Here is a 53,050-nt window from a genome sequence, read left to right on the forward strand (position 1 = left end):
TTTTACTAATAGTACAATTTTTAGTGTTGTTAATGCTTCTACTAATTCTACTATTGTTGTTCCTGGTGGTCGTGTAGGTCAGCAGGCTACTATTAGTGGTGTTGCGGTTGATGCTAATGGTAATGCTTTAGTTGGTGTTAGTTTAACTGTTGTTATTGGTGGTTCAACTCAGATTGTTACAACTAATAGTTCTGGTGGTTGGAGTTTGAATTATACTCCGACAAGTTCTGGTAATTTGAATGTTGTGGTGTCTTGGGCTGGTAATGGTACTCATACTGGTTTTACTAATAGTACAATTTTTAGTGTTGTTAATGCTTCTACTAATTCTACTATTATTGTCCCTAGCGGTAAGGCATTCCAAAGTTCTATTATACGTGGTGTTGCTACTGATGTTAATGGTAGGCCAATAGCTAATGTTCAATTAACAGTAACTGTTAATGGTCGAAATTATACGGTAACAACCGATAGTGTTGGTGCATGGAGCTTAAATTATACTCCAACAATTTCTGGAAGATTGAATGTTGTTGTTAGTTGGACAGGTAATGCTAGTCATATTGGTTTTACTAATAGTACAATCTTTAGTGTAGCAACTGGTGATAATCCTTCTAATGGTTCTGTTAAGCCAAATATTAAGCTTATTAAAAGAACTAACAGTAGGGTTGTTAGACATAAAAACATTGTTTATATGAAATGGTTGACTTTTAAAAACATAGGTGCTTCTGGCTCACAGATTGTAAGTGGAAAAGTAATTTATAAAAACTTTAAATATAAATTATGGAAAGTTTACAACAAAAACATTAAATACAGATATGGAAACAATAAGCTAAAATTCAAAGTTAGTTTAAAATCTGGAAATACCTTTAAACTAAAACTAAAAGTCTACAGACCAATAAAAAGAAAAGCAACAAGTTAAAAAAATATTAAACAATTTGTTAAAAACTCTTAAATCAATTTTTTACTTTTTTAAGGGTTTTATTTTTTTATTTTTTTATATATTATTTTAATATAATGTCAATTGATTTATTTTTGTTAATATATAAAAAAATAATGGGATATGTTATTTAAAAAATTAGTTACTTAATATAATACTATTATTTTAATTAGAAGATTTCTAAAAATGAGAAAATTAAAAAATAGTAGAAAACTAACTTTATTTATAAATAATTTTAAAAATAAATATTATTTTTATTTATTCTATTTTTATTAATTCATTTTTTATTAATTTTATTTTAAAAAATAGTAAAGAACAGCTTTTTGAGCATGTAGTCTGTTTTCTGCTTGGTTGATTACTGCAGATTGTGGCCCATCAATGACTTCACCACTTACTTCTTCTCCTCTGATAGCAGGTAAACAATGCATAAATATTGCATCTTCATTTGCTAATTCCATGAGTTTTTGATTAACTTGGTATTTTTTCAGAGCTTTTTTTCTTTTTCCCTGTTCTTTTTCATCGCCCATACTGACCCAAACATCAGTGTATATTACATTAGAATTTTTTACAGCAACTTCAACATCACTTGTAATTACAATATAAGAATTATTTCTTTTAGCTATTTCATTTGCTTTTTTAATAATATCTTCGTTTGGTTCATAGCCTTCTGGGCAAGCTACCGCTATATTCATACCAATACATGCACATATTAGAAGTAAAGAATTACAAACATTGTTTCCATCCCCCACATATGTAAATTTACCGTTAAAATCTCCAAAATATTCTTTAACAGTTAAAATATCTGCGAGAGCTTGGCATGGGTGTTCAAGATTTGTAAGTCCACTTATTATTGGAACATCTGATTCTTTTGAAAATTCTAGAACATCTTCATGTTCAACAGCTCTTATCATAATCCCATCTACATATCTACTTAAAACTTTTGCAGTATCTGAAATTGGCTCTCCTCTACCCATCTGTATGTCATTATTAGATAGGAAGATAGCATTACCGCCTAGCTCATTCATTCCAACTTCAAAAGAAACTCTTGTTCTAGTAGAAGATTTTTGGAATATCATAGCTAATGTTTTGTTTTCAAGAGGCTGTTCAGTAATTTTTCCCTCTTTAAATTTTGTAGCCAATTCTAATATTTCAGGAATTTCATCTTTTATGTCACAAATTGATAAGAGACTTCTCATTTTATCCACCTAATGGTGTTATTGACAATCTATTAATTGTCTTTTTATTATTTTATTATTTCTTTTTATTATTTTATTATAAATTTTAATTGATTTTTTAAATTATCTTATATGTTTCTTTTAATATTTAATGTAATAGTATAAAATTATTATAATAATTAGTTTTAAATTAATAATATTATAATAATTATAATTTTAATTTAGACATTCAAAAACTTTTATTACCAATCAAAATTTCTAAAAAATCGATTTTTATCCACGAATTTCCTTCATATGTTCTATTCTCTGTTGAATCAATGATTCTTTTCCAATATCCTTTCTATGGTATAAATTTCCTTTTACATATTCACATGCTTCTTCAGCAATTTTTTCACTTTCTTCAATTGAATCAGCAATTCCAACAACTCCAATTGCCCTTGAAGAGGAAGTATAAACTTTCCCATCCTCTTTTTGATTAACTGCAGCATAATAAACTTTTGCTCCAATTGATTCAATTTTTGCTTCGTCTACGATTATTTCTTCATTTGCATATTTAGTTTCTGGATAACCATCAGGAACTATGTATTTACAAACTGAGGAATAAGGTTCAAATTCAACATTTCCAAGATTTCCATCAACTATAGATTTGCAAACTTCTATCATTGGAGTTTTCATTAAAGGTAGGACATTCATAGCTTCAGGATCACCAAATCTTGCATTATATTCAATTAAACGTGGTCCATCAGAGGTAAGCATAAACTGACCATAAAGAATTCCTTTATAAGGACTAGCTTCTTTAGCTATTGCCTTTATTGTTTTTTCCATTATTTCGACTGCTTTTCCATAGTCTTCTTCTGATAAAAACGGAAGTAATCCATCTTTATTAGAATATGATCCCATTCCTCCAGTTATTGGCCCTTTTCCACCTTCAAAAGCATATGGGTGGTCCTGTGCTGCTGGCATTGGTGCAAGGTTCTTCCCATCTGAAAATGCTTGAATTGTAAATTCTTCTCCAACAAGTTTTTCTTCAATAATTACTTGAGGAAAACCTCCCATTTTAGTATCCATAACCTCTTTTGCATATTCTTTTGCTTCTTGATTATCTTTAAGATGCTCACCAACAATTTTTACTCCTTTTCCTCCAGTTAAACCAACTGGTTTTATTACCGCATCTCTATCAAAATCATCAAGGAATTTTTCTATATCTTCGTAATTATCAAATACTTTATAAATAAGGGATCCTTCAATATTATAATTTTCAAATAAGTTTCTCATAAATGATTTGTCTGTTTCAATTTTAGCTGCTTCAATGTTAGGTCCAACACATTTAATCCCATTTTTCTCTAATTCATTTACAATGCCTTTTCCAAGAGGAGCTTCTGGCCCTATAACTGCAATTTCAATATTATTTTCCATTGCATATTTAGATACAGCTTCAATATCTCCTTCATTGCCCTGTTTAAATTCAGCTATTTTAGCTATCCCAGGATTTTTATTAGACATATAAGAATATAATTCACAATCATCTTTCAACGATTCACAAATAGCGTTTTCTCTAGCTCCAGTACCAACAACTAAAATTTTCATTACAAAACTCTCCAAAATTATTTATATTATATATTCCTTGTTTTAAATTATTAGATTTATTAAATTATTAGATTTATTAAATTATTAGATTTATTAAATTATTAGATTTATTAGTAATATTTAATAATTAATTTTATTTATTAACTATTTTATTTAGTAATTTTTTATAATTAATTTTATTTATTAACTATTTATAAGTAATTTTTATTTATAATATGTAGTATATTTTATATTTTATGATAATATGTTGGATAATATAAGATTTAATTTGTTATAATAAGGTTATATTTATTTTTTTGCACATTATAATAAATTATAATATTTTTTATAAAATAAATTATACTAATATTATAAATTTTATCATATATTTAAACATAGTTTTAGTCTACTAATCTTAAGTTTTAGTCTACTAATCTTATAGTTTTAATCTACTAATTTTATTTTTTTAATTTATTAATTTCATTTAAATTAACTTATTTATATTCTAAAATCATATATAAAAATATATTAATATATAATGTAATGATAAATAATTATAAATATGAATATATAGAATATTTTATTATACAATTTTATTATACAGTTTATTAGTAATTTTATTGTAATATTTTATTAAATCTTTTTAAATAGTTCTTTATGTATTTTATATGTTATTTATAAACATAATTAAAAATTTTATATATATCATTTATATAATTAACATTTTTTAGATATTTTTAAAAGTTTTAATGGATCTTTTGATTACATTTTTAAAATTTTTAGGTCTATTTTGAATAATTTAATAATCAATATTTTAATTTATCACTTATTAACTTGTTTAACTATTTTAAATAATTCCTTTGATTCAATAAGGATAAATATGCGATAAAATAGAATATGAAAATAAGATATTCTAATAGAATTATAATAGAATATGAAAATAATATAGTAATAGGTAGTAGAAAGAAAATTTATCAATGATAAAGAAATCAAAAATGTGATTAAATAAATTGAATTGATATAAAAAATTTAAAAGCAGATATAAAAGTTAAAAATTTAGAAATTTAGGTGTTGAAATGAAAGGTGGAGAAGCTATAATCAAAGCTCTTATTGAACAAGGTGCAGACACAGTCTTCGGATATCCAGGAGGTCAAGTACTTCCTTTATATGACATGATTTATAATTCTGATTTAAATCATGTGTTGGTGAGACACGAACAATCAGCATCTCATGCTGCAGATGGATTTGCAAGAGCTAGTGGAAAAGTTGGAGTTTGTATAGCTACTTCTGGACCTGGAGCTACTAATCTTGTAACTGGAATCGCGACTGCATATATGGATTCATCTCCTTTTGTAGCGATTACTGGCCAAGTTCCGACTCATTTAATTGGAAATGATGCGTTTCAAGAAGTTGATATGCTAGGTATAGCTATGCCTATAACAAAACACGCATTTCAGCCTAAAAATCCTGATGAAATACCTGCTATGATCAATTCAAGTTTTGAACTAGCTAAAACTGGACGTCCTGGCCCTATTGTCATTGATGTTCCAAAAAATGTTCAAGAACAGGATTTAAGTGATTATTTCTCTAATATTGATAATTTTTCTGAATTGACTCTGGATACTCCAGGATATAGTCCTACTATTAAAGGAAATCCAAGGCAAATTAAAAAAGCTTCAAAAATAATAGCTAACTCTTCTAAACCAATAATATTAGCTGGTGGAGGAGTAATAATCTCTGGAGCTTCAAAAGAATTAAAAGAATTTTCAGAACTTATACAAGCTCCTGTAACCACAACACTTCTTGGAAAAGGATCTTTTCCTGAAGATAATGATGCATATCTCGGAATGTTAGGAATGCATGGTAGAAAAGTTGCTAATTTATCTCTCGATGAAAGTGATTGTATAATAGCTATTGGTTGTAGATTTTCAGATAGAACTACTGGAAGTATAGAAGAATTTGCAAGAAACTCAAAAGTCATTCATATTGATATTGATCCTGCAGAAATTGGAAAAAATGTTGAAGTTGATGTTCCTATTGTTGGAGATGCTAAAAATATCTTAATCAAGCTAATAACTGATATAAAGACTTTAGATATTAAAAAAATTAATCAAAATTCAATTGAATGGTATAATGATACATTATTATTTAAAAAGAGCTGTATTCCTCGGTTAACTTATAATGAAACTCCTCTTAAGCCCCAGCAAATTATAAAGGAGATAAGTCATGCATTAGATGAAGATTCAATTATCACAACAGATGTTGGTCAGCATCAAATGTGGGCAGCTCACTTTTTTGATACTATAAAACCAAGAAAATTCATAAGTTCTGGAGGGCTTGGAACAATGGGATTTGGATTCCCTTCTGCTATTGGAGCTAAAGTGGCTATGCCCGAAAATGATGTTTTAGCTGTTACTGGTGATGGAGGATTTTTAATGGTATGTCAAGATTTAGCTACTGTTAAAGAATATGATATTCCTCTTATTATCTGTTTATTCAACAATAGAAAACTTGGAATGGTTTATCAATGGCAAAATCTTTTTTATGAAAAGAGACTTTCACACACGGATCTTGGTCAAACTCCTGACTTTTTAAAGCTTTCTGAGTCATTTGGTGTAAATGCAGAAAGAATTACTGAAGTTGGCGAAACAGAGAAAGCTATAAGGGCAGCGAAAAAAGATGGAGAAGCTATATTATTAGATATTGTAATCGATAAAAATGAAGAATTGCCTATGGTTCCACCAGGATGTGGAATTACTGATATACTTGGTGAATATAAAATTGAAAATGATATCACTGGTATTAATGGGGGCAATAGTGATACAAACGATACTATAGCTAACAAAAGGGGTGGTGATTAGATGGATTCTAAAAAACAAACAAATGAACTAAAAAGCCATGTAATCAGTACATTAGTAGAAAATAAACCTGGGGTCCTTCAAAAAGTATCAAGTCTTTTTACAAGAAGGGGTTTTAATATTGAAAGTATAACTGTTGGCCAATCTGAAACTGAGGGTTTGGCAGCTATGGTTATAATTTCTAAAGGTGATGAAAAAGTCCTAGAGCAAATTACAAAACAACTAAATAAATTGATTGATGTTGTTAAAGTTGTTGATTTAGATCCCGACAATTCTGTAAAAAGAGAATTAGCACTTATAAAAGTTAAAACTACTAATGAACAAACAAGATCTGAAATTATTCAGCATGCTAATATTTTTAGAGGAAAAATTATTGATATTGGTCCTTCAACCATAACGATTGAGATTACTGGTGACCCAAATAAAATAAATGCTTTAATTTCTCTATTGACCAATTTTGGGATTAAAAAAATTGTTAGAACTGGCCCAACAGCTATTGCTCGTGAAAGCATTCTATAATTATTTCCAATCTTTTTATTTTTTATTAATTTTATCTATTTTTTATTTTTTATATTTTAGTTTTTATATTTTAGTTTTTATTTTTACTTTACCTATTTTATTTTTTTTAATTCTTTATTAAATAGAATATATTACTTTAAAAATTTTACTCTTATTTTACCAGATTTTCAGTTTTATTTAGTATATTAATATAGTAATTTTCCCCCCCATTTGGGTATTTTATATTAAAATTATCAAATAAAAAATACTAAAGAAAAAATACTAAATTAAAAATAATAAATTAAAAATAATAAATAAAAATACTAAATAAAAATACTAAAATTACTTTAATAATAAACTACAACATACTACCATGAAAATTTTAATTAGTAATGATGATGGAATTAACTCCTCTGGGATTTTAGCTGCTAAAGAAGCAGTTGATGAATTAGGGCATGTTACTGTTGTGGCCCCTTCTTCTCAACAAAGTGGAATTGGAAGAGCTTTAACTCTCTTCGAACCTTTAAGAATAAGTGGAGTACAATTAAAAGATGGTAGTCGGGGATTTTCTGTTTCTGGAACTCCAACTGATGCTGTCACTTTAGGGATCTTCGAATTAATGGAAGAACCTCCTACTTTAGCCATTTCTGGAATTAACACTGGGGAAAATATTGGAAAAGGCGAACTTACAACTTCTGGAACTATGGGTGCAGCTATGGAAGCTGCTTCTTATGGCATTCCAACTATTGCTGTTTCTCTTCAGGTATCTAGGGGAGATATTAAATTTGAGGATGGTCATGTTGATATTGACTACTCTTTTGCAAAAAAAATTTTAAATAAGGTAGCTAAAAATGTCATAGATAAAGGATTACCTGAAGGTGTTGATTTACTAAACTTAAATATTCCTTCAAATCCAAGTAGTGAAAAAATAGCTATAACTTCTTTAGGAGATAGAATGTATAATCCTCATATCGAAATGCGTTTTGATCCTCGTGGAAAACCTTATTATTGGATTGATGGAACTCCATTTAATGGCGATGTTGAAGGTACTGATGGTTATGCTCTTAAAACCCTTAAAGTTCCCACATTAACACCACTTTCTATGGATTTCACTTCAAATTTGGATTATTTATCTAAATGGTTTGATTAATCATTTTTATTAAATAAAATGATTTTATTAAATATCTGATTTTTATAAACTGTTTGTGGAATGATTGTTTTTTATTTATTTTAAATTTTTACTCTTTAAAATTTTTAACTTTTTAATTTTTAACTTTTTAGTTTTTATTTCTAGTGATTTTTATTTTAAAAAATTTTATAATAAAATAAAATTTTATTATATTTAATAAAACTCTTTCTTTCTTGAATTATTTAGTGTTTATACTTTTTTTTATTTTATTTTTTAGTATATTTTATATTACTTTTTTAAATAGTTTTGAAAGTTATTTTAGCATTTTTATATTTATTAAAGAGTATATTTAATCTATATAATCTAAGGAGGATATTTAATCTATATAATCTAAGGAGGATATTTAATCTATATAAGCTAAGGAGGATATTTAATCTATATAAAATAAGGAGGATAGCTAATCTATATAAACTTTTTTAATCTCTCTAAGGTAAATTTTAGTATATATATAACTAACTAAATAACCTACTAATCCTCCTAAAGAAAGACCCCACCAAATACCTATGACTCCCATGTTCCATACAAATGCAAATAAATACATAAAAATAATTTCAAATACTAATGCTCTTTGAATAGTAAGAGTTAATGAAATAAATGCTTTTCCAAGCCCTTGGAATGTAGAAGATGAAATTATTCCTAATGGAAGGGCTATACAGAATACACATAATATTCTCAAAAACTCTACAATAGAAGGTATTAAATTTGTTTCTGAATAACTGAATATCATTGCTATTTGTGGAGCAAATACAAATATTATAATACTAGTAACTATTGAAATAGATAATCCTAACTTCACTGAATAATTATATGTTGTTATTAATTTTTTAAACTTCCTTGCACCATATGCGGCCCCAATAACTGTTAAAGTTGCAGTACCTAGTCCCATATGTGGAATCATAGCTAAATTTACTATTCTCCAACCTGCTGTATAAACTGCAACTCCTAATGGCCCAGTAATATATGATAGCATAAAATTTATAACAAGTGAAACAATTGAGAATATTATTATTTCTGATGTTGCTGGAATAGCTATTGAAATTATTTCTTTAATAATTCCAAAGTCGAAACTAAATCTTTCTTTTGATAGAGTTAAATAAGTATCTTTTTTTATTATTAGCCAATAGAATATTATGAATGAAGATATAAATGATGAAAGTAATGTTGCATAAGCTGCACCAGCTAATCCTAGATTAAGAATGTATATGAAAATTGGGTCAATTACTATATTTAAAACAGCAGTTATAATCATAACATTCATTGCCCTATTTACATCTCCTTCGGATCGAAGAATACTAGCTCCAACTGATGAGAATAATAAAACAATTAGCCCTGCTAATATTATCCTCGCATATTCTGCTGTTAGACTAGCTACTGATGCTGCACCCATTAAAATAAGAATATCATTTAAAAAGAATATTAGTATTATAGGTGCAATAATAGATATGACTAAAGTTATTATAAGGCCATGAATAGCAGTATTATCGGCTTTTTTTTTATTTTTAGCACCAATAGATCTAGCGATTAAAGAATTAGCTCCTGCTCCAATACCATTTCCAAGGCCAATTATTATTAAAAATATTGGCATGAAAAATCCTAAAGCTGCTAAAGAGTCTGTTCCGAGTCCAGCTACCCATATAGTATCTGCTAAATTATATGCAAATGTAACAAGCATCGAAACCATTATGGGCCATGATAATTTTCTTATAGCCCTTTTTGGATCTCCTGTTACTATGGATATATTATCATTATTATTTTCATTAGCTTTTTCGCTTTCATTATTCATTAATTTCACTTTAATTTCCTTATTTATTCAAAAAAAATCATTTCAATTTTCTAATTTTTAAATCGGTATAATATTTAATTATATTATTTATCAAATCATTTTTTATTATTTTAATTTTATTAACTATTACTAACTAATAAAATTTATTTTAAAGATAAAATACTCATTAATACATTAATATATTAATTAAAAAACAATAATGCTCTTTAATAATTAACATAAGTTATAAATATTTTAATTAGAATTAACTAATTATAAATTTTATAATATTAATAGAATAAATCAAATATTCGTAAGATTAGAACATTCATATATCTAAAAAAAGATAAAAACAATTATATAATCAATTATAATCTTATATAATAATCTTATATAATAATATTAAAATAATATTAAAATTGATAAAAATATAAAGATAATAATATGAAATATTTAATAATCAGAAATATATTAATCAAAAATTATGATACAATAGATTTATAAATAGAACTACTATATAAAAAAAAACGAAAATTTTTAAAATCAAATAGCGATTCATTTTTAAATTTATAAAAATAAAAAATTTTACAATTAATTAAAATTATAATTCTATATATTATAATCTACATATTATAATTTCATATTATTATAATTTCATATTATTATAATTTCATATTATTATTTTAATAACTCATCATTTATATAGTTAAATTATAACATGGTTAATTATATATGATAAAAAAATTATAATTATGATGTGATAAATTTCTACACAATAGTATAATATAATAAAATATTATAAATTGATTAATATTATTTTTAATTCAATTTGATTATTATTGTCTGATTTATTGTTATTAGGAGAATTTCAAATGAAAATGTATTATGATAAAGATGTCGATGTTAAAGCTTTAGCTAATAAGACTGTAGCTGTTATAGGTTATGGTAGCCAAGGAATGGGCCAATCACAAAATATGTCCGATAGTGGATTAAAAGTTATTGTTGGTTTACGTGAAGGAGGAGCTTCCTGGAAAAAAGCTAAAGACGATGGGATGAATGTTAAAACTATTGAAGATGCTGCTAAAGAAGCAGATATAATTCACATATTATTGCCTGATGAAATACAAGCTGATGTTTATGAAAAATCAATTGCTCCTTATGTAAAACCTGGTAATACAATTTCTTTCTCTCATGGTTATAATATTCACTTCAAATACATAAAAGTTCCTGAAGATGTAAATATAACTATGATAGCTCCAAAAGGTCCTGGATCCATGGTTAGAAGGACTTATTTAGAAGGTTTTGGAATTCCTGGTCTTGTAGCTGTTGAACAAGATGCTACTGGAAATGCACTTGATGTTGCTTTAGCTATGGGTAAAGCTTGTGGATTATCTAAAGCGGGAATCCTTGAAACTAGTTTTAGAGAAGAGACTGAAACTGATTTATTTGGTGAACAAGCTATTCTATGTGGAGGAGTTACAGAACTTATAAATGCAGGTTTCACAACTCTTGTCGAAGCAGGTTATCAACCAGAAATTGCTTATTTTGAAACATGTCATGAATTAAAACTTATTGTAGACCTTATTTATGAAAAAGGGTTTGCTGGAATGTGGCATGATGTTAGTAATACTGCTGAATTTGGTGGATTAAGCCGAAGAGATAGGATTATTAATGATGATGCTAAAAACGAAATGAAAAAAATCCTCGAAGAAATTCAAAAAGGTAAATTCACTAAAGAATGGGCTCTTGAATCTACTGCTAAAATGCCAATGTTAAACAGAATGAGAGAACTTGAAAGTGAAGAGAAAATTGAAAAAGTTGGATCTAAACTTAGAAAGGCATGTGGCTTAGAAAAAAAAGCTAAAGAAAAAGAAGAAAAAGTTGTTGTTGTAAACTTCGATAAAACTGAAAAGAAATAATTATTTTATTTCATTTTAAATTTTCTTATTTTTTTAATATTTTTATAATTTATTTTAATATTTTCATATATTAGATTATTTTTTAATTTATTTTTTAACAAATTATATTCTATGATTAGTTTTAACAATTTTATTTTTATATTTTTTTCGATTAGTTTATATTTGTTTTATTAAATTTAAATAATTTTAAATTCATTTAAATACTTCATTAAATCATTTATTATTTTTCTAAAAATCTATTTTTCAATATATCTAATTATTTGAGTTTTAAAAGTCTATATAGTTAAAATAGTGTATAATTTTTAGAATAGTATATACCTTTAAATAGCATAATAGAAATAACATTTTAATTTTGAAATAATAAAATAGTAATAAAAATAATAATTTAAGAAAGAAATCTTCAATCCATGGCTTATTTTAGAGATTGTTAAATAATATTTTTATTTTTTTATTCATCTATTATCATTTGAACAAAATTATAGAAATTTTTACAATATATTCTTTATTTAACATTTAAAAACATGAATTCCAGTTCTTCTAATAAAACATGTTTTTTCAGAGGAGTTATAATTGAAGAAATCTTTCTCACGATGTTTATTTGTTTATATATTTGGATATCTAATACAAAAAATTGTAATTAGATATTTATTACTATTTTCTTAATACTATATAAATATTTGTTATTACTCTTTATTTATTTATTTAAATAGCTAGTATTAATATTCATTTTTTACTTATTTAATATAACTATCGATATAACTGAAAACTTTATTATCATAACAATAGTTACTTAATACCCTCAGTTTTCTTCTTAATTTTAATATATTTATATTTAAGAAATTATTAATCTATTGATTAAAAATAAATTACTTTAAATAGTTTATTTATTTATTTATTTAATTTATATTCTTTTAAATTCATTATGTAGATTTGCATAATCCTCATTAGTTTTAAATTGTATTACTTTTCTTTTGTTTTTCTTAACTATAGTAATACTTTTTTAATAGAAATGCTTATTAATAATAAAATTTAACTATTAAATTACTGATTTTTATTATAAAATTCTGTTTTAATCTATAAGCAATATTATATTTTATAATAAATTAACCTGAATTTTTCAATTTCTAACTAAATATTTTTTGTTTGTTCAATTAAGTGATCATGGGGAAAAAATGGATATAATTAGTATTTTATGGCAATTAGGCATTTTATCCGCTGTATTAGTTTTTGGTGTTAAAGTTGGTTTAGCTTCTGGATTAGCTAATTTTTCAAAGAAAACAATTTTAGGAATTGCTGTTGGTTATGGTATTGGAGTCCTTATTATTACTAAAATTGCTTCATTCTATTCAAGCCAAATAACTGATATTATTTATAGTTATAACACTGCTTTTTTTTTAATCATGGCAGCTATCATGATTATAGCAGGATTACTAACTATTAGGGAATGGAAAATCCATGAAAAAAATACTTCTAAAGCAGCAGCTATCGCTGTTTTAGCTCCTTGTCCTTGCTGTTTCCTTTCAATTGTTGTTAGTATTTTATTGGTGGCTCCAACTGTTGGATTAGGCGCGTTTAATTTAAGTCAATATGTAGCGTTATCTCTTTCAATAGTGATTATAATTTCTTATTTTGCTTCAGATTTATTTATAAAAGTAGTTAAAAAACCTTATCCATTAATCCTTGGAAATTTCATGTTCTTTTTAGGACTTTATTTCTTAGTTTCAGCACTTGTAATTCCTAACATATCAAGTGTTATGGGAAAATCAATGGATAAAATTGTTATTGTTAATACAGGTTCAATAATTTGGATACTTATCTTTTGTATTCTATTGATAGCATCTGGAATTTTTATTGCTAAAAGAAATAGTTTTTTAAATAATTAAAAATTTTTATATTTTATAATTTTGTAAGGTGATTTTAAGATGGTTGTGAGTATTCCGGGGAGTGATATTTTAACTTCTGGTTTGAATGTTATTTCTCAAAGTTTATTAATACCGGTAATAGTTATATTGTTGATTTTTGTAGTATATGCAGTTATAACTCTTGGAGGTTTGATTTCAGAATATACCAGTAGGAAAAAAATACCTGCTAACACTATAAAAGACCTAATATATGATATTTCTGCTTCAGAAAACCCTGAAGAAGTTAAAAAAGTTGTAAGCGAATCAATAATTCCTAAAAGTCAAAAAAATATTTTAATAGAGTTGGCTTCATCTGAAAGCTTAAAAGAAAAATCAAGACAAGCATTAGCAAACAAATACATTGAAAGTGAAGAAAACCACATAGACAAAATAGTGGAAAAAACAGACATAGTCACAAGAATCGGCCCCACACTCGGACTAATGGGAACATTAATACCAATGGGACCAGGACTAGCCGCACTAGGAAGCGGAGATGTAAACGCACTATCACAAGCAATAATAGTAGCATTCGACACAACCGTAGTAGGAATAGGAGCAGGAGCAGTCGGATACCTAGTATCCAAAATCAGAAGAAGATGGTACGACGACTACCTATCCAACCTAGACGCACTATCAGACGCCATCCTAGAATACATGAACAACTAAAAAGGGAAAAAAAACAAAACATAAAAAAAGCCAAAAAAAAAGATTGTAAAAAATTATATTATACAAAAAAAAGAGGAGATGTAAACTCATGGCGAGAAAAGATAGGAAAAACAGAAGTTCTTCAAAAGTTGAAGAAGACCCTATGGCCGGAACAACCAACCTAGTAGATGCCATGCTAGTAATATCTGTAGGTTTACTAGTATTCCTAGTAATGTCATGGAACATGCAAAGCGTAGTTTTCAGCGACATGACAGCAGAAGAAAAACAAAACACAATGAAAGAAATGCAAAAAGTATCACAAGTAAACCAAGGAAAAGAACTCAACGACACACCCAACTCAACCGAAAGCTCAGGACAAGGATACGTAGAAATGGGAAAAGTATACAAAGACCCATCATCGGGAAAACTTATAATGGTAGAAGGATAGTTTATTATTTCATATTTTTAATATGAGTATTTAATTAAAATTAATTTATTCAGATTTAATAATTTATTTAGACTATCCAATATTTTAAATTATTTAAATATTTTAAAATATTTTACTATTTTAAATTATTTTAGATTTTAATAATAACTTTTCATACTAAATTCAACTTCTTTTAAATTATATTCTTTTTTAGATTCTTATTTTTCATAATAATTTTATTTTAATTATCTTCCTTGAATTTTTTATTTATTTTTGTTTAAGAAAATTAATAAAATAAAAATAATATTAGAAAATAAAATTAAATAATAGTTTCTAAATATATGAAACATAATAAAAAATTTGGAGAATAATATTATGAATGAAGAAATAGAAATTTTAACTAAAATTCATGAACAATTAATAATAAAAAACAATATAGAATTGTATAAATTATCATTAGAACAAGATATTGATATTGATACTGTAATAGGTAATGTTATTGGTTTAACAGAAAGAATACAACAAGAATATATTGACGGAACATTATTATAAAATATAAATGCTTTTATTTAAAATATATAATTTAATCTAAACAATCAAATTTGTAAATTAAAACTGATATAATAATATAAAAATGAATTTTAGAAAATAAATTATAAAATTAAATTTTAGAAAATATGCTAAAATGATTTATATTTATTATAATATAAGAAAAAAATTTCTAAATTAAATTATTGGATTAAAGGTGAGTTTTTTGGTATTTGTAGGAATGGATCACGGAACTACAGGTATTTCATTTGGAATAATGTCTGATGATGGAAAGCCAATTGAAAGTTTTAAAATTGATAGAGAAGCTACTAAAGCAGGTAAAGTTTCAGCTATTCAAGAGTTGTCTAAAAGAGTTAATATTAAGAATATTAAGTTAATGGCTATAACCTATGGTATGGGAGATGGAATAAATTCTATAATGCCAATTGATAAGGTCAAAAACAGAGGAATTCTCTCTATTGAAGGTGCAGGGAAAATCACTGGTGGGGGAACATCTGTTTATAGTGAAATTGAAGAGTCTAAAATTCCAACTATTGTAATACCTGGACTTCATAAAGATTCTGATTCTCTCGATCCTCTTTTTAAAGCAGCTTATTCACATCAAGCTAGTTCTGAAAAAGTTAGTATTTGTTATAATGCATATTTGGCTACTAAATGGGATAATATGATTGTAGCTGACATTAGTTCAAATAGTGTAAATATATTAATTGAAAACGGTAAAATACGTGGAGCGATGGATGCTTGTGTGGGTGCAATGGGCATTGTTCATGGTCCAATAGATTTAGAAATGATTAGAAATATTGATGAAAATAAAAAAACTGCCAATGAAGCATTTTCAACTGCAGGAGCTGTTAAAATAGCTAATGTGAATACTAAAGTAGCTTTTATGAAAGATGTTCTTTTAAATGCTTATAAAAAAGGCAATACTAATGCAAAATTAGCTATTGATACTATGATTTTCACTGTAGCTATGGAAATTATGGGTTTAATTGGCATATCTAATAATAAAATTGATGGAATAGTTTTGACAGGTTCAATTGGCTCAATTGAGAATCCTTTTAATTTTAAAAATGAGTTAAATAAATATTTAAAAAATAAGTTTGAAATAGCTATTCTCCCAAGCACATCAGGAGCTTTTGGAAGTGCAGAAATAGCTAAAGATGTCTATAATAAAAAAGATAATATTCTTGGTATTAATATTGATTTTTAATCTTATTTTATGAGTCTTTCATAGAAATAAATGCTATTTTCCCGCCTTTGACTACTTTTAATCCATCATCCATTTCCAAAACAGTGTTTAAAAAGTTGTCAATTGCTATTATTTTCCCTTCAAACTCTTCCCAGTTTTTCAAACCTATTAGGACATTTTTTCCTTTGAAATCTGCAAATTGCTTGTTTACTTGAAAGTTATTGTTATTATTATCCATATTATCATCTTTTAAAATAGAAATAATCTTAATAAAACTAATATTATAATTTATATTTATACCTATAAATAAGTTTATATCTATTAATATTTTTATATTATACTTTTTATTATACTTCTTATTATACTTCTTATTATATCTTTATATTCTTATTATATTTTTATACTTTTATTTTTTAGCATTTCATTTTCTAATTTTTCTTTTTTGTTTCATAAAATGAAAATATTAAATATAATGATTAATAAATTAATATTTATTATAAATTAATTGTGAATTATTTATTATAATTTTAACTAATATATTTATTATAAATTAATTGTGAATTATTTATTATAATATTAATTAATATATTAATATAATTTAATTAATATTAATAATATCAATTAAAATGTATCTTTATCAATTAAGACTATATTTTTTATAATAGATTCATAGTATATGGATAAACATTCGGTTAATATTTATCGATAATTTAATGAAAAGGAAGATTGAAATGCCTATTAATCAATTAGAAACTAATTTGTCAGCTATTACAACTACAATTGCATATTTGGAAAAAAAGGGATGTACTGACCAAAAAATCCTAAAAAGTCTTAAAGATGAAAGAGATAGGCTATTGAAAGATTTAAATCTAAAATAGGTAAAATATTAGATAATTATTTCTTTTAAATATCATTTTATTAAATGGGTATTTTTTTAGATATAACTCATTTTCTTTTTTTAGTTCTTTAGAGTATTTTATTTAGATTTTTTTAAGTCTATTAATTCAGTTTTTTATTCGAAATATATTCTTAATTTATTTCAATATTAATTAAACAAACTTTTCATATTTTTTAGAAATTTAAATATATATTTCTAATAGAATAGCTTTTAATTGACTTATTTTTTTCTTTTAGTTATTATTTTATTAAATATTTAAATTAAATATATTAATAAGAAACATAATAATATAATAACATAATAATATAATATTGTTTTAGCATAATATTAAATACTTTATAATTATTCAGAATAAAATATTGGGTGAAATAGTGGAAAAGCTACAGCTTGTGAATTTCATTTCTAAAGTGATGGAAGAGTCTGGCTTTAAAGTTTACAAAGATTTTAAAACTTCTCAAAAAGTCATTGATATTTACGGCGTTCTTCCAAGTGTTATGGGAGATTTTAGTGTTGTTGTAGCTTGTAAAAATTATGATAAACAATGGGAAGTTGGAATTGATATCCTAAAAGAAATGGAGATGGTTGGAAGGAATTTAAAAGCATCTAAGATAGTAGTTGTATCTAGCTCTAATTTTTCTTCACAATCTCGTAATTACGCTTCTAGGAAAAATATTAAACTTATAGATAGAGATAATTTGATGATACTTGCTAAAAAATTTTCTAAAAAAGCAAGTGGGATTGAAAATCCTCAAAATCAAATTAAATCTGATTTAAATTCAGTTAATTCTTTAAAACATACAAATCAAAACTCTCCTGGAATTAATAAGGATTATACTAATTATAATAATAGTTCTGAATACAACTCTAATCAAGATTCTGAGAATAATTATAATAATGATTTTTATTCTTCAAATTCTATTGAAGATTCTCAAAATGAATATAGGGGTCCTTATAGGGATCATTCTACTTATATTTCTGGAAAAAGTAGCTCTGGTCTTGGAAAAAATGGGTCCAATACTAATTCTTCACATTCAAGAGCACCAATTACAGGTTCTAATTTAACTAAAAAGAAACCTAAAAAACAAGGTCCTCCTTTAAGTGAAAAAATCATGCCTATCTTGAATAATACATTTGTTTTAATAATTTTAGTTGTGCTAGTATCTTATTTAATATCTTTATTACTTGTTTTAGGAACTGGTGCTTCAAAAGGGGTAAGCGGATTAGTTAAAATATTATCCTCATTAATTCTATCATATGGCCTTGTATTAGCTTTAAATAGGGATGGGACTGCTGTTCTTGTAAAAGGAACCACTGTTTTCTTTGTTTCATTGATAATTTTGATATTAATGATAATAGTATTATAATCTATTTTTTTCATTAATATAAAAATTGTATTTTTAATGAAAAATAATTCAAATAGCTAATTCTTTTAATTTAATTATTGTAAAAATTCATTATAATATTCTTTTTATTTCTATTATTTTGTAAATTATAATTCTAAACATCGAATTAAATCAATTATCCTAATAATCATAATATATAAATCAGTTATTATATCAATTTTTTATATAATTTTTACAATATTGAAAATAATCAGTAGTTGAAAAATAAATTAAAATACAATTTTTATATTAATGAAAAAATGAGCATAATAGTGTAAAAATAAATTTATTAAAAATAGTGTAATATTTAGTTATTTAATTATAAGTTATTTATATTAAAAATAGAAAATAAAATAGTGGTTCCGGCGAGATTCGAACTCACGATCCTCTCGTTGTAAGCGAGATATCATACCCCTAGACCACGGAACCATAGCATACCAACTATTTAAAAAATCAAGTATATAAACTTTTCTAATTTTTCTATTTTTTTATTTAATTTTATAAATTTTTTTTATTTAAGAATTAATATAATTTCATTTTTTTAAATTTGACTTATATTTTTTTAATTAAAAAAACTTATATAAATTGAAAGCTAATATTAAATAGGATTTTTATAAACAATTTTTAAATGTATAATATTTTTATTAAATTATAATTATTTGATAAAATATAGTCACTTTTAATGATTTATTAGAATATTAATATTAATTAGAATATATAATTCATTATAATATTAATATAATGTCGTAATTATGATGATTCATAATTTATTAGAAGAATTCAAATAATATAATTTATTTATTAAAATTTATGAATTTATTTGGAAGAGTTAAAATAATAATAATTCAAAGGAGGAGTAAAGTATGTCATGGGACGAAAAAGGCGGAAAAATATGGATGGATGGAGAATTTGTAGATTGGAATGATGCTAATATTCATGTTCTATCTCATGTAGTTCACTATGGTTCAAGCGTCTTTGAAGGATTGAGATGTTACAAAAATCCAAATGGCAGTGCAATATTTCGACTAAATGAACATGTTGAAAGATTATTTGAATCAGCTAAAATATATAAAATGCCTATACCATTTACTAAAACAGATATATCAAATGCAATTAAAGAGGTTGTAGCTGTAAATAAGTTAGAATCTTGTTACATACGCCCATTAGCATATAGGGGATATAAAGAACTAGGTGTTAGTCCTTTAAATTGTCCAGTAAACACCACAATTGCTGTATGGGAATGGGGAACATATTTAGGTGATGAAGCGATGGAAAATGGTGTTGATATTGGGGTTTCTTCTTGGAGAAGGCTTGCTCCTGATACAATGCCTAGTTTAGCTAAAGCAGGAGCTAATTATATGAATGCACAATTAGCAAAACTTGAAGCTATTGAGAATGGCTTTGATGAAGCTATAATGTTAGATTACCATGGTTTCGTTGGCGAAGGTAGTGGTGAAAATATATTTTTAGTTAAAGATGATGTTATTTATACGCCATCTCTTTCTTCTTCGATATTAAAGGGAATTACAAGAGATTCTGTTATTAAAATAGCTGAAGGCCTTGGATATGAAGTTTCACAAGAAAAAATACCTAGAGAAATGCTTTATTTGGCTGATGAGGTATTTTTTTCTGGTTCTGCAGCTGAAGTTACTCCAATAAGGTCTATCGATAGGATTGAAATTGGGACTGCTAAGCGTGGGCCAATTACAGAGAAAATACAGTCTGAATTCTTTAGTATTGTTGATGGAAAAACTGAAGATAAATTTGATTGGTTATCTTACATAGAATATTAGTTTTTATTTGTTTTTTATTTTTGGTTTGTTTTTTAAGAGGAGTTTTTTGTTATGGATGTTTTACAAGCGGTTATTGTGGGGATTGTGCAGGGTTTGACTGAGTTTCTTCCTGTGAGTAGTTCTGCTCATTTGATTTTTGTTCAGGAATTGTTGGGTATTAATCAACCGGGGATAGCTTTTGATGTTTTACTTCATTTAGGAACATTGGTTGCTGTTGTTGGGTATTTTTTTAAAGATATTGTTGAAATGATAAAAGCTTTTGTATCTAGTATAATTGATTTGTTTAGAGGTAGTTTTAGAGAAGGTTTTAGGAATGATCCTTATAAAAAATTAGCTTGGATGGTTATTGTTGGTACAATTCCTGCAGGTGTTGTTGGTATGCTTTTTGATACTCAAATTGAGGCTGCTTTTCAAAGTATAACTATTCCTGCGTTTTTCTTGCTTGTTACTGGAACATTGCTTTATGTTTCCCAACGCTTAAATATTGGAAATAGGGATATTAAGAATTCTGGGTTAAAAGATAGTATTATTGTTGGTATCGGCCAAGCATTCGCGATTTTGCCGGGTTTGTCACGTTCAGGAACTACTATTTCTTCTGGTCTTTTAATCGGTTTGGATAAGGAGTTCGCAGCTAAATTTAGTTTTCTTTTAGCTATACCTGCAATTCTTGGAGCTGCATTGACACAGTTTGATGGTATTGGTGCAGGTTTTGATGTTAACTTTTTACCATATATTTTAGGATTTTTAGCATCAGTTATTTCCGGATACTTAGCTATCAGCATTTTATTAAAATTAATAAGAGAAAGAAGCTTAGATATATTCGCATTCTACTGCTGGATAGTTGGTGCATGTGTGTTAGTTTATAGCTTATTTTTCATTTAAACATTTTTATTAATTCATATTTTAAATATTGAATTTTTAAAATAAGTTTTTTAAACTATTTTATGAATTAATAGATAAAATTAGACAATTTAGAAAAAACTCTTATAATTAATTCTTTCTTTTTTAAGAGTTTTATTTTTAATTTTTTATATTTTTATTATTTTAATTATTATTTATATTATTTTTCTATTTTTCAAAATATATTTATTATTTCTTTATATAATAAATTTTATTTTAGACTCATTTTTTTTATGGATAATTTATTATAAGAATCAATGATAAATTAACATATGAATATTATTTTAATTGGGAAATAATTAAATCAAAGATAATTAAGATATTTTTTTATATAAAAACAATATAAATCCTACTATTCAATTTATAATAGGATATCATTATGGATTTTTAATTATCCATTTATTTTCAATATTGAACTAAAAAATTTATTAATATATTTAAATTGCAATCAAATATCAATATATGGTGTAAAAATGACAGAACTATTCAATGGATTAAATTCTCATGGATCTCATGAACTTCTAAAAAAATTACAGGGTAAAAAACCTCTTTTTATATGTACAATTGCTACAACATCCACAGCAAATATTCCTGATATTACTGGTGCTGGTGCTACACCTGAACTAATGGAATATACTCCTGCTGGAGATGTTGAGTTGATTATTCAAGGCGAACTTAGATGTTGTGATATACCTCCTCAAACTATTATTGATGGTGATTCTGCACCTACTCCTGCAATGCTTACTAAAGCAGCACTTGAATTAACCGATGTTCCTTTTTTAGTCGTTGATGCAGGATCTAAAATAAAACCTGATGTTCCTTATATGACTGTATCTGAAAAATCATCTTATGGAAAAGATATTAGGACTGGGGAGGCAGTTGAAAACCCTAAAAAGATTTTCAATAATTCAAAAATCATTGGAAAGGAACTTTCAAAGCATCATGATTATCTTGTAATTGGTGAAAGCATTCCTGCAGGAACAACAACTGCTCTTGGAGTATTAACTGCTCTTGGATATGATGCAGATTTTAAAGTTAGTGGAAGCATGCCTGAAAATCCACATAATCTTAAAAGGGATGTTGTAATGGAAGGATTAGCTAATGCTGGTATTTTAGATGGAATTGGAAATATTGGAAAAATAGATCCATTTGAAGCAGTAGCTGCTGTAGGAGATCCAATGATTCCTGCTGTTGCAGGCATGATTATTGGAAGTACTGTACCTATCATTTTAGCAGGAGGAACTCAGATGGCAGGGGTATGTAGTTTTATTAAGGCAATTGATAAAAATTTTGATTTTTCAAGAATTTGTTTAGGTACAACTAGTTTTGTTGCTAATGATGGTACTTCTGATTTATTTAGTATAGTTTCTCAGATAGGAAATATAGATATTCATGTTGTTAATCCTACTTTTGAAGAATCAACTAATAATGGCCTAAAAAATTATCTGAAAGGTTTTGTTAAAGAAGGTGTTGGGGCAGGAGGAGCTATGCTCATGGCTTTGCTTTTAGGATATTCAATTGAGGATATTAGAAAAAAAGTTGAAGAAGTTTGTGAATAATCTTATAAATTATTAATTTTTAGCTATAGTTTTCTATTAGATTAATTCTTTTTATCATTTATTTTTTTTATTAGCTATTTTTTATTAATCTTTATCATTTTTTTTAATAGCTTCTTGAATCATTTTTAAATTTGCATCTACAAGTTCTTCAAATGAAATATGTGGTTGGTACACGTATAAGTCTATATATCCCTTTAAAATTGTTTGAATAAATATGACTAATGTTTTAATATCTATATCTCCCCTTATCTCTTTGTTTTCAATAGCCTCTTGAATTAATTCGTAGTAAAAATCATATAAATTATCATGTAATTTAGTAAACATATCTCTAGTTTGTGGATAATGATGATAAATACTCGTAATCAACATATAATAATCTTTATGGTCAAATTCAGGGGTATTGGAAGTAAATAAAGATTCTTCTTCTTTACCAATAGAAGTGATTTTAAAAGTGAATATATGTCTTATTTTTTCCATAAAAGAACCATTAAACTTACTTATATCCTTTTTTAATTGATTTAAACTACTTAAAATATATTTATTGACTATATATAGTAAAAGATCATCCTTATTTTTGAAATGATAATAGATTGATCCTGCAGCAAGTCCTGATTCTTCTTGAATTTGTTTCATTGATACATTATCAAACCCTTTTTTCAGTGATAATACGAATGTTGTCTCAACTATTCTTTGTTTATTATTTATCCTAAAATGTTCCTTGATTGTCATAAATTATTATATGGTATTTATCTTATATAAACAGTGCTCACTATGTTAGAAATTTAAATTTCTTTGATAAATTTTACTTTTATTCTCATCTTTAATGTCTTATATTCGCTTGAATTTTTTTATTTTATTTTTTTCACTAAATTCTCAGGTTTATAGGGGATTATAATTAATGAACAATCTAATTAATTTAAATGATAATATAAATATGGATTATATTATAAATTAAATTAATTTGTTATAAATTAAATTAGCTTAATAATTATATAATAGGATAATATAATAATATTAAACATGTTTGATAATATTAAATTTTATATTAAATTTTAATTAAAAGGCTCAAATATTGAATATTATTAAAATATTTTTTCTATATCTAAATATAATTTTATTTGAAGTTGATTTAATGATTTGTTTAGGAATTGAAGGAACAGCTGAAAAAACTGGTGTCGGCATAGTTGATGATGATGGAAATATCCTTTCTAATGTGGGTAATCAATTATTTCCTGAAGAAGGAGGAATTCATCCAAGAGAAGCTGCAGAGCATCATGCTAAATGGATTCCTAAATTAATTTCAGATGCATGTAATAATGCAAAGATTAGTTTAAAAGAAATTGATTTGATTTCCTTTTCTAAAGGGCCAGGCCTTGGTCCTGGACTTAGAACAACAGCAACAGCAGCTAGATCATTAGCACTATCAATCAATAAACCTATTATAGGAGTAAATCATTGCATTGGTCATATTGAAATTGGAAAATTGGATACTTCAGCTAAAGACCCTGTTTCACTATATGTTAGTGGGGGAAATAGTCAAGTTATAGCTTATGAATATGGAAGATATCGTGTATTTGGTGAAACTTTAGACATTGCTGTAGGAAATTCATTAGATCAGTTTGGAAGAGAAACAGGCCTTGGACATCCTGGGGGACCAGTTGTTGAAAAATTAGCAAAAAAAGGTGATTATATTGATTTGCCTTATACTGTTAAAGGAATGGATTTTTCATTTTCAGGATTATTAAGTGCAGCTATTCGTAAATATAAAAAAGGCTTTGATATTGAAGATATTTGTTATAGCTTTCAAGAAACTGCATTTTCAATGCTTGTTGAGGTGATGGAAAGAGCTCTTTCTCACACCAAAAAAGATGAAGTTCTTTTGTGTGGAGGCGTAGCTGCAAATAAGAGACTTAGGGAAATGTTAAATGATATGGCAAATGATCATTTTTCTAAATTTTACATGCCTAAAATGGAATATTGTGGTGATAATGGAGCCATGATTGCATGGTTAGGTATTTTAATGAATAATAGCTATGGGCCAGATAAAATAGAGGAAACTAATGTTATTCAAAAATTCAGAACAGATGAAGTAAATGCTCCATGGGTAAAACAATCAAAATCTAGGATTATTTTACCAAAAAATATTTTAGCTAAAGGTGCTGAAGCAGATATATTCTCTGGAAAATGGATGGATGCAAATGTTATTATCAAAAGAAGAATCCCAAAAAACTATAGGATAACTCAAATTGATGATAAAATAAGAAAATCAAGAACAAAAAGAGAAGTAAAACTAATTTCGGATGTTAAAAAAGCAGGCGTTATTTCCCCAGTTCTATATGATATTAACTTAATAGATAAATCAATAGTAATGGAGAAAATTGAAGGAGATTTAGTTAAAAATATTTTTAAAAAAATGTCTCATAATAACCAAATTGATAATTTCAATCGAGATAGTCTTTCTATAGCTATTGGTAGAAGTATTGCTTTAATTCACAAAAAAGATATTATTCATGGTGATATTACTAGTTCTAATATTCTATCGGAAAATGGAAATATAATATTCATTGATTTTGGTTTAGGAAGCTATTCTAATCTTATTGAGGATAAATGCGTTGATTTGTTAACTTTTAAGAAATCTTTACAAAGTATTGACTATAAGATAGCTGATAAAATTTTTAACAAGGTTTTAGAGGGTTATATTGATACTTATGTATCTTCTTCTAATGATTCAATTTTTAATAAGGAAAATATAATTAAAAAAATAAATGAAATAGAATCTAGAGGAAGATATACTGGTCATTAAATTTATTTTAAAACATTTTAATTTATTTTAATTTATTTAAATTATTTTTACTTATTTTAAATTATTTTAAGTTATTTTAGCTTATTTTAACATATTTTTACTTATTTTAGATTATTTTAATTTATTTTAGCTATTTTTCAAAGTATTTTATATCATTATTATCTAAACTTATTCTTTTATTATCTCCGGTCAATTAATCTTTTTGGTCTTCCTTTTACTTTATAAAATTCAAGTTTTCCTTTTTCTAAAAAATTAAATATAATTTCAAACTCATTATTATAATATTTTTCTTTCAAATCATCATTTTTTCTTAAAATTGATTCTATGAAATTATTTTCAATTATTTCTTGGTCTAAATTTGATAAATTTTTACATTCAACTGATATTCTTAAGGTGTTTTGGGTGTTATCGCCATATAAGAAAGATTCATATTCTCCAGTTAAATATTCCATATTTTCTCTTTGAAATACTCCTGCTTCAATATCTACTCTATTAATCTCATTATCGAATATATTAACAGTTTCAGCATCTCTTGTGGGGTTGTTAATTTTCATATGAGTTCTACCACAATCACATTTATCCCTTGTTATAACTGAGCTAGAATCATCGGTATCATAGTTAATTAGTAATGTCCCTGCTTTATCTCCTTTACTAAGTAGTGTTGTTAATATTATTTTTCCCTTTTCACCATCTTCTAAAAAACACGATTCAGAGCAATTAAAATTAGAATCCTCTGATAAATTTTCTAATCGCATATTTGGATCTGCTTCTACATTATTATTATAAATATCTAAATGTATTAAGTCTTCAGGAACATGTATGCCATTTTTTTCACTACATTCTCCACACATAGTACCTTCAGTACTTCCATATGTGTTATATACATCCACACCCCAAATTTCTTCTATATACTTCCTAGATTCGTCTGAAAAACTTTCGCCACCAGCAACTAAACGTTTTATACTCGAATCTTTTGGTTCTAGTTTATTTTCTTTCATTCGATTTGCTAATCTCAAAAATTTAAATATACTTCCAACAATACTGGTTGGCTTGTAGTTTTTAAGTATTCTTATTGGAAAAGTACATTTTCCTTCAGGTATTGTGGTTATATTCAGTTTTTTTGCAGCTAAACTCATAGATTCTGCACCAATATTCATCCCATAGGATGCACACATAATTAGATAGTCATTTGATTTAAATCCTTGTGATTTAAAAGCACGTCCATATTTTTCAATGTATTTGTCCCAATCATTGTTAGTTAAAAAAAATGACTTTGGGGTACCTGTTGTTCCACTTGTTTCATGTATACTGACTATACTTTTATTATCTGCTGATTTAAAGTTGAATGCATTTGTTGAAGGTGGTTGATTTTTTTTGATTGTAGATCCAGATATTAGTGGAAGTTCTCTTAAATCTTCATGAGTTTTGATAAAATTAATTTCAATATTATTTTTATCAAACCATTTTTTGTAGAATTTTGAATTTTCATATGCATATTTTATTGTATATTTGACTTTTTCATCAATTAAAGAATCTAAATCTCCTCTATCCATTGTTTCTATTTTTTCATTATAGTAGAGATTTTTTTTATTCATATTATTATATTGTTTTTATTGACATTTTAATTTTTTGCATATACATTGTAGCTATAATATTATTATAGTATAATTTCTTTATAGTATATTCCCTAATTGAAAAGTAAAAATTTATATTGGAAAAATATTTATAAAATTAAAAGCTATATTTTAACTATTATGATAACATTTATTACTAGTAACATTCATAAAGTAGAAGAAGCAGAAAATATTTTTCGAAAATTCAATATTGAATTAGAGCATATAGACTTAGGTTACACTGAACCTCAAGGAACTCTTGAGGAAGTAGCAATAGCTGGTGCAAAATATGCTTCTCGAAAATTAAATAAACCTGTGATTGTTGAAGATGCTGGTTTATTCATCAAAGCTTTAGAAGATTTTCCTGGGACATATTCATCTTATGTTCAGGATACAATTGGTAATAAAGGTATTTTAAAGCTTATGGATGAGTTTAAATATGATAAAGATCGTTATGCCGAGTTCAGGTCGGTCATTGGGTATTGCGCCCCCAATATCGAGCCCAAGATTTTTTTAGGTAAAGTATCTGGAATCATTGCATTTGAAGAAATAGGTAATAAAGGTTTTGCTTTTGATCCAATTTTTTATGTTCCCAAGATGTCTAAAACATTTGGTGAATTAACAACAGATGAAAAAAATCAGTTTTCTCATAGAAGAAATTCTTTAGAATTATTTGTTAATTGGTATAAATCTAATAATGAATAAAAATTATTAATCTTTAATATATTTTTAGTTTATTATGATTTAATTTATTAATGGTTCAATTTATTGAAAAATAAGTTTATTAAAGACTTATTTTATTAAATATTTAGTTTATTAATATTTTAATTTATTAAATATATTATTTTTGATAATAATAGCTATTTGGGCAATTAATTAATAAATAAAAACTAATTCTAAGATTATAAAATTTATAATTAAATAATTAATTTATTATTAAGTATTATTTAATTGTTTTTTGAATATTACTTTAATTTAATATAATATAAAGAGGTATTTACAATGTCTAAACCAGAATGGGTTACATATTCAAACGAAGAAATAGAAGAGTTCATATTAAAATTTACAAAAGAAGGTAAATCTTCAAGCGAAATTGGTGTTATATTAAGAGATCAATATGGCGTTCCTAGTGTAAAAGCAGTGACTGGTGAAAAGATCACTACTATATTAAAAAGAAATGAACAAGCTCAAGATTATCCTGAAGATATTATGAACTTAATTAAACGTGCTGTAAATATTAGGGATCATTTAAAAGAAAATCCAAAAGATTTACATAGTAAAAGAGGATTAACAATCATAGAATCCAGAATCAGACGTCTTGGTAAATACTATGTTAATGATGGTAAATTACCTGAAGGATGGAGATATGACCCACAAGAAGCAGCACTCCTTGTTAAATAAGGGTAATGAAGCTTCTGACATGATATCTAGGCATTTAGAAGATAATCATGTTATAAGAATAATTTCTCATAATGATGCAGATGGTCTTTCTGCAGCGGGTGTAATAGCTAATGCTATAAAAGAGGAAGGTGGTCAATTTCATACCACTATCCTTTCTCGTTTAAAACCAGAAAATTTGAAAGAATTATCTAAAGAAAAATATGATTTATTTATTTTTTCTGATATGGGAAGTGCATTTTTAAATATTATTAATAAGTTTAAATCAGAAGTTATTGTTGCTGATCATCATCAAGTTGATAATATTGAACCAGAGGATCATGTTGTCCATGTAAACCCTCATATTTTCGGTATTGATGGTAGTAAAGAATTGAGTGGTGCTGGAGCCGCTTATTTAAGTGTTAGAAATTTAGGAGATAATAAAAATAAGAAACATTTAGCTCCTCTTGCTCTAGTTGGTGCTTTTGGAGATATGCAATTTCAGGATGGGTTTATTGGCACAAATGAGCTAATCGTTGAAGATGGAAAAGAATTTGGAAATTTAGAAATACATCAAGATCTCAAAATTGTTTCTAAAACACAAGAACCATTGTACAAATCTTTGGCATATACTTTAAATCCTGCTATTCCTGGATTAACAGGAGACATTGAAGGATCAATGGAATTTTTAGAAAAAATGGGCATTTCTTATGGAATAAAATTCACTGATCTTGAAGATGAAGAAAAAGATGTTTTAAAAGATGGATTAATTAATTTGAATCCTGATATTTTTGGAGATATTTACAGTATTCCTAAAGAAAATCCTATTTTAAGAAACCTTGAAGAATATTCATATATTTTAGATTCTTGTGGAAAAAACAAAAAAACAGGGCTTGGTTTATCTATAGCTCTTGGAGAACGTGCTGAAGCACTTGATGCCGCTTTGAATCTTCAAAAGAAATATAGGGATCAATTAATAAAAGGAATGGAATGGATTAAAAGAGAAGGTGCTAGCCAATTGGATTTTATTCAATATCTTTATAGTGAAGATAAAGTTTTAAAAAGCGTTATGGGCACTATTTCTAGTGTAGGAATCTCTGCAGGAATTTTAAATAGTGAAAAACCAGTTTTATCATTGGCTAGGATGCATAAAGATATTAAAGTTTCTGGAAGAACAACAAGAAAAATGATAAATAAAGGCGTAGACCTAGGAAAAGCTCTTCATGATAGCTCATTAAGCTTTGGTGGCCAAGGTGGGGGACATGATATAGCTGCAGGTGCTATGATTCCTTATAAAGAGAAAAATAACTTTTTAAACTTAGTAAATGATATGATTGAACATCAAATTAAAAATAATTAATTTTTTATTTTTTTTATTTTTTGCTAGCTTTAATAAGATAAGAGGTTATTTTTAGTTAATATTTTTAAATTTTTCTAATTATAATTATATATTTAATTATTATAATGCTCTTTAATTATTTCAATTTTAATTATTTAAACTATTATTTAATTATTTCAATATAATTCAATTATTTTAATATTATTCATTTATTTCAATATAATTTACTTATTTCAATATAATTTACTTATTTCAATATCATTTAGTTATTTTAATATTATTCATTTATTTCAATATAATTTAGTTATTTCAATATAATTCAATTATTTCAATATCATTTAGTTATTTTAATATTATTCATTTATTTCAATATAATTTAGTTATTTCAATATAATTCAATTATTTTAATATTATCCATTTATTTCAATATTAGTTAATTATTTTAAAATTATTAGTAATTTTTTGAATTAAATATTTTTGATTTAAAATTTAATAGGGGATTCAAATGTATTTGAATAAAGAAGAAGAAAAAATGTATGATGGTACATATGGAGATACTGTAAGAAAAAGTATGGAGATATTAGTTGCATTAGGAGATATTTATGGCGCAGAAAATCTTGTTAATATTACTTCTGCTCAAATATCTGGTGTTTCTTATAAAACTATTGGCGATGCCGGTCTTGAATATCTTCAAGATTTAGCTGCTGGTCAGGGTTTGAATAGTAATCCTATTACAAAAGTCCCTTCTACTTTAAATCCTGCAGGAACAGATCTTGACAATTGGGAAACTCTTGGATTTTCTTCAGAATTTTCTAAAAAACAAAATGAAATTGTGGATGCATATGGAATGCTTGGAATTTCTAAAACCTGTACTTGTACTCCGTATTTAGTAGGTAATGTTCCAAGGTTTAAAGATCATGTGGCATGGTCCGAATCTTCAGCAGTTGCTTATGTAAATTCTGTTATAGGTGCTAGAACTAATCGTGAAGGAGGTCCTAGTGCATTAGCTGCTTCTATATGTGGTAAAACTCCGATGTATGGTTATCATTTAGAAAAAAATAGGAAGGCTAGTCTTCTAGTAGAGCTTGAAGTTCCGATAAAAGGAATCGATTATGGGGCATTAGGCTATATGGTTGGTAAAGAGGTTGGAGATGGTGTTCCTTATTTTATTTTTAAAAATGAGTCTACTAACACCGAATTAAAATCTCTTGGAGCTGCACTTGCATCTTCTGGGGCTGTTGCACTATATCATGTTGAAAACCAAACTCCTGAGTATAATAATGCTGGTAAAAATGAGTTGATTGAAGATAGTAATAATATTTTTATCACAGCTTCTGATATTAAAAATACCTTTGAAAATTTAACAAACTCATCTAAAAATGAGGCAGATTTGGTTTGTTTAGGCTGTCCGCATGCTTCTTTAGAAGAAATCAAAGAAATTGCAGATATTGTTGTAAATAAGAAAATAAAAAATGATTTATGGGTATGTACTTCTATAAATGTTAAAGCAGCTTCAGATAGAATGGGTTATACAAAAATAATCGAATCTGCAGGTGGACATATAGTATGTGATACTTGTATGGTTGTTGCACCGATTGAAGATATGGGATATGAAACAATTGGTGTAAATTCTGCAAAGGCAGCTAACTATGTACCTACTATGTGCGGTTTAGATGTGATATTCGATGATGCAAAAAATTTAATAAAATTTGAACCTTAATTCTATTAACTATATTTTAATTAAACCATTTCATTTTCATATAATTTATAAAAGTTATTTTATAATTAAAGTATTATTTTATAAAAGTTATTTTATAATTAAAGTATTATTATAATAACAATAATAATCTTTATTAATTAATTATTAAATTATTTAATTTTTCTCTGATTTTTTGCATATTTCTTTTGGATTATAAATTACTTTTCAGTTGCTCCCAAAAATTAATAATGTATAATTATTATAAAATATTAATAATGAATACTTTAAGAAAAATGCAAGTTTTAAGTGATTCTGCTCAGTATGATATTTGTGATTATGTAAATCACTATAAAAAATCAGATATCAATCTCCCAGGCATTTACAATGCAACAGGACCTGATGGATGTAAAATCCCTCTTTTCAAAACATTAATGACTAATAAATGTGTCAATGATTGTAAATATTGTATTAATCAATCTAAAAGGAATTTTACAAGGATAGAATTAGATCCTAATGAGTTAGCTAGGGCTTTTCTTAATTATTATGATAATGACTATGTACAAGGATTATTTTTGAGTTCTGGAATTGCAAAGAATATAGATCAAACTATGGAAAACATGCTTGAAGTAGTCAACATTCTTAGAAAAGATTATGGTTATGATGATTATATTCACTTTAAAGTTATTCCTGGTGCTAGTAAAGATTCGATTAAAAGGGCCATGTTTTTAGCTAATAGGGTAAGTTTAAATATTGAATCTGCAACTTCAGATGGATTATCAGACATATCCTCTACTAAAGATTATAATAAGGATATTTTAAAAAGAATTAGTTGGATAAATTCTATATCTAAGAAAAAAAACTCTATGATGTGTTCTAGTTCTACAACACAAATGATTGTTGGTGCAAATGATGAAACAGACTTAGAAGTATTATCTAGAATAAAATCTCTGTATAAAAATTATGATTTATCTAGAAGCTATTTTAGTGCATTTTCACCAGTAGAAGGAACTGAATTAGAAAAAAAAGAAGAATGTAATAAAGAAAGAACATCAAAATTATATCATGCAGATGCATTATTAAATACATATAAATTTGATTTAAATGAGCTTGTTTTTGAACAAAATAATCAACTTTCACTCAATGAAGATCCAAAATATCTATCTGCATTGAATAGGGATATTTTTCCATTGGAAATTAATTCAGCTTCATTTTATGAGTTAATAAGGGTACCAGGTATAGGAACAATTTCGGCTAAAAGAATTATGTCTATTAGAAAGAAAAAACCATTCATAAAATTAGAAGAATTAAAAAAATTGGGTGTTGTTATAGATAGGGCTGAACCATTCATAAAATTATCTGGTAATTATCAAATAGCTTTGGATAATTATTGAATTTATTTATGTTAATTATATTATCTATATCTATTCATGATTATCTATATTTGGCTCTTTGATTCCAAATTGCTTTCATGGATTTAAAACCATTATTTTTTGGAGGATTTTTTAAGTCAAAGTTATTTATCAATTCAATGATTTTTTCAATAGATATTTGGCTATTTTCAAGAAGTTTTTTCCCATCAGGTTTTGTAACATTGATTTCCATTTCAGAATCGATTTTGCCATTATTTGATTTGTTATTTATAAGTTCAATACCTGATTTATTAAAACTATTTAAAAATTTAGAAATTTGATCAATTTCAAGAATTGGAATATTTAATTCATTAGCTAAATCAACACTACCATGTTTTTCATGAAAACCTGCTATCTTTATTGATGGTGTCTCTAAAACGCCTGCTTCTATTGTCATTCCCATTCCTGCCCCATAAATCATTAGTGGTGCTGATTTCACAAGAGTTAAAAGTTCAACATATTCATCTAATACTTTTAATTTTGGAGAATTGACTAAATTTTCAATTAATTCTTTTTTAAACCGATATGGTGCTATTAATGTTGGAAAATTAGCTTTTTCAATGGCATTTATTAAATTTTTTAAATCGCTATTCTTTAAATCTCCACCTAAAACCACTAAAATAAAGTCAGAAAAACCATATTTTTCAATAAGCTCTTCTTTGGATATTGATTTTTTACTATTAATATATTCATTCACATATTTTGCCATTGGATATCCACGAATATTTTTGATATTATTCTCATCAATCAGGTATTTATTTTTTAGAAAATCATTATATTTCTCTTGGGGAACAGTTATTAAGTTTGAATAAGCTATTGTTTCAATAGGGTTATAAACATCTTGTTCAATATGAATCACAGGAATTCTTAAAAATTTTGCCGCAGTTATTGATTTTCTAACATCTCCTGCATTCCCACAGGTGATTAAAAGGTCTATTTTTTTCCCACTTAGTGCAGATAACGCCTTGATGCTGTCTTTAGCTATTAAACAGGCTAGTTCAAGGTTATTTCTTTTTACTTTTCCTCCACCTCTACCTTCCCCTATAGAGAATGTTTGATAGCAATAAGGTTTAATTAGTTCATAAGCTCCAGATCCATGAGTTAAACCAAATATTTTACTTTTTTTCCAATTTAATTTTCCCTCTATTTCTAGCTCCTTTAATTTTTTTATTATTGGAATAAAAGTTTTTGCAGGGGTTAATTCACATGCAATAGCTATTCTAATTTCTTCCAACTAATCACCCTCTTATTATTCTTATTTTTAATCCTTTTTACTTTTTTAGCTTTATTTTATTCTATAATTATGTATTCTTTTTAATTTTTAATTTATTATTCTTTAAAATAATTTTTTATTCACTATCATTTTCTATTAATTATCATTTTTATATTCATTATCATTTTCTATTAATTATTAGTTGTTATTTATTATTATTTTTTAATTCTTTATTATTTTCATATTTTTTGTAATTATGGTAATAATAATCTAGATTATATAAATAATAAATTATGACTATAATTCCTAAAATATAAAAAAACCATACTACAATATCTGTTGGCCCTGTTTCAATCCATATCATGGTCTGTCCTAAAATTATTCCATATATTGCAATAGCTAAACCTTTTAAATGTTTTTGAATTATATGTAGCATTTTCAAAATAAATCCTATTAAGAACATCTGAATAATCATTCCAAGCAATCCAAAGTCTAGTATGGTGGGCCCAAATATTGTAGAAGTAATTGAATGGCTTTCACCTAATACTGCCTCTCCAACTAGAACTCGAGGATCAACTGATTTAAAAAAACCAGTTATTGTATAATAAAATAATTCTCCATGTGTTGACCCTGCTAATGGAATTGTTCTATCTAAAATATTTAATGTAAATCCTGCTCTATATGATATCAATTCCAAAGCATTCAATCTCCAATGTTGCCATTCGATAGATTGTACAGCTATAAAACCTATTATGGTCATCAGAAAGATTATTATGATTACAAATAATATTTGATATTTTAATTTTAGGGTTCTTGAATAATATAGTGTTATAAAAGAACTTAATAAAATTGCTATTGGGGTGGTTCTGTATCCTGTCAATGCAAAAAGTCCTAAACCAATTAAAAGCAGTAAATAATAAATTTTTCGGTTATATTTTGCTAAAAGTATATTGATTCCTATTATGAAAAATATATATGAAAATAACCATATTTTAGTAGCTGCTTCTGCTTTTAAAAATCCACTAAATAAGGGGATTCCTCCAATTAAAATAAAGTTAATTACTTGTAGTAATATTCCAATAATAACGAGAGATAATACAATAAATTCATATTTTTTAAAATTTTTACCATTATTCTGAAATTTGGAATTGTTATTTAACTTAAATGAGGGTAATGATTTTAATTTAGGTGTTTTTACCTTTTCTAGAATTTTAAGTTTATTGTTGAATTTTTTTGATAATTTTGATAATATTTTTGGAAATTTAATGCCAATAATAAAAAATATAATTCCCAATAAAATGTAGATATACACTTGAAATGAGGGTCTTGGTAATTCATCTGAAAAATATAACATAGGTATTGCTATAAGTATGAAAATCAATATAAAAAATATTAGTATATATGGGTTGAATATATCTATATTTCCACTAATTCTTTTTAATTTTTCTTTTACTTTCACATTCATTTCAATATCTCACTTTGGGCTGATTATAAGAATTTAATGTTAATATTAGTTATTATATTTATATTCTATTTTTTGCATAGTCTCTACATATTTTCTATATATTTATTTAATTTTTATTTAATTATTTATTTAATTATTTATTTAATTATTTATTTAATTTTTATTTAGTTATTTAATTAATTTCTAAGTCCTTTTTTAGCTATTTTTAAGTTTTAATCTTATTCATTTTTATTTAATTGTATTTCATTGGTTATAATAATATATTAATAATATTTTATTTAATATATTAATAATATTTTATTTATTTCTTAGATTTCAATTTTATTATTTTTATTTATTGTCTTTCCAAGTTCTTCTAATTTTTTGTTAAAATATATATAAGCAAAAGTACAATTAATATTTATGAGAATTGTATTAGCTGGTACTGGTAGTGCAGTAGGTAAAACAACTATTTCAACAGGAATAATGAAAGCATTATCGGATGAATTGAATGTTCAACCTTTTAAAGTCGGTCCTGATTATATTGATCCTTCTTATCATTCTATGGCTACAAATAATCCTCCTAGAAATCTTGATTCTTTTTTCATGGATGAAGATCAAATTAGGAGTTCATTTGTAAGAAGTTTAAAAAGTTCAAATGCAGAAATTGGAGTTATAGAAGGTGTAAGAGGTCTTTATGAAGGTATTAGCCCCACTGGCGACGTTGGAAACACTGCATCAATAGCTAAAGCTCTTGATGCCCCAGTAATACTTATTTTAAATGCAAGAAGTCTTGTTAAAAGTGCAGCTGCAGTAGTTTTGGGATTCAAATCTCTTGATCCAGATGTAAAAATTGAAGGAGTAATCCTCAATAAGGTTAAAGGTAAGAGACATTATCTTAAAGCTAAAGAAGCTATTGAAAAACTTTCAAACACAAAAGTAATTGGTGGAATACCTAGAGATGATGACTTAAAAGTTAAAGAAAGACATTTAGGATTGGTTCCAGCACTTGAAAAAGAAAGGATAGAAAATGATATTAAAAAATGGGCCGAAGTTGTTAAAGAGAATATAGATTTAGATTGTTTAAAAAACATAGCAAAATCAAATTCAAAAATTAAAACAGATACTAAAACTGAACTTTGGGCTTCTAAAAATAAAAAAAAGACTAAAATTGCAGTAGCTTTTGATGAAGTTTTTAATTTTTACTATACTGAAAATTTTGAAAGTTTAGAGGATAATAATGCAAAATTAATTTTTTTCAGTCCTTATAAAGATGAAAAACTTCCTGATGCAGATGCTTTATATCTTGGTGGAGGTTATCCTGAAATTTTTGCAAAAGAGCTTGAATCTAATGAATCTATGAGAGCATCTATTAATAAGTTTCATAAAGATAATAACCCTATATATGGAGAATGTGGTGGTTTATTATACCTTTCTAAATCAATAGATGATATTAAAATGTGTAATGTTTTACCTTATCCTTCTAAGATGACTGATAAAGTTCAAGGTCTTAGTTATGTAATAGCTAAGTCAAATGAAGATAGTCTTATTTCTAAAAAAGGAGATATTTTTAGGGGTCATGAATTTCATTATACTAAACTTGATTTAAAAAAAGATGAGATAAATAATATTAAATTTGATTTGGAAATTCAAAGAGGCAGAGGAATTATTAATAATCAGGATGGAATATCAGTAGGAAATACTTTAGCTAATTATCTTCATCTTCATGCTTGTTCTTGTCCAAATTTTGCACATAACTTTACAAATAATATACTCGAAATATAGGATATTTTAAAAGTGATTTTTTATCAAGTTTATTAATTACTTATTAAAAAATCATTTTAAGATTATTTTTCCTAATATTTTTTTTTAATTATTATTCTTCAATTTTGTTGTTATTTGTTAGTATTATTTTTTTAGTTATTTTCATTTAATAGTATTATTCTTAAAAACTATTTTAATTAGGAATCATGCTTTTTTAATCAAATATAACTTCTTTAAATTATTCAATCTGCTTATTTATTCTTTTATCTAAATTTTACTTTATTTTTTTTAAGTTTGCATTACTAATATATAAATTTAATGGTCCAAATCAAAACATAAAGTACTTATTAATAAACAATAAATAAAAAATTGGTGATAAAATGGTTGTCAAAATTGGAATAATTAAAAGTGGTAATATTGGTACCTCACCAGTATTAGATTTATTACTCGATGAACGTGCAGATAGACCTAATATCGATGTTAGGGTTGTCGGTTCTGGAGCTAAAATGAACCCAGAACAAGTAGAAGAAGTAACTCCGAAAATAAACGATTTCGACCCTGACTTTGTGATTTTCATTAGCCCCAACCCTGGTGCACCAGGACCAGCTAAAGCAAGAGAAATCTTATCTGCTGGAGATAAACCTGCATTAATTATCGGTGATGCCCCAGGATTAAGAGCAAAAGACGAAATGGACGAACAAGGCTTAGGATACATAATAGTTAAAGCAGACCCAATGATAGGAGCAAGAAGAGAATTCTTAGATCCAACAGAAATGGCATCTTTTAACTCAGATGTAATCAAAGTATTAGCTCTAACAGGAGCTTACAGAGTAGTTCAAGACACAATCGACAAAATGGTAGAAGAATGTGAAGCAGGAAATGTCCCTGAATTGCCAAAAGTTGTTTTAACAAGAGACAAAGCAATTGAAGCAGCTCAATTCACAAGCCCATATGCAAAAGCAAAAGCAATGGCAGCATACGACATAGCTACAAAAGTAGCAGACATAGATGTTGAAGGATGTTTCATGGTACAAGATTGTGATAAATATATACCTATTGTAGCTTCTGCTCATGAAATGTTAGCTGCAGCAGCTAAATTAGCTACCGAAGCAAGGGAAATTGAAAAATCTAATGATACCGTTGTAAGAACACCTCATATGGGTGATGGAGTAACTTGTTGTAAGATTCCTTTAATGGATAAACCATAAGTACTATTTTTTTTATAAAGCCGTTTTTTCAAACGGCAACATTTATTTTTATTTATATATTTGTTATATTGCTACTTTTAAAATATTTTACTTTTTTTCTCCACATTATACAAAATATAACCTTTTAACATATATAATTTCTAAATTAAAGTCTAATTGGCTATTTTTTTAATATTTAATTAAAGTTTCTTGGATATTAAGTAAATATGGTTAAATCTAAAATATAAAAAATAGTATGAAAAAGAGTATATTATTTATATATCATGTAATCATCTTTTTTTAAGTTTTTTTAAGTTTTTTTAATTATAGTGTTCCTTTTGTGCTTGGTATCGTATCATGTTCAATCTTACAAGCATCTTGAAGTGATTTTGCAAATGCTTTGAAAATTGCTTCGGCTTTATGATGATCATTTGATCCAGTAGCAGATATATTTAAATTCACTTTCCCTGAACTTGCAAATGATTCAAAAAAATGAGTTATTGTATCACTAGTCATATCTCCAATTTTATCATTATTAAATGAAAAATCAGTCTTCAAATAGCTACGTCCACTAATATCGACAGCTACTATTGCTAAAGAGTCATCCATAGGTACCATAGCATGAGACATTCTTTTTATTCCTTTTTTATCATCAATTGCTTCTAAAAAACCTTCTCCAAGTAAAATTCCAACATCTTCTACAGTATGATGATCATCAATTTTTATGTCACCTATAGCTTTGATATTTAAATCAATTAAACTATGTTTTGAAAATGATTCTAGCATATGATTAAAAAAATTTATCCCTGTATTAATATTATACTTTCCATTACCATCTAAATTTATTTCTATATTTATATCTGTTTCAGATGTTTTTCTTGAAACTTTTGCTATTCTCTTCTTTTCCATTTTAAACACTTATCACATAATTTAATTAATTCAAAAGTATTCTTAAATATCTAATTTACCTTTTTCAGATTTTGCTTTTTTGAGCCGGTTTATTTCTTCTTCTTCATCAGGAGCATTTCTCATGACAGTTATTGCCCCTTCTGGACATTTTGATGCACATATTGTACATACATGACAATATTGGAGATTGTCTGCATGGGCTGTTTTGTTTATTTTCCAGATTTTTTGACCTTTAGGGCATATTTCCTTACATTCTCCACAACCAGTACATTTGTCTTTATCAACTAATATTTTTAAAATAAAAACACCTCACAACCGATGTTTAGGGGTAAAATTGATTTTATCAATTATGATAACATTTATAACTTAAAAGAATTTTATAAATCATAAATAAATCTATAATAGAAACTACCTATAATAAAATTTATAATAAACTAGTCTATAATAAACTAAGCTATAATAGAAACTACTCTATAATAAAATTTATAATAAACTAATATATAATAAACTATTTTATAATACAAATAAAATTGCGATATAAATAAATTTATGCAGGATTGATTAAATCTAAAAGATTATTGAATATTCTTTTTGGACTTATTATTAAATTTTCAATGTTGCTATTGAAACAGCTTTAAATCCAAGATAAATTTCTTTTCCTAATCTTAGTTTGAGATTTTCTTCTGCTGAACGAGTGATATTAGAATATAGATAAATTCCTCCAATATCTGCTTTTACTCTTATCATCTCACCACTAAGGCTAATTTCAACAATTTTTCCTTTCAATATATTCCTAACACTTGATTCTTGCTGTTCTAACATTATAAATATGTTATCATAGCTTATCAATGCTAATATTTTATCTCCGACACTATATTTTTCATTTAATGGGATTGTCATATCCAAATCTTTCATTTCGATTGTCATTACTTGTTTTTCTTTGTTTACAGAAATCACTTTGGCTTCAATCTCATTTACTTCTTTGTGAAGTTCCATAATAGCATTAATTTTTTTACATTCTTTAAGGATTAGTCTCCCTTCTGAAGTTAATTTTGCGCTACCTCCTCCTCCTTTACCACCTTTACTAGTTGAAACAACTGCTATTTCTAATGAAGATTCTATTTTTTCTATATAATTAAGAGATGTCCTATATGAAATCTTTGTTAATTTAGCTGCCTCTGTTATGGATTCTGTGGCATTTATATAGTTTAGTAGATTAAATTTCTTTTCATTAAGAAGGAAATTTTTGTCTCCAACACTTATTTTATACTCTACTCCCGCTTTGACTTTTGTCATTAATATCCTCTCTATTAACCTAAGTTTAATTTTAATTATTTAAATTATATGTTGTTTATATATATTTAATATTTATTAATATCTTTATATTTTAAAAATATCCTTCAATTATTATTAATAATTTCTTATCTATAATATGCTATTATTTTTAATATTTTATTATTTTAGCACTTATTTTTATTATTTTAATATTTCTACTATTTTTCTTTACCATTTATTTTAATTACTTTTAAATAATTGCATTATTTTCATTTTAATTCCTTTTAAGAAATAATAAAGAGTAATGAAAATTAATAAAGTAATTTGAAATTTATTTGATACTTTAAATTTATAATAATATTATAATGTACAAAATTGTACAACAAAGGTTTAAGTAGTACTATATATAATTTTAATATATCTAAAATATTTAATCAAAAATCAAATATTAAATATAATTAATTATAATTTACAATAAAATTATTATATGATAAAAAATTAAAATTTAATAAATATATATAAAATATGTTAAAATTTTAATGAATTATGTCTAAAAATATGTTAAAATTTAATGTCTAAAATTTATATTAAATATTTGTGTGATTAAAAAGTATTTATAATATTAAAAATTGATAGAAAGGTGAATATATGTATAAAATAGAATTATCTTCCGATGAGGTTCCAAATAAATGGTATAATATTAATGCAGATCTTCCTTCAGAAATACCTCCTCCAAAAAATAGTGAAGGTAAAAAACAGGTTGAATCTCTTCCTAAAATATTTTCAAAAGGGGTTCTTGAACAAGAATTTTCAACTGAGAGATATATTAAAATTCCAAATGAAGTTAGAGAATTATATATGAGAATGGGAAGACCAAGTCCTTTATTTAGGGCCAAAGGTCTAGAAGATAAACTAAATACTCCTGCTAAGATTTATTTCAAAAGAGAAGATTCTTCTCCAACAGGTAGTCATAAATTGAATAGCGCTATTCCACAAGCTTATTATGCAAAAAAAGATGGAATTGAAAGATTAACCACAGAAACTGGGGCAGGACAATGGGGAACTGCTTTATCTTTAGCTTGCTCTCAGGTTGACTTGGATTGTACTGTTTATATGGTTAAAGTTTCTTTTGATCAAAAACCATTCAGAAAAGTTATTATGGGTATTTATGGTGGTGAAGTCCATGCTTCTCCAAGTAAATATACTGAAGCTGGTAGAAAAACTTTAGCTGAAAATCCAGATCATCCAGGTTCTCTTGGAATAGCTATATCTGAAGCTATTGAAGATGCTTTATCTAATGAGCATGCTTATTATTCTATTGGCAGTGCTTTAAATCATGTAATGTTACACCAAACAGTTATAGGTCAGGAAGTTAAAACTCAATTGGAAATTGCTGAAGAAGTTCCTGATGTAATGATTGGCTGTGTTGGTGGTGGAAGTAATTTTGCAGGATTTACATTCCCTTTCATTAAGGATAAAATTGATGGTAATAGTAATTGTAAGTTCATAGGTGTTGAACCTAGTTCTTGCCCTACTTTGACTAAAGGAAGATATGACTTTGATTTTGGAGATACTAATGGTTTAACTCCCCTTATTAAAATGTTCACTTTAGGACATGACTTTGTAGCTCCTTCTGTACATGCTGGAGGGCTTAGATACCATGGAATGTCTCCTCAAGTTTCTTTACTTAAGAAAGAAGGCTTTATTGAAGCGAGATCTGCTAATCAGAATGAAGTTTTTGATGCCGGTGTTTTGTTTGCTAAATCTGAAGGTATTGTTCCTGCACCAGAATCTACTCACGCAATTAAAGTTGCTATTGATGAAGCTAAAAAATGCAAGGAAACTGGAGAAGAAAAAACAATTGTTTTCAATTTATCTGGCCATGGTTTACTTGATCTTCTAGGTTACGACAAGTATCTTTCTAATGATTTACCTTCTGATAAGATAGATTAATTGTTTTAAAAAAGTATTTATGGAAAATTTAAATATAATTTAAATATAATTTAATAATTTAATTAATAATTTAAATTTTGTTTAAATTTATTCAATTTATAAATTGTTAAAATATAAATTGTTCAAATTTTTATTTTTATTATTTTTATAAAATAATTTATGTTTATAGGATTTTTTTTCTTTTTAACTGTATCTATTAATCAATTATTTTTTTATTTTATTTTTTATTAACCTAATTTTATTTTTTTTAATTTTTATAACCTTTTAATTGATTTAATCTTTTTTAATAGTTTTAATTTTCTTTTTATTCTTTTAAATATATTTTTTTTAGTTTAATAATCTTTTCCATTTTTATATCTTTTTTGGACTGTTTTGAGATTATTTCTATCATATTTATTGTTTATTTGGTATTTTTTTAATTGTTATAATAATTTTTAATAATGATAGTTAATTTAATACTAAATTTCATTTTTTTTGTTATTTTGAATAGTATTTCTTTAACTTTTCTATTAATCCTGTGATTTATTGTACAAATTACAATATATTTCCTATTTTATCACTATTAAACTCAATTCAATGAATTATAATAAATATTATATACTCCAAAAAGAATATAGGTGTAGGTATAAGGTTTCCGTTATCCTTATATCAAAAATATATCTTATTGTTATAAGGTTATATTACTTTTATTGAGGATTTTATAATTAAAATAAAGATTTTTTAGATAATTAAGTTTATATGTGAGGTTTTTTTATGGAAGGAATACTAAATGCTGGGGACACGTCATGGGTCCTCATATCAACTATTTTAGTACTTTTAATGAGTATCCCTGGGATAGCTTTTTTTTATGGTGGTCTAGCTAAAAAGAAAAATGTTTTAAATACTATGTTTTTAACTTTAATTGCATTTTCAATTGTAACAATAATTTGGATAGCTTTTGGTTATGAACTTGGGTTTGGAAATTCTATTTCGGGTTTTATTGGTTATCCTACAAGTATTATGTTACATAATGTGGGAATCAATTCAGTAACTGGTACAATACCTACTTATGTTTATATTGCATTTCAATTAACTTTCGCTGGGTTAACAGCAGCTCTTATTTCAGGAGCTATAGTTGGAAGAATGAAATTTTCAGCATGGGTTGTTTTTGTTGTTCTTTGGACAATCGGAGTATATATCCCAATCACCCACTGGGTTTGGGGTGGTGGATGGCTAATGGATATGGGAGTCATTGACTTCGCTGGAGGAACAGTAGTCGAAATATGTTCTGGTTTATCTGCATTAGCAATAGCACTTGTAATTGGAAAAAGAAAGGATAGAACTCTTTTACCTCATAACTTAGGATACACTGTATTAGGTGCAGGATTTTTATGGTTTGGATGGTTAGGTTTTAATGGAGGATCTGCATTAACTGCTGGTGGACTTGCAGCATCTGCATTATTAGTTAGTAATTTAGGGGCTGCTGTAGGGCTTTTAACATGGGTTTGTATAGATATTTGGAGAGAAGGAAAACCAACAGTACTTGGAGCGCTTTCTGGAGCTATATCTGCACTTGTAGCAATGACTCCTGCTGCTGGATTTGTAAATGTTGATGGTGCGGTTGTAATAGGATTTTTTGCAGCAATATTGTCTTATATAGCGATTAGTTATATTAAACCAAGATTTGACTATGATGATTCCTTGGATGTTTTTGGAATACATGGAATAGCCGGTATTTGGGGCACTATTGCTACAGGAATTTTTGCAGTAGTAGCTATTGGTGGTGTTTCTGGTTTAATAGAAGGAAATGCAAATCAACTTTTAATTCAATTAATTGCAACTGTTTCTACAATAGCTTATGCATTTGTTGTAACATTTATCATAGGTAAAATTATTGATTGGACTATCGGCCTTAGAGTTTCTGATAAAGAAGAAACAGAAGGTTTAGATACTCATATTCATGAAGAATCTGGTTATAGGTTGTAATAGCAACATATTTAGGAATTTTAAGTAAAGTATATATTAGCAAAAATTAAAAATTAAATAAAATCATGTAATGAACGAAATTATGTAATGAATGGTAAAAATAACTTTTCATAATATATTTCGCATATTATATATTTTAATAATATATTCTTTACAATATATTTTTCATAATAGGTTTTTAATAATATATTTTTTACAATATATTTTTATAATATATTTTTTACAGCATGTTTTTATAATGTATTTTTATAATGTATTTTTTGAATGATATTTTTATAATATTATTTAAGAGTATATTTCTTACGATATATTTTATAGTTGCTATATATGCTATTTATAACAATTTTAGAGGTTTTGATATGAAAAAAATTTTAGCTATTATTCGCCAAGAAAAATTAGAGGATGTTAAAAATGCCCTTGTAGAAGTTGGTTGTCAAGGTATGAATTTATCTGAAGTTAAAGGAAAAGGGAGACAAAGAGGTTTAAAAGAATATTATAGGGGACATCAATATTGTATAGAATTTCTTCCAAAAACAAGAATAGAAATAGTAGTTAATGATAATCAAGTGGATAATGTTTTAGATGCAATTATCAAAAGTTCCCGAACAGGTGAAATAGGGGATGGAAAAATATTTATTTCTGATGTTGAAGAGGTTATAAGAATAAGGACTGGTGAAAAAGGAGAAGATGCTGTTTAAATTCTCTAATAACCTTTTTTTATTTTAATAAGTATTTAATTTAATTTTTTTTATTTAATAATCTAAATTTTTCAACTAATATGAATTTAAAGTTAATCTAATATGATTTTAAAATAAATTCTTTTAGTTTTTTAGATAGATTTTTATAATAATTTTCTGATTTTTCTATTTCTTTTAAAGAAATTTCTTTGTTTTCATATCTATTATTTAATCTTTCATAATCTTTTTGAAGATTATACAATTCTCTTTTTTGAGAATCTTCTAAATTTTTTAAGTTATTTTTTAAATCTTGAATATAAGAATCTAAAAATTCTACTTTTTCTTTTAGATATTTTTTATCCTTTTTTAGATCTTTATTTTCTTCTTTTAGATTTTTTTGATCATCTTTTAAAATAGCTATAATGCTATCTTTTTCTAAAGTTGATGATTTATCTAAATAATTAAGATGTTCTGAATTTTTATAATTCTCTATATTATTCGTGTCTTTTTTTTCAATCTTGGTAACATGTTTTTCAAGACATTTTTCTAATTTTTTTCTTTCATTAGAACTATCATCAAGTTTTTTTTCAAGTGAGCTATTTATTATTTTTAATTTTTCCATATTATTTTCAAAATTATATATTGTAGAGTTATTTTTTTCTATTGTAGATTTTAATTTCTGATTTGATTCTTCTAATTTACTTTTTTCTTCTTTTAAAATATTTATTTTATCAGAATAGTTTTCTATTTCTTTTAAATATTTTGATGGGATTATTAAGACTGTTTCGTCATCTTTAAATATATTATCTTCTTTAGGAACAGTTATTTGAACTTGTTCTGTACGGTATTTCTTTTTTCTACCACTTTTTAGAGTTCTACTATATTCTCTAGAATATTTTTTCACTATAGCTCTTATAAATTCCATAAGAATCCTCAATATTAAATTTTAAAATAATATCTAACAACTTTAGTAAATTGTCAAAATGATATATAATCTTATATGTTTCGCTGTTATTATATTATCTATTATTTATATTATTATTTTATTATATTTTATATGTTATAGTATATTATATTAATTATTTCCTTGTTATTATTTTGTATACATTGTTTTTCACTATAATATGAATAAGTGAATTTACAATAAAATTATTTATAATAAAAATAATAATATTAATATTATTGTAAGTTTGGATATAATTTGAACTTTAAGACATTTATTAATATATTAAAACAAATTAGCTTGGTTTCTATTAATTTGTTTAAAACTTTTATTAGATAAAATTTTTATTAAGTGTCTTTATATATTGTTATTAAATGATTTATTGTTTTAGGAGAGTTTATACATGTTTATTGTGGGAATTTGTGGAAGTCCAAGAAAAAAAGCTACTGAATATGTCCTTAATAACTCTTTGGAGAGTTTAGAAGATCAAGGTTTTGATACTCAAATGTTTACTATAAGAGGTAAAGAAATAAATCCTTGCAGGCATTGTGATTATTGCTTAAAAAAGAAAGAATGTGTGATGAAAGATGATATGTTCGAAGTTTATGATTTGCTTAGAAAAGCGGATGGTATTATACTTGCCAGTCCTATGTATAATGGATCAATTTCATCTCAAATTAAAGCAGTGATGGATAGATGTAGAGCTTTAGGTGCTGAAAATGTTAATTTACTTAAAGGTAAAATTGGAATGTCAATTGCAGTTGGAGGAGATAGGTCTGGAGGTCAAGAATTAGCTATTCAACAAATTAACACATACTATATATTAAGTGGCATAATTCCTGTAAGTGGAGGTCCTTTTGGAGCCAATCTTGGAGCTACTTTTTGGTCACAAGATACACTAGAAGGTGTTAAAAAAGATGAATATGGATTTAAAACTTTAAATAAAACTTTAAAAAGATTTGTTGAGTTTTTAAACAATAAAAAGGAATAAAATTTCTCATATAAAATAATAAAAAAGACTAAAAATTTCTTATATATTATTTTAATAATGATCATGTTAATTTTTCGATTTTTAATTTTTTAAAACATAATTCATTTTAATATTTTTAATATAAATTTTTAATATAAATTTTTAATATTAACTTTTAATATTAATTTTTATAATTATTTTTAATTTTTAAAACATCATTAATATTATTATTTTTTAAATATTATTTTTTAAATATTTTATTTTCTAAATATTATTTTTTAATATTAATTTTATATAGTTAGGATTGTTTTTCTATTTTTATCATTTAATTTTAAAATAAATAGTTTAAAATTATATTAATCTAAAATATTCATTTTTAAATTTTACAATGAATTTTTATAAACTATTTTAATATTATATAAATCTTTCAACTATTTCTAAAATTTTGTTTATAATTTTGGTTGCTGGACCAAATTTATGTGAAAACTTACGAGCAGCAATTAAATCTTCTTCTTTGAAAGATCTCAATACAATTAAAAATATTAAATATATTATTGGGCAAATAATCATTCCTAATATTAATCCGAGTATTGTATTTGGAATAATTAAAATAATTAAACCCATTAGTAAGGAAGCAATAATAACTTTTCCAATAAAAGAAATAGGTGCCTTTGTATTTGTTAAATTAAAACTCAATTTTAATATAGGTATCATAATTAAAAAACAAGCTATTGTAGTTGCAAGAGCTCCGCCAACAATTCCATATATTGGGACTATTAACCAATTAAGAACAAATGTTGCAATAGCACCTACTACTAAAACATACATTGGGATTCTTGGGTTTCCAATTCCTTGAACAATACTTGAAGAAATCGCAAACAATGAATAAAATGTCATTCCTATAACAAGAATACTTAATGCTGGAGCAGCATCTAAAAATCTTGGAAAAGTAATTTGAAGTATTGGTGTTGAAAAAAGAGATATTCCAATACACATTGGTATGACAATCACCATTGAATATTTATAAGATTGTGAAACATATTTACTGAGTAAATTTTGATTTTTAGTACTAAACGCTGCTGAAACTGCTGGCAATATTGTTGTTGCAAGTGAAGTTGAAATTATTAATGGAAACCTAGATATCGGGTCTGCTGCACCGAAATAACCTGTAAAGGTGGCTCCTAATATTTTACCTATAACAAATGTGGATATTGCAAAAATTAACATTTCTGCTAATGCAGTTATAGTAACTGGCACTGCAAAAAATATCATTTTTTTAGCTAATTTGAGTTCTTCAAGTACTGAAAATTTATATTCGACTTCTGGCTTTGGAACATATTTCCACATATATTTTTGAAATATAATTATGGATAATACGGCTGAAGCTATAAATCCTATTACTGAACCCATAACTGCTCCAAAAGCAGAGTATCCTAATAAAACTAACAATGTAGCAAAAACTATCATGAAAATTTGTTCTGTAGCTCTTGTAGCTAATATATATTCCATCTTTATTACGCCTTGGAATGCACCTCTAAATGCACCTACAATAACACTAAATGGAACTATAAAACCTACTGCTTGTAATGGGTATAATAAACCTGGCATTTTAGGATTTAATGCTGCTAAATATGGAGCTATAAAAAATACCATTAAGAATCCAAATAAAATTCCCAAAAATAGCATCATCTTTAACGAAGTGTATATCGTTTGCCTTGCTAAAGCTTTTTCATCAACAGCTGTAAACTCTGCCACATATTTTGCTATAGCTGGAGGTAATCCTCCTGCAGATAATACTTGAAGAATTCCCTGAAATTGTAATGTGTAACTTAATATCCCATAAGAAGACGGCCCTAAAAGTTGACCCATTAAGAACCTATAGATAAATCCTCCAACACGAAAGATTATATTGCCTATTAAAATTAAAATACTTCCTCTGGCTAGCCTGTTACTCATTACATCACCGATTTATCATAGTAAAATCATTTTTTATTAAATTGTCATATATTTTTCAGATTTATTAATATATCTATTAATTTATTATTTATATAATAAAATTATTAAATAATGATAATTATTAATCTTTCAATAATTTAAAAAATAATTATATTTATTTCAATTAAATTGGTTTTATTTAAATTAGTTTTATTTATTAACAATTTATTCAATTATCATTAGCTTATATAAATTAAGTATAATTATATATTTGTTTTATTATTTATATTAAATTATTAGCTATAAATATGAAATATGCTTTTTTCTTTTGATTATTTTTCTAATAGATTTTCATTATAATTTGATGTTTTTTATTAAATTTTTTTATTATTTTTATAATTTCTAATCTTTTTAATATTTTTATACTTTTAAATACTTTTAAATATTTTTAAATACAACTATTTTTATGAAAATTTTAGCAATAGATATTGGTGCAGGAACTCAAGATATATTATTTTATGATACTGAAAAAGAGCTTGAAAATTCTATAAAATTAGTCCTACCTTCTCCTCCTGTCATAATTGTTGAAAAAATTAAGGAACAAACAATTAAAGGAAACAATATTTATTTTGATGGAACCATAATGGGGGGAGGAAAGATTAAATCTGCTATTGTCTCACATATGGACAAGGGGTATAAAGTAGCAATGGAAAAAGAACCAGCTAGGACTATAAAAGATGATTTAAAAATAGTTAAGGATTTGGGTGTTGAACTTGTTGATAAAGGTAGCTTCTCAAAAGATTCAAAATACTCTAATTATTTTAAAATATCTTTAATAGATGTTAATATTGAAAAAATAATTTCAACAATTTCTGATTATGATATAAATTTTTCTTTTAATAAAATTGCGGTTGCTGCTCAAGATCATGGGTTTAGTGATGAGATGGGTGATAGAGATTTTAGATTTGAGAAAATTAGGGAAAGATTAAAACATCCTATGGCAGTTGAAGAGTTAGCTTTCTTAGGAAATGTCCCAGAATATTTCTCTCGGATGAAAGCTATTGAAAAATCTCTTGAAGGATTAAACCCAATTATTATGGATTCTAAATTTGCTTCTATTTGTGGAGCTTGTTTTGATCCTGAAATTTCTGATTTAAATAGTTTTGTAGTGATGGACATCGGTAATGGCCATACTATGGCTGCTTCTATTGAGGATGGAAAGATTCAAGGGGTCTTTGAACATCATACTTCTAATCTATCTCCAGAAAAAATAGAAAAGCTTGTTAAAAAGCTTGTTGAAGGGACTATAACACATAAAGAAATTCATGAAGATAATGGACATGGTGCTCATGTAATCAATGGAATCTCAAATCTTGAAAAAGTTGTGGTTACTGGGCCAAAGAGAGGAATTATTAAAAAAACAAATTTAGATTATTATAATGCTTCTCCTGGTGGAGATGTTATGATGACTGGGCCGGTTGGTCTTATAAACGCTACAGAATATATTGAAAATGATTCATAGTTTTCTTTGATTATTAATTAACTAGATTATTTGGTTGATTGGATTATTTGGTTGATTAGATTTTTTAGTTGATTAGGTTATTATTCCTTCGTTTATATTATAATTCATCAATTATTTTAAATTTCAATAGGCTTTTAATATATATTTTTATTATTTATTTGTTATAATGTATTTTTTGGAGATTTTTTTATCATGAAGTTGGATCCTCATATTCATAGTTGTTATTCAGGAGATGCAAGATCTAGTCCTAGAGAGATAATTAAAAGAGCTTTACATATTGGTTTAGATGTTATAGCGATTAGTGATCATAATTCGATTAAAGGGTCAAAATCTGCTATTAGTTTATCAAAAAATATCAAAAACCTTCTTGTAGTTCCATCTATTGAGATAAGCTCGTCTGATGGCCATATTCTTGGTTTTGGTATTGAAACACCTATTTTAAAAGGTTTAAATCCTGAAGAAACAGTAGAAAAGATTCATGATGAAGGGGGATTAGCTATAGTTCCTCATCCTTTTTCATCTTATAGGAAGGGATTATTTTTTAATAATCGGAAGAATGTTAAAAAATTAGTGAAAGAAAAATTAAATAATAAATGTCTAATTGATGGTGTTGAAGTTCTGAATGCAAGATATATTGTTGGTTATTCTAATTATAGGGCAAATAAATTAGCTAATAAATACAACTTAGCTAAAATAGGGTCTAGTGATTCACACTTCATTGAATCAATTGGTAATTGCTATACTGAACTTTTTGATATTGATTTAGAACCTACTGTTGATGATGTAATTGAAGCTATAAGATCAAGAAAAACTATAGCTAAAGGTAGTAGAACACCTAATTATTTAATAGCTAAAGAAGTATTTAACAAAAAAATAAGAAGAATTTATTAATAGTTGGTTAATTATTTTTCTATTTAAAAAGTTTAAGATTAATTATTTTAATATTTAAGTATTATTATGTTTATTTTTATTAAAAATGAGAATATTTATTAAAAATAAGAAGGGTTAAAATGTCGTTTCAAGTATCAATTACTAATTTTTTATCTAGTTATTTTTTTTCAGGATATACAATATTTAATACACTTATTTATGGTATAATATTAGTTTTTGCTATTTTTGGAATAATTAAAATTTTTAAGCATTATAATATAAATCCAACCGATCTCATTTTTCCTTTAATACCATTTATTTTTCTTGGTTCTTCAGTAAGAGCTTTAGTTGACAATGGCGTTTATCCCTATAGTTGGTTTCTGATAACTCCTGGGATTTATTTTATTGTAGGAGGTATTGCAATACTTTCTCTTCTTTTGGGGATTTTAATCCAAAATAAGAAAAATATTGACTTTAGATATACAATTTTTTCAATTGGTTTTATTTTAGCTATTATTAGTTTGATTAATATTCCAGATATTAATTTAATAGCTTTTAGTCAGGTTATTATGGTCTGGGCATTCATGACTTTTATTTTTTTATTAATTGGTAAATTTTGGAGTCTTTTTAATTTTAATTCTTATAATGGTAAAATAAATCTATCAATCATATCTGCTCATCTTTTCGATGCATCTTCTACTTTTATTGCTGTTGATTATTATGGCTATTTTGAACAACATGTAATTCCTAGTTCAATATACAATATTTCTGGAACAGCAATTACTATGTTTCCATTGAAGATCATTGTCATATGTCTTTCTCTTTATTTAATTGACAAATATATCGATGATGAAACTATTTCTGGAACATTAAAACTAGCTATTTTTATATTAGGTCTTGCTCCAGGGATTAGAAACTTTTTAAGTTTAGCTATTGGTGTTGGGATATGATATTTTTCATTGATTTAATCTAATTTCTATAATATTCTTTATAATATTTTTTATAATATTTTTTATCTTATTTTTAAGTTATTTTTTATAAT

Annotated in this window: 43 protein-coding genes, 1 tRNA gene and 1 pseudogene; 31 read left to right on the plus strand and 14 right to left on the minus strand. The window is 25.7% G+C overall.

All coding sequences use genetic code 11. The features are described from left to right. A partial coding sequence (locus Q0087_RS09685; RefSeq protein WP_297899922.1) for a carboxypeptidase-like regulatory domain-containing protein occupies positions 1 to 913 on the plus strand: 913 nt, incomplete at its 5' end. A gap of 311 nt (positions 914 to 1,224) precedes the next feature. Here the strand turns inward: Q0087_RS09685 and argF are convergent. Beyond that, entirely contained in the window at positions 1,225 to 2,127 is a 903-nt protein-coding gene (gene argF / locus Q0087_RS09690; protein WP_297899924.1) for an ornithine carbamoyltransferase, read from the minus strand. 252 nt (positions 2,128 to 2,379) lie between these two features. Then, on the minus strand, positions 2,380 to 3,693 hold the full coding sequence (gene purD / locus Q0087_RS09695; RefSeq protein ID WP_297899926.1) for a phosphoribosylamine--glycine ligase: 1,314 nt from the start codon (positions 3,691 to 3,693) through the stop codon (positions 2,380 to 2,382). Positions 3,694 to 4,748: 1,055 nt separating this feature from the next. Between purD and Q0087_RS09700 the strand changes: the two genes are divergently transcribed. From Q0087_RS09700 to surE, 3 genes are all read left to right on the plus strand, one after another. After that, a complete protein-coding gene (locus tag Q0087_RS09700; protein ID WP_297899928.1) occupies positions 4,749 to 6,533 on the plus strand; it encodes an acetolactate synthase large subunit in 1,785 nt (594 codons plus the stop codon). Continuing rightward, positions 6,534 to 7,049: an acetolactate synthase small subunit gene (gene ilvN / locus Q0087_RS09705; protein WP_297899930.1), complete on the plus strand. Its 516-nt coding sequence runs from the start codon at positions 6,534 to 6,536 to the stop codon at positions 7,047 to 7,049. It abuts the gene before it with no gap. Between the two features lie 352 nt (positions 7,050 to 7,401). Continuing rightward, positions 7,402 to 8,178, plus strand: coding sequence for a 5'/3'-nucleotidase SurE (surE, locus tag Q0087_RS09710; RefSeq protein ID WP_297899932.1), 777 nt, complete (start codon positions 7,402 to 7,404; stop codon positions 8,176 to 8,178). Positions 8,179 to 8,614: 436 nt separating this feature from the next. On the opposite strand, the gene Q0087_RS09715 is transcribed toward surE, so the two are convergent. Beyond that, positions 8,615 to 10,000 carry an MATE family efflux transporter gene (locus Q0087_RS09715; RefSeq protein WP_297899934.1) on the minus strand — a complete coding sequence of 462 codons (1,386 nt, stop codon included), beginning with the start codon at positions 9,998 to 10,000 and terminating at the stop codon, positions 8,615 to 8,617. An 851-nt stretch (positions 10,001 to 10,851) separates the two neighbouring features. On the opposite strand from Q0087_RS09715, the gene ilvC reads away from it, so the two are divergent. The 7 genes from ilvC (at position 10,852) to Q0087_RS09750 (ending at position 16,630) form a co-directional block, all read left to right on the plus strand. Beyond that, the gene (gene ilvC, locus Q0087_RS09720) at positions 10,852 to 11,898 is read left to right on the plus strand and encodes a ketol-acid reductoisomerase (protein ID WP_297899936.1); all 1,047 of its coding nucleotides are present in this window, start codon (positions 10,852 to 10,854) and stop codon (positions 11,896 to 11,898) included. A gap of 1,172 nt (positions 11,899 to 13,070) precedes the next feature. Beyond that, positions 13,071 to 13,781 carry a DUF2162 domain-containing protein gene (locus Q0087_RS09725; RefSeq protein ID WP_297899938.1) on the plus strand — a complete coding sequence of 237 codons (711 nt, stop codon included), beginning with the start codon at positions 13,071 to 13,073 and terminating at the stop codon, positions 13,779 to 13,781. 39 nt (positions 13,782 to 13,820) lie between these two features. Further along, positions 13,821 to 14,465, plus strand: coding sequence for a MotA/TolQ/ExbB proton channel family protein (locus tag Q0087_RS09730; RefSeq protein WP_297899940.1), 645 nt, complete (start codon positions 13,821 to 13,823; stop codon positions 14,463 to 14,465). Beyond that, positions 14,396 to 14,629, plus strand: coding sequence for a hypothetical protein (locus tag Q0087_RS09735; protein ID WP_297899774.1), 234 nt, complete (start codon positions 14,396 to 14,398; stop codon positions 14,627 to 14,629). The genes Q0087_RS09730 and Q0087_RS09735 overlap by 70 nt, the downstream gene beginning before the upstream one ends. Then, positions 14,554 to 14,892 carry a DUF2149 domain-containing protein gene (locus Q0087_RS09740; protein ID WP_297899772.1) on the plus strand — a complete coding sequence of 113 codons (339 nt, stop codon included), beginning with the start codon at positions 14,554 to 14,556 and terminating at the stop codon, positions 14,890 to 14,892. Before Q0087_RS09735 ends, Q0087_RS09740 begins: the two co-directional genes overlap by 76 nt. A 354-nt stretch (positions 14,893 to 15,246) precedes the next feature. Next, positions 15,247 to 15,423 carry a hypothetical protein gene (locus Q0087_RS09745; protein WP_297899942.1) on the plus strand — a complete coding sequence of 59 codons (177 nt, stop codon included), beginning with the start codon at positions 15,247 to 15,249 and terminating at the stop codon, positions 15,421 to 15,423. Between the two features lie 202 nt (positions 15,424 to 15,625). Next, a complete protein-coding gene (locus Q0087_RS09750) occupies positions 15,626 to 16,630 on the plus strand; it encodes a methanogenesis marker 12 protein (protein WP_297899944.1) in 1,005 nt (334 codons plus the stop codon). 7 nt (positions 16,631 to 16,637) lie between these two features. On the opposite strand, the gene Q0087_RS09755 is transcribed toward Q0087_RS09750, so the two are convergent. Beyond that, positions 16,638 to 16,847 carry an LSM domain-containing protein gene (locus tag Q0087_RS09755; RefSeq protein WP_297899946.1) on the minus strand — a complete coding sequence of 70 codons (210 nt, stop codon included), beginning with the start codon at positions 16,845 to 16,847 and terminating at the stop codon, positions 16,638 to 16,640. Between the two features lie 475 nt (positions 16,848 to 17,322). Here Q0087_RS09755 and Q0087_RS09760 point away from each other — a divergent pair, with 475 nt between their 5' ends. Together Q0087_RS09760 and Q0087_RS09765 are read left to right on the plus strand one after the other, a co-directional pair. Next, positions 17,323 to 17,487: a hypothetical protein gene (locus tag Q0087_RS09760; RefSeq protein ID WP_297900000.1), complete on the plus strand. Its 165-nt coding sequence runs from the start codon at positions 17,323 to 17,325 to the stop codon at positions 17,485 to 17,487. Positions 17,488 to 17,878: 391 nt separating this feature from the next. After that, positions 17,879 to 18,871 (plus strand): restriction endonuclease, encoded by a 993-nt coding sequence (locus tag Q0087_RS09765; protein ID WP_297899948.1) that lies wholly within the window; start codon positions 17,879 to 17,881, stop codon positions 18,869 to 18,871. A gap of 375 nt (positions 18,872 to 19,246) precedes the next feature. Here the strand turns inward: Q0087_RS09765 and Q0087_RS09770 are convergent. Continuing rightward, a tRNA-Val gene (locus tag Q0087_RS09770) sits at positions 19,247 to 19,318 on the minus strand. A 434-nt stretch (positions 19,319 to 19,752) separates the two neighbouring features. Here Q0087_RS09770 and Q0087_RS09775 point away from each other — a divergent pair. The 3 genes from Q0087_RS09775 to cobT all read left to right on the plus strand — a co-directional run bounded on the left by Q0087_RS09775 (position 19,753) and on the right by cobT (position 23,141). Next, the gene (locus tag Q0087_RS09775) at positions 19,753 to 20,682 is read left to right on the plus strand and encodes a branched-chain amino acid transaminase (protein WP_297899950.1); all 930 of its coding nucleotides are present in this window, start codon (positions 19,753 to 19,755) and stop codon (positions 20,680 to 20,682) included. A 51-nt stretch (positions 20,683 to 20,733) separates the two neighbouring features. Continuing rightward, on the plus strand, positions 20,734 to 21,564 hold the full coding sequence (uppP, locus tag Q0087_RS09780; protein WP_297899951.1) for an undecaprenyl-diphosphatase UppP: 831 nt from the start codon (positions 20,734 to 20,736) through the stop codon (positions 21,562 to 21,564). Between the two features lie 491 nt (positions 21,565 to 22,055). Further along, positions 22,056 to 23,141 (plus strand): nicotinate mononucleotide-dependent phosphoribosyltransferase CobT, encoded by a 1,086-nt coding sequence (gene cobT / locus Q0087_RS09785; protein ID WP_297899953.1) that lies wholly within the window; start codon positions 22,056 to 22,058, stop codon positions 23,139 to 23,141. 84 nt (positions 23,142 to 23,225) lie between these two features. On the opposite strand, the gene Q0087_RS09790 is transcribed toward cobT, so the two are convergent. Next, positions 23,226 to 23,870 carry a TetR/AcrR family transcriptional regulator gene (locus Q0087_RS09790; protein ID WP_297899955.1) on the minus strand — a complete coding sequence of 215 codons (645 nt, stop codon included), beginning with the start codon at positions 23,868 to 23,870 and terminating at the stop codon, positions 23,226 to 23,228. A 403-nt stretch (positions 23,871 to 24,273) separates the two neighbouring features. On the opposite strand from Q0087_RS09790, the gene Q0087_RS09795 reads away from it, so the two are divergent. Further along, positions 24,274 to 25,944: a bifunctional N(6)-L-threonylcarbamoyladenine synthase/serine/threonine protein kinase gene (locus Q0087_RS09795; RefSeq protein ID WP_297899956.1), complete on the plus strand. Its 1,671-nt coding sequence runs from the start codon at positions 24,274 to 24,276 to the stop codon at positions 25,942 to 25,944. Between the two features lie 179 nt (positions 25,945 to 26,123). On the opposite strand, the gene ftsA is transcribed toward Q0087_RS09795, so the two are convergent. Continuing rightward, positions 26,124 to 27,539, minus strand: coding sequence for a coenzyme F390 synthetase (gene ftsA, locus Q0087_RS09800; RefSeq protein ID WP_297899958.1), 1,416 nt, complete (start codon positions 27,537 to 27,539; stop codon positions 26,124 to 26,126). 159 nt (positions 27,540 to 27,698) lie between these two features. On the opposite strand from ftsA, the gene Q0087_RS09805 reads away from it, so the two are divergent. From Q0087_RS09805 to Q0087_RS09825, 5 genes are all read left to right on the plus strand, one after another. Then, the gene (locus Q0087_RS09805) at positions 27,699 to 28,262 is read left to right on the plus strand and encodes an XTP/dITP diphosphatase (RefSeq protein ID WP_297899960.1); all 564 of its coding nucleotides are present in this window, start codon (positions 27,699 to 27,701) and stop codon (positions 28,260 to 28,262) included. Positions 28,263 to 28,559: 297 nt separating this feature from the next. After that, entirely contained in the window at positions 28,560 to 28,958 is a 399-nt protein-coding gene (locus Q0087_RS09810) for a 30S ribosomal protein S15 (RefSeq protein ID WP_297899962.1), read from the plus strand. Continuing rightward, the gene (locus Q0087_RS09815; protein ID WP_297899998.1) at positions 28,948 to 30,294 is read left to right on the plus strand and encodes a DHH family phosphoesterase; all 1,347 of its coding nucleotides are present in this window, start codon (positions 28,948 to 28,950) and stop codon (positions 30,292 to 30,294) included. Before Q0087_RS09810 ends, Q0087_RS09815 begins: the two co-directional genes overlap by 11 nt. A 484-nt stretch (positions 30,295 to 30,778) precedes the next feature. Next, positions 30,779 to 31,993 (plus strand): aconitase X catalytic domain-containing protein, encoded by a 1,215-nt coding sequence (locus Q0087_RS09820; RefSeq protein ID WP_297899964.1) that lies wholly within the window; start codon positions 30,779 to 30,781, stop codon positions 31,991 to 31,993. Between the two features lie 254 nt (positions 31,994 to 32,247). After that, positions 32,248 to 33,363: a radical SAM protein gene (locus Q0087_RS09825; RefSeq protein ID WP_297899966.1), complete on the plus strand. Its 1,116-nt coding sequence runs from the start codon at positions 32,248 to 32,250 to the stop codon at positions 33,361 to 33,363. A 40-nt stretch (positions 33,364 to 33,403) separates the two neighbouring features. Here Q0087_RS09825 and Q0087_RS09830 read toward each other — a convergent pair whose 3' ends face one another. Beyond that, positions 33,404 to 34,615, minus strand: coding sequence for a hypothetical protein (locus Q0087_RS09830; protein WP_297899968.1), 1,212 nt, complete (start codon positions 34,613 to 34,615; stop codon positions 33,404 to 33,406). 184 nt (positions 34,616 to 34,799) lie between these two features. Beyond that, complete coding sequence (locus Q0087_RS09835) at positions 34,800 to 36,059, minus strand: oligosaccharide repeat unit polymerase family protein (RefSeq protein ID WP_297899970.1); 1,260 nt, start codon at positions 36,057 to 36,059, stop codon at positions 34,800 to 34,802. Between the two features lie 402 nt (positions 36,060 to 36,461). Here Q0087_RS09835 and cfbB point away from each other — a divergent pair, with 402 nt between their 5' ends. Then, positions 36,462 to 37,823 (plus strand): Ni-sirohydrochlorin a,c-diamide synthase, encoded by a 1,362-nt coding sequence (gene cfbB, locus Q0087_RS09840; protein ID WP_297899972.1) that lies wholly within the window; start codon positions 36,462 to 36,464, stop codon positions 37,821 to 37,823. 359 nt (positions 37,824 to 38,182) lie between these two features. After that, the gene (locus tag Q0087_RS09845; RefSeq protein ID WP_297899974.1) at positions 38,183 to 39,010 is read left to right on the plus strand and encodes a F420-dependent methylenetetrahydromethanopterin dehydrogenase; all 828 of its coding nucleotides are present in this window, start codon (positions 38,183 to 38,185) and stop codon (positions 39,008 to 39,010) included. Positions 39,011 to 39,313: 303 nt separating this feature from the next. Here Q0087_RS09845 and hisB read toward each other — a convergent pair whose 3' ends face one another. The 3 genes and pseudogenes from hisB to Q0087_RS09860 form a co-directional block, all read right to left on the minus strand. Then, entirely contained in the window at positions 39,314 to 39,898 is a 585-nt protein-coding gene (gene hisB / locus Q0087_RS09850; protein WP_297899976.1) for an imidazoleglycerol-phosphate dehydratase HisB, read from the minus strand. Between the two features lie 189 nt (positions 39,899 to 40,087). After that, positions 40,088 to 40,198 (minus strand): annotated as a pseudogene (locus tag Q0087_RS09855) (4Fe-4S binding protein); the annotation flags it as partial. Positions 40,199 to 40,501: 303 nt separating this feature from the next. Beyond that, entirely contained in the window at positions 40,502 to 41,194 is a 693-nt protein-coding gene (locus tag Q0087_RS09860) for a TOBE domain-containing protein (RefSeq protein WP_297899978.1), read from the minus strand. 627 nt (positions 41,195 to 41,821) lie between these two features. Between Q0087_RS09860 and Q0087_RS09865 the strand changes: the two genes are divergently transcribed. The 3 genes from Q0087_RS09865 (at position 41,822) to Q0087_RS09875 (ending at position 45,789) form a co-directional block, all read left to right on the plus strand. Next, positions 41,822 to 43,126: a TrpB-like pyridoxal phosphate-dependent enzyme gene (locus Q0087_RS09865; protein WP_297899980.1), complete on the plus strand. Its 1,305-nt coding sequence runs from the start codon at positions 41,822 to 41,824 to the stop codon at positions 43,124 to 43,126. A gap of 753 nt (positions 43,127 to 43,879) precedes the next feature. Continuing rightward, positions 43,880 to 45,091: an ammonium transporter gene (locus Q0087_RS09870; RefSeq protein WP_297899982.1), complete on the plus strand. Its 1,212-nt coding sequence runs from the start codon at positions 43,880 to 43,882 to the stop codon at positions 45,089 to 45,091. 359 nt (positions 45,092 to 45,450) lie between these two features. Next, complete coding sequence (locus Q0087_RS09875) at positions 45,451 to 45,789, plus strand: P-II family nitrogen regulator (protein WP_297899984.1); 339 nt, start codon at positions 45,451 to 45,453, stop codon at positions 45,787 to 45,789. A gap of 97 nt (positions 45,790 to 45,886) precedes the next feature. Here Q0087_RS09875 and Q0087_RS09880 read toward each other — a convergent pair whose 3' ends face one another. After that, positions 45,887 to 46,693 carry a hypothetical protein gene (locus tag Q0087_RS09880; protein ID WP_297899986.1) on the minus strand — a complete coding sequence of 269 codons (807 nt, stop codon included), beginning with the start codon at positions 46,691 to 46,693 and terminating at the stop codon, positions 45,887 to 45,889. Positions 46,694 to 47,114: 421 nt separating this feature from the next. Between Q0087_RS09880 and Q0087_RS09885 the strand changes: the two genes are divergently transcribed. Next, positions 47,115 to 47,702, plus strand: coding sequence for a flavodoxin family protein (locus Q0087_RS09885; protein ID WP_297899988.1), 588 nt, complete (start codon positions 47,115 to 47,117; stop codon positions 47,700 to 47,702). A gap of 393 nt (positions 47,703 to 48,095) precedes the next feature. Here Q0087_RS09885 and Q0087_RS09890 read toward each other — a convergent pair whose 3' ends face one another. Next, the gene (locus tag Q0087_RS09890) at positions 48,096 to 49,637 is read right to left on the minus strand and encodes a flippase (RefSeq protein WP_297899990.1); all 1,542 of its coding nucleotides are present in this window, start codon (positions 49,635 to 49,637) and stop codon (positions 48,096 to 48,098) included. A gap of 445 nt (positions 49,638 to 50,082) precedes the next feature. Here Q0087_RS09890 and Q0087_RS09895 point away from each other — a divergent pair, with 445 nt between their 5' ends. The 3 genes from Q0087_RS09895 (at position 50,083) to Q0087_RS09905 (ending at position 52,958) form a co-directional block, all read left to right on the plus strand. Then, on the plus strand, positions 50,083 to 51,138 hold the full coding sequence (locus tag Q0087_RS09895; protein ID WP_297899992.1) for a DUF1786 domain-containing protein: 1,056 nt from the start codon (positions 50,083 to 50,085) through the stop codon (positions 51,136 to 51,138). Between the two features lie 192 nt (positions 51,139 to 51,330). Next, a complete protein-coding gene (locus Q0087_RS09900; protein WP_297899994.1) occupies positions 51,331 to 52,029 on the plus strand; it encodes a PHP domain-containing protein in 699 nt (232 codons plus the stop codon). Between the two features lie 119 nt (positions 52,030 to 52,148). Next, positions 52,149 to 52,958 (plus strand): DUF63 family protein, encoded by an 810-nt coding sequence (locus Q0087_RS09905; RefSeq protein ID WP_297899996.1) that lies wholly within the window; start codon positions 52,149 to 52,151, stop codon positions 52,956 to 52,958. Positions 52,959 to 53,050 lie beyond the last annotated feature (92 nt).

Origin of the sequence: uncultured Methanobrevibacter sp. (assembly GCF_937881195.1) — an archaeon.
Classification (GTDB): Archaea; Methanobacteriota; Methanobacteria; order Methanobacteriales; family Methanobacteriaceae; genus Methanobinarius.

Excerpts from the sequence above, each read along its gene's own strand:
- Q0087_RS09845 (WP_297899974.1), top strand. The coding sequence starts at position 38,183 with ATGGTTGTCAAAATTGGAATAATTAAAAGTGGTAATATTGGTACCTCA.
- Q0087_RS09700 (WP_297899928.1), top strand. The coding sequence starts at position 4,749 with ATGAAAGGTGGAGAAGCTATAATCAAAGCTCTTATTGAACAAGGTGCA.
- hisB (WP_297899976.1), bottom strand. The coding sequence starts at position 39,898 with ATGGAAAAGAAGAGAATAGCAAAAGTTTCAAGAAAAACATCTGAAACA.
- Q0087_RS09820 (WP_297899964.1), top strand. The coding sequence starts at position 30,779 with ATGTATTTGAATAAAGAAGAAGAAAAAATGTATGATGGTACATATGGA.
- Q0087_RS09760 (WP_297900000.1), top strand. The coding sequence starts at position 17,323 with ATGAAAAGGAAGATTGAAATGCCTATTAATCAATTAGAAACTAATTTG.
- Q0087_RS09895 (WP_297899992.1), top strand. The coding sequence starts at position 50,083 with ATGAAAATTTTAGCAATAGATATTGGTGCAGGAACTCAAGATATATTA.
- Q0087_RS09900 (WP_297899994.1), top strand. The coding sequence starts at position 51,331 with ATGAAGTTGGATCCTCATATTCATAGTTGTTATTCAGGAGATGCAAGA.
- Q0087_RS09745 (WP_297899942.1), top strand. The coding sequence starts at position 15,247 with ATGAATGAAGAAATAGAAATTTTAACTAAAATTCATGAACAATTAATA.
- Q0087_RS09810 (WP_297899962.1), top strand. The coding sequence starts at position 28,560 with ATGTCTAAACCAGAATGGGTTACATATTCAAACGAAGAAATAGAAGAG.
- Q0087_RS09735 (WP_297899774.1), top strand. The coding sequence starts at position 14,396 with ATGGTACGACGACTACCTATCCAACCTAGACGCACTATCAGACGCCAT.
- argF (WP_297899924.1), bottom strand. The coding sequence starts at position 2,127 with ATGAGAAGTCTCTTATCAATTTGTGACATAAAAGATGAAATTCCTGAA.
- Q0087_RS09755 (WP_297899946.1), bottom strand. The coding sequence starts at position 16,847 with ATGGATAATAATAACAATAACTTTCAAGTAAACAAGCAATTTGCAGAT.
- Q0087_RS09885 (WP_297899988.1), top strand. The coding sequence starts at position 47,115 with ATGTTTATTGTGGGAATTTGTGGAAGTCCAAGAAAAAAAGCTACTGAA.
- ilvC (WP_297899936.1), top strand. The coding sequence starts at position 10,852 with ATGAAAATGTATTATGATAAAGATGTCGATGTTAAAGCTTTAGCTAAT.
- Q0087_RS09740 (WP_297899772.1), top strand. The coding sequence starts at position 14,554 with ATGGCGAGAAAAGATAGGAAAAACAGAAGTTCTTCAAAAGTTGAAGAA.
- Q0087_RS09890 (WP_297899990.1), bottom strand. The coding sequence starts at position 49,637 with ATGAGTAACAGGCTAGCCAGAGGAAGTATTTTAATTTTAATAGGCAAT.
- ilvN (WP_297899930.1), top strand. The coding sequence starts at position 6,534 with ATGGATTCTAAAAAACAAACAAATGAACTAAAAAGCCATGTAATCAGT.
- Q0087_RS09835 (WP_297899970.1), bottom strand. The coding sequence starts at position 36,059 with ATGAATGTGAAAGTAAAAGAAAAATTAAAAAGAATTAGTGGAAATATA.
- surE (WP_297899932.1), top strand. The coding sequence starts at position 7,402 with ATGAAAATTTTAATTAGTAATGATGATGGAATTAACTCCTCTGGGATT.
- Q0087_RS09725 (WP_297899938.1), top strand. The coding sequence starts at position 13,071 with ATGGATATAATTAGTATTTTATGGCAATTAGGCATTTTATCCGCTGTA.
- uppP (WP_297899951.1), top strand. The coding sequence starts at position 20,734 with ATGGATGTTTTACAAGCGGTTATTGTGGGGATTGTGCAGGGTTTGACT.
- Q0087_RS09905 (WP_297899996.1), top strand. The coding sequence starts at position 52,149 with ATGTCGTTTCAAGTATCAATTACTAATTTTTTATCTAGTTATTTTTTT.
- Q0087_RS09790 (WP_297899955.1), bottom strand. The coding sequence starts at position 23,870 with ATGACAATCAAGGAACATTTTAGGATAAATAATAAACAAAGAATAGTT.
- Q0087_RS09805 (WP_297899960.1), top strand. The coding sequence starts at position 27,699 with ATGATAACATTTATTACTAGTAACATTCATAAAGTAGAAGAAGCAGAA.
- purD (WP_297899926.1), bottom strand. The coding sequence starts at position 3,693 with ATGAAAATTTTAGTTGTTGGTACTGGAGCTAGAGAAAACGCTATTTGT.
- Q0087_RS09870 (WP_297899982.1), top strand. The coding sequence starts at position 43,880 with ATGGAAGGAATACTAAATGCTGGGGACACGTCATGGGTCCTCATATCA.
- Q0087_RS09730 (WP_297899940.1), top strand. The coding sequence starts at position 13,821 with ATGGTTGTGAGTATTCCGGGGAGTGATATTTTAACTTCTGGTTTGAAT.
- Q0087_RS09795 (WP_297899956.1), top strand. The coding sequence starts at position 24,274 with ATGATTTGTTTAGGAATTGAAGGAACAGCTGAAAAAACTGGTGTCGGC.
- cobT (WP_297899953.1), top strand. The coding sequence starts at position 22,056 with ATGACAGAACTATTCAATGGATTAAATTCTCATGGATCTCATGAACTT.
- ftsA (WP_297899958.1), bottom strand. The coding sequence starts at position 27,539 with ATGAATAAAAAAAATCTCTACTATAATGAAAAAATAGAAACAATGGAT.
- Q0087_RS09825 (WP_297899966.1), top strand. The coding sequence starts at position 32,248 with ATGAATACTTTAAGAAAAATGCAAGTTTTAAGTGATTCTGCTCAGTAT.
- Q0087_RS09715 (WP_297899934.1), bottom strand. The coding sequence starts at position 10,000 with ATGAATAATGAAAGCGAAAAAGCTAATGAAAATAATAATGATAATATA.
- Q0087_RS09875 (WP_297899984.1), top strand. The coding sequence starts at position 45,451 with ATGAAAAAAATTTTAGCTATTATTCGCCAAGAAAAATTAGAGGATGTT.
- Q0087_RS09775 (WP_297899950.1), top strand. The coding sequence starts at position 19,753 with ATGTCATGGGACGAAAAAGGCGGAAAAATATGGATGGATGGAGAATTT.
- Q0087_RS09860 (WP_297899978.1), bottom strand. The coding sequence starts at position 41,194 with ATGACAAAAGTCAAAGCGGGAGTAGAGTATAAAATAAGTGTTGGAGAC.
- Q0087_RS09865 (WP_297899980.1), top strand. The coding sequence starts at position 41,822 with ATGTATAAAATAGAATTATCTTCCGATGAGGTTCCAAATAAATGGTAT.
- Q0087_RS09880 (WP_297899986.1), bottom strand. The coding sequence starts at position 46,693 with ATGGAATTTATAAGAGCTATAGTGAAAAAATATTCTAGAGAATATAGT.
- cfbB (WP_297899972.1), top strand. The coding sequence starts at position 36,462 with ATGAGAATTGTATTAGCTGGTACTGGTAGTGCAGTAGGTAAAACAACT.